The organism is Polycyclovorans algicola TG408, from assembly GCF_000711245.1.
GTDB classification, from domain to species: Bacteria; Pseudomonadota; Gammaproteobacteria; order Nevskiales; family Nevskiaceae; genus Polycyclovorans; species Polycyclovorans algicola.
In genome coordinates this window covers 2507809-2564656 of the sequence record NZ_JOMH01000001.1, presented here as the reverse complement: position 1 = coordinate 2564656, position 56848 = coordinate 2507809, and the positions used below count along the sequence as shown (strand labels likewise).

At 62.6% G+C, this 56848-nt stretch carries 51 protein-coding genes, 4 tRNA genes, 1 pseudogene and 1 other annotated feature (2 of these 57 running past the window's edge); of the genes and pseudogenes, 25 read left to right on the top strand and 31 right to left on the bottom strand.

What is annotated here, in order from left to right; genetic code table 11:
* Window positions 1-67 (top strand) — tRNA-Ala (locus U741_RS0112255) (it extends 9 nt beyond the left edge of the window).
* A gap of 109 nt (window positions 68-176) precedes the next feature.
* A complete protein-coding gene (rpsT, locus tag U741_RS0112250) occupies window positions 177-440 on the top strand; it encodes a 30S ribosomal protein S20 (protein ID WP_029890746.1) in 264 nt (87 codons plus the stop codon).
* A 199-nt stretch (window positions 441-639) separates the two neighbouring features.
* Here rpsT and U741_RS0112245 read toward each other — a convergent pair whose 3' ends face one another.
* The 11 genes from U741_RS0112245 to mtnA form a co-directional block, all read right to left on the bottom strand.
* The gene (locus U741_RS0112245; protein WP_029890745.1) at window positions 640-1812 is read right to left on the bottom strand and encodes a phosphoglycerate dehydrogenase; all 1173 of its coding nucleotides are present in this window, start codon (window positions 1810-1812) and stop codon (window positions 640-642) included.
* 43 nt (window positions 1813-1855) lie between these two features.
* Window positions 1856-2938: a 3-phosphoserine/phosphohydroxythreonine transaminase gene (serC, locus tag U741_RS0112240; protein WP_029890744.1), complete on the bottom strand. Its 1083-nt coding sequence runs from the start codon at window positions 2936-2938 to the stop codon at window positions 1856-1858.
* A gap of 47 nt (window positions 2939-2985) precedes the next feature.
* Window positions 2986-3393, bottom strand: coding sequence for a PIN domain-containing protein (locus tag U741_RS0112235; RefSeq protein ID WP_235200367.1), 408 nt, complete (start codon window positions 3391-3393; stop codon window positions 2986-2988).
* Entirely contained in the window at window positions 3387-3638 is a 252-nt protein-coding gene (locus U741_RS0112230) for a ribbon-helix-helix protein, CopG family (protein ID WP_029890742.1), read from the bottom strand. Before U741_RS0112230 ends, U741_RS0112235 begins: the two co-directional genes overlap by 7 nt.
* 71 nt (window positions 3639-3709) lie before the next feature.
* Window positions 3710-6079, bottom strand: coding sequence for a GGDEF domain-containing protein (locus U741_RS18515; protein ID WP_161776221.1), 2370 nt, complete (start codon window positions 6077-6079; stop codon window positions 3710-3712).
* Complete coding sequence (locus tag U741_RS0112215) at window positions 6076-6897, bottom strand: crotonase/enoyl-CoA hydratase family protein (RefSeq protein WP_052378764.1); 822 nt, start codon at window positions 6895-6897, stop codon at window positions 6076-6078. Before U741_RS0112215 ends, U741_RS18515 begins: the two co-directional genes overlap by 4 nt.
* Window positions 6898-6903: 6 nt before the next feature.
* Window positions 6904-9615 carry a DNA gyrase subunit A gene (gene gyrA, locus U741_RS0112210; RefSeq protein ID WP_029890740.1) on the bottom strand — a complete coding sequence of 904 codons (2712 nt, stop codon included), beginning with the start codon at window positions 9613-9615 and terminating at the stop codon, window positions 6904-6906.
* 83 nt (window positions 9616-9698) lie between these two features.
* Window positions 9699-10985, bottom strand: coding sequence for a PepSY domain-containing protein (locus U741_RS0112205; protein WP_029890739.1), 1287 nt, complete (start codon window positions 10983-10985; stop codon window positions 9699-9701).
* Window positions 10982-13033, bottom strand: a complete 2052-nt coding sequence (locus tag U741_RS0112200) for a TonB-dependent receptor family protein (RefSeq protein ID WP_029890738.1) — start codon at window positions 13031-13033, stop codon at window positions 10982-10984. Before U741_RS0112200 ends, U741_RS0112205 begins: the two co-directional genes overlap by 4 nt.
* A gap of 58 nt (window positions 13034-13091) precedes the next feature.
* Window positions 13092-13457, bottom strand: a complete 366-nt coding sequence (locus U741_RS0112195) for a DUF2946 family protein (RefSeq protein WP_029890737.1) — start codon at window positions 13455-13457, stop codon at window positions 13092-13094.
* Window positions 13458-14161: 704 nt separating this feature from the next.
* The gene (gene mtnA / locus U741_RS0112190) at window positions 14162-15163 is read right to left on the bottom strand and encodes an S-methyl-5-thioribose-1-phosphate isomerase (protein WP_029890736.1); all 1002 of its coding nucleotides are present in this window, start codon (window positions 15161-15163) and stop codon (window positions 14162-14164) included.
* Between the two features lie 55 nt (window positions 15164-15218).
* On the opposite strand from mtnA, the gene U741_RS0112185 reads away from it, so the two are divergent.
* Genes U741_RS0112185 through U741_RS0112175 form a run of 3 tightly spaced genes read left to right on the top strand, consistent with a single transcriptional unit; the run spans window position 15219 to window position 17996 of the window.
* Window positions 15219-16535 (top strand): TRZ/ATZ family hydrolase, encoded by a 1317-nt coding sequence (locus tag U741_RS0112185; protein WP_029890735.1) that lies wholly within the window; start codon window positions 15219-15221, stop codon window positions 16533-16535.
* A complete protein-coding gene (locus U741_RS0112180) occupies window positions 16532-17407 on the top strand; it encodes a MipA/OmpV family protein (protein ID WP_029890734.1) in 876 nt (291 codons plus the stop codon). The genes U741_RS0112185 and U741_RS0112180 overlap by 4 nt, the downstream gene beginning before the upstream one ends.
* Window positions 17408-17426: 19 nt before the next feature.
* On the top strand, window positions 17427-17996 hold the full coding sequence (locus U741_RS0112175; RefSeq protein WP_043110275.1) for a dioxygenase family protein: 570 nt from the start codon (window positions 17427-17429) through the stop codon (window positions 17994-17996).
* A 3-nt stretch (window positions 17997-17999) separates the two neighbouring features.
* Here the strand turns inward: U741_RS0112175 and U741_RS0112170 are convergent, their stop codons facing one another.
* From U741_RS0112170 to U741_RS0112135, 8 genes are all read right to left on the bottom strand, one after another.
* Complete coding sequence (locus tag U741_RS0112170; RefSeq protein WP_029890732.1) at window positions 18000-19139, bottom strand: pyridoxal-phosphate-dependent aminotransferase family protein; 1140 nt, start codon at window positions 19137-19139, stop codon at window positions 18000-18002.
* A 232-nt stretch (window positions 19140-19371) separates the two neighbouring features.
* Window positions 19372-20301, bottom strand: a complete 930-nt coding sequence (locus tag U741_RS0112165; protein WP_029890731.1) for a hypothetical protein — start codon at window positions 20299-20301, stop codon at window positions 19372-19374.
* Between the two features lie 140 nt (window positions 20302-20441).
* The gene (locus U741_RS0112160) at window positions 20442-21086 is read right to left on the bottom strand and encodes a PqiC family protein (RefSeq protein WP_161776219.1); all 645 of its coding nucleotides are present in this window, start codon (window positions 21084-21086) and stop codon (window positions 20442-20444) included.
* Window positions 21079-22737 carry a PqiB family protein gene (locus U741_RS0112155; RefSeq protein WP_029890729.1) on the bottom strand — a complete coding sequence of 553 codons (1659 nt, stop codon included), beginning with the start codon at window positions 22735-22737 and terminating at the stop codon, window positions 21079-21081. Before U741_RS0112155 ends, U741_RS0112160 begins: the two co-directional genes overlap by 8 nt.
* Window positions 22738-22762: 25 nt before the next feature.
* Complete coding sequence (locus U741_RS0112150; protein WP_029890728.1) at window positions 22763-23413, bottom strand: paraquat-inducible protein A; 651 nt, start codon at window positions 23411-23413, stop codon at window positions 22763-22765.
* Entirely contained in the window at window positions 23410-24033 is a 624-nt protein-coding gene (locus U741_RS0112145) for a paraquat-inducible protein A (RefSeq protein ID WP_043110274.1), read from the bottom strand. Before U741_RS0112145 ends, U741_RS0112150 begins: the two co-directional genes overlap by 4 nt.
* A 75-nt stretch (window positions 24034-24108) precedes the next feature.
* A complete protein-coding gene (locus U741_RS0112140; protein WP_029890726.1) occupies window positions 24109-25365 on the bottom strand; it encodes an HlyC/CorC family transporter in 1257 nt (418 codons plus the stop codon).
* An 84-nt stretch (window positions 25366-25449) separates the two neighbouring features.
* A complete protein-coding gene (locus U741_RS0112135) occupies window positions 25450-26250 on the bottom strand; it encodes a cytochrome C assembly family protein (RefSeq protein WP_029890725.1) in 801 nt (266 codons plus the stop codon).
* A 104-nt stretch (window positions 26251-26354) separates the two neighbouring features.
* Between U741_RS0112135 and U741_RS0112130 the strand changes: the two genes are divergently transcribed.
* Both U741_RS0112130 and U741_RS0112125 read left to right on the top strand, forming a co-directional pair.
* The gene (locus U741_RS0112130; RefSeq protein ID WP_029890724.1) at window positions 26355-27035 is read left to right on the top strand and encodes a TIGR00153 family protein; all 681 of its coding nucleotides are present in this window, start codon (window positions 26355-26357) and stop codon (window positions 27033-27035) included.
* Window positions 27036-27052: 17 nt separating this feature from the next.
* Window positions 27053-28303, top strand: coding sequence for an inorganic phosphate transporter (locus U741_RS0112125; RefSeq protein WP_029890723.1), 1251 nt, complete (start codon window positions 27053-27055; stop codon window positions 28301-28303).
* 74 nt (window positions 28304-28377) lie between these two features.
* Here U741_RS0112125 and U741_RS0112120 read toward each other — a convergent pair whose 3' ends face one another.
* Window positions 28378-29529 (bottom strand): fatty acid desaturase family protein, encoded by a 1152-nt coding sequence (locus U741_RS0112120; protein ID WP_084154841.1) that lies wholly within the window; start codon window positions 29527-29529, stop codon window positions 28378-28380.
* Between the two features lie 53 nt (window positions 29530-29582).
* A complete protein-coding gene (locus tag U741_RS0112115; protein WP_052378761.1) occupies window positions 29583-30653 on the bottom strand; it encodes a ferredoxin reductase in 1071 nt (356 codons plus the stop codon).
* A gap of 126 nt (window positions 30654-30779) precedes the next feature.
* On the opposite strand from U741_RS0112115, the gene U741_RS0112110 reads away from it, so the two are divergent.
* From U741_RS0112110 to U741_RS0112080, 7 genes are all read left to right on the top strand, one after another.
* Window positions 30780-31457, top strand: coding sequence for a TetR family transcriptional regulator (locus tag U741_RS0112110; protein ID WP_029890720.1), 678 nt, complete (start codon window positions 30780-30782; stop codon window positions 31455-31457).
* Between the two features lie 88 nt (window positions 31458-31545).
* Window positions 31546-33171, top strand: a complete 1626-nt coding sequence (locus tag U741_RS0112105) for an acyl-CoA carboxylase subunit beta (protein ID WP_029890719.1) — start codon at window positions 31546-31548, stop codon at window positions 33169-33171.
* Window positions 33168-33968, top strand: coding sequence for an enoyl-CoA hydratase/isomerase family protein (locus U741_RS0112100; RefSeq protein WP_029890718.1), 801 nt, complete (start codon window positions 33168-33170; stop codon window positions 33966-33968). The genes U741_RS0112105 and U741_RS0112100 overlap by 4 nt, the downstream gene beginning before the upstream one ends.
* An 8-nt stretch (window positions 33969-33976) precedes the next feature.
* Entirely contained in the window at window positions 33977-35968 is a 1992-nt protein-coding gene (locus tag U741_RS0112095) for an acetyl/propionyl/methylcrotonyl-CoA carboxylase subunit alpha (protein ID WP_029890717.1), read from the top strand.
* A 41-nt stretch (window positions 35969-36009) separates the two neighbouring features.
* A tRNA-Ser gene (locus U741_RS0112090) sits at window positions 36010-36097 on the top strand.
* Between the two features lie 40 nt (window positions 36098-36137).
* Window positions 36138-36213, top strand: a tRNA-Lys gene (locus U741_RS0112085).
* Between the two features lie 4 nt (window positions 36214-36217).
* A tRNA-Val gene (locus tag U741_RS0112080) sits at window positions 36218-36292 on the top strand.
* A 259-nt stretch (window positions 36293-36551) separates the two neighbouring features.
* Here U741_RS0112080 and U741_RS20020 read toward each other — a convergent pair.
* On the bottom strand, window positions 36552-36773 hold the full coding sequence (locus U741_RS20020; RefSeq protein WP_029890716.1) for a helix-turn-helix domain-containing protein: 222 nt from the start codon (window positions 36771-36773) through the stop codon (window positions 36552-36554).
* Window positions 36774-36904: 131 nt separating this feature from the next.
* Between U741_RS20020 and U741_RS0112070 the strand changes: the two genes are divergently transcribed.
* The 6 genes and pseudogenes from U741_RS0112070 to U741_RS0112040 all read left to right on the top strand — a co-directional run bounded on the left by U741_RS0112070 (window position 36905) and on the right by U741_RS0112040 (window position 41014).
* Window positions 36905-37144, top strand: coding sequence for a hypothetical protein (locus tag U741_RS0112070; RefSeq protein ID WP_029890715.1), 240 nt, complete (start codon window positions 36905-36907; stop codon window positions 37142-37144).
* Entirely contained in the window at window positions 37137-37727 is a 591-nt protein-coding gene (locus U741_RS0112065; protein WP_084154839.1) for an Arm DNA-binding domain-containing protein, read from the top strand. Before U741_RS0112070 ends, U741_RS0112065 begins: the two co-directional genes overlap by 8 nt.
* Before the next feature lie 19 nt (window positions 37728-37746).
* Window positions 37747-38972, top strand: a protein-coding gene (locus U741_RS0112055) for an IS3 family transposase (protein WP_152551571.1) whose coding sequence is annotated in 2 segments (ribosomal slippage) — window positions 37747-38032 and window positions 38032-38972 — 1227 coding nt in all. Because the reading frame shifts where the segments join, the coding sequence is not laid out codon by codon here.
* Window positions 38025-38141, top strand: a sequence feature (AL1L pseudoknot). (Overlaps the previous gene by 117 nt.)
* A gap of 46 nt (window positions 38973-39018) precedes the next feature.
* Window positions 39019-39651 (top strand): annotated as a pseudogene (locus U741_RS0112050) (site-specific integrase); the annotation flags it as partial.
* Window positions 39641-40060 carry a hypothetical protein gene (locus U741_RS19275; RefSeq protein WP_152551602.1) on the top strand — a complete coding sequence of 140 codons (420 nt, stop codon included), beginning with the start codon at window positions 39641-39643 and terminating at the stop codon, window positions 40058-40060. The pseudogene U741_RS0112050 and the gene U741_RS19275, both read left to right, overlap by 11 nt.
* Before the next feature lie 3 nt (window positions 40061-40063).
* Window positions 40064-41014, top strand: a complete 951-nt coding sequence (locus tag U741_RS0112040) for a hypothetical protein (protein WP_152551601.1) — start codon at window positions 40064-40066, stop codon at window positions 41012-41014.
* A 4-nt stretch (window positions 41015-41018) separates the two neighbouring features.
* Here U741_RS0112040 and U741_RS0112035 read toward each other — a convergent pair whose 3' ends face one another.
* From U741_RS0112035 to U741_RS0111995, 9 genes are all read right to left on the bottom strand, one after another.
* Complete coding sequence (locus U741_RS0112035; RefSeq protein ID WP_052378758.1) at window positions 41019-41639, bottom strand: plasmid pRiA4b ORF-3 family protein; 621 nt, start codon at window positions 41637-41639, stop codon at window positions 41019-41021.
* 73 nt (window positions 41640-41712) lie between these two features.
* The gene (locus U741_RS0112030; RefSeq protein WP_152551600.1) at window positions 41713-42582 is read right to left on the bottom strand and encodes a DUF4384 domain-containing protein; all 870 of its coding nucleotides are present in this window, start codon (window positions 42580-42582) and stop codon (window positions 41713-41715) included.
* Window positions 42583-42669: 87 nt separating this feature from the next.
* Window positions 42670-42969, bottom strand: coding sequence for an SUMF1/EgtB/PvdO family nonheme iron enzyme (locus U741_RS20015; RefSeq protein ID WP_366504373.1), 300 nt, complete (start codon window positions 42967-42969; stop codon window positions 42670-42672).
* Between the two features lie 12 nt (window positions 42970-42981).
* Window positions 42982-44049 (bottom strand): RNA-directed DNA polymerase, encoded by a 1068-nt coding sequence (locus tag U741_RS0112025; RefSeq protein WP_029890708.1) that lies wholly within the window; start codon window positions 44047-44049, stop codon window positions 42982-42984.
* Window positions 44046-44399: a four helix bundle protein gene (locus tag U741_RS17870; protein ID WP_152551598.1), complete on the bottom strand. Its 354-nt coding sequence runs from the start codon at window positions 44397-44399 to the stop codon at window positions 44046-44048. Before U741_RS17870 ends, U741_RS0112025 begins: the two co-directional genes overlap by 4 nt.
* Window positions 44400-44517: 118 nt before the next feature.
* Window positions 44518-46272, bottom strand: a complete 1755-nt coding sequence (locus U741_RS18510) for an SUMF1/EgtB/PvdO family nonheme iron enzyme (protein ID WP_052378757.1) — start codon at window positions 46270-46272, stop codon at window positions 44518-44520.
* 159 nt (window positions 46273-46431) lie between these two features.
* Complete coding sequence (locus U741_RS19265; protein WP_152551597.1) at window positions 46432-46902, bottom strand: hypothetical protein; 471 nt, start codon at window positions 46900-46902, stop codon at window positions 46432-46434.
* 130 nt (window positions 46903-47032) lie between these two features.
* On the bottom strand, window positions 47033-48367 hold the full coding sequence (locus tag U741_RS19005; protein WP_084154838.1) for a PPC domain-containing protein: 1335 nt from the start codon (window positions 48365-48367) through the stop codon (window positions 47033-47035).
* Window positions 48368-48433: 66 nt separating this feature from the next.
* Window positions 48434-49750 (bottom strand): serpin family protein, encoded by a 1317-nt coding sequence (locus U741_RS0111995; RefSeq protein WP_161776215.1) that lies wholly within the window; start codon window positions 49748-49750, stop codon window positions 48434-48436.
* Window positions 49751-50234: 484 nt separating this feature from the next.
* Between U741_RS0111995 and U741_RS0111990 the strand changes: the two genes are divergently transcribed.
* The 5 genes from U741_RS0111990 to U741_RS18500 form a co-directional block, all read left to right on the top strand.
* Window positions 50235-51035, top strand: a complete 801-nt coding sequence (locus tag U741_RS0111990) for a caspase family protein (protein WP_161776213.1) — start codon at window positions 50235-50237, stop codon at window positions 51033-51035.
* Between the two features lie 89 nt (window positions 51036-51124).
* The gene (locus tag U741_RS18505) at window positions 51125-52948 is read left to right on the top strand and encodes a caspase family protein (RefSeq protein WP_029890703.1); all 1824 of its coding nucleotides are present in this window, start codon (window positions 51125-51127) and stop codon (window positions 52946-52948) included.
* 91 nt (window positions 52949-53039) lie between these two features.
* Complete coding sequence (locus U741_RS0111980) at window positions 53040-54377, top strand: caspase family protein (RefSeq protein WP_029890702.1); 1338 nt, start codon at window positions 53040-53042, stop codon at window positions 54375-54377.
* A gap of 121 nt (window positions 54378-54498) precedes the next feature.
* Window positions 54499-55041: a hypothetical protein gene (locus tag U741_RS0111975; protein ID WP_152551596.1), complete on the top strand. Its 543-nt coding sequence runs from the start codon at window positions 54499-54501 to the stop codon at window positions 55039-55041.
* Between the two features lie 157 nt (window positions 55042-55198).
* Window positions 55199-56848: the 5' portion of an SUMF1/EgtB/PvdO family nonheme iron enzyme gene (locus U741_RS18500; protein ID WP_084154835.1), read on the top strand. The gene runs 105 nt beyond the window's last position; 1650 of the gene's 1755 nt are visible here — the first part of the coding sequence; it begins with the start codon at window positions 55199-55201; the stop codon falls past the right edge of the window.

Below are 56848 nucleotides of genomic sequence, written 5' to 3'. Positions count from 1 at the left end.
GCTCAGCTGGGAGAGCGCTGCGTTCGCAATGCAGAGGTCAGGAGTTCGATCCTCCTTCGCTCCACCAATCATCATCCACTCGCGCGGCGCTTGGGCCTGATTTCGGCCAGGTTCGGCGAGTTTTTGTTTTACCGGCATTTCGCCTTCACCTTATTCGATTGATCAGGAGTCACCCTTTGGCCAACATCGCCAGCGCCAAAAAGCGCGCCCGCCAAGCCGTCAAGAACAATGAGCGCAATGTCGCCCAGCGTTCAATGATCCGCACCACCATCAAGAAAGTCGTGGTCGCCATCGACGCCGGCGACAAGGCCGCCGCCACCGCCGCGTATGCCGCCATGGTGCCGGTGCTCGACCGTTACGCCGACCGTGGCCAGATCCACAAGAACAAGGTCGCGCGTCACAAGAGCCGCCTCAACGCGCACATCAAAGCATTGGCCTGAAGCCTCGCGAAGATGCTCAAAAAGCCCTCTTGTCGAGGGCTTTTTTGTGCGTGCTAGTGCCCATGTGCAGCATGAGAAAGTGCTGAATCGTCCTGCTGCAAGGCCCTCATGTTGATCGTAACCCGCCGACGAAAAAGCCCTCGATCACGAGGGCCTTTTTGACGCAGCGACTACCGCGCGTGGCCGGTCAGTCGGTCATTCAGCCGGCAACCTGTCGGACGTCCAGCACGCCGGTGATGCCTTTGATGGCAGCAACAGCCGACTCCGGCGGCGGGGCATCGAGATCAACCAGGGTGTAAGCCAAGTCACCACGCGACTTGTTCAGCAGGTCGGCGATGTTGAGTTTTCCCTTGGCCAGCTCCGTGGAAATCTGCCCCACCATATTGGGCACGTTTTCATTGACGATGGCCAAACGCGTTTTGCCCGGTAGCAGCGGCAGCACCGCCTCGGGGAAGTTGACCGAATTGGTGACGTTGCCAGTTTCCAAGTAATCCCGAAGCTGGTCGGCAACCATGACAGCGCAGTTCTCTTCGGCTTCACCGGTGGACGCCCCGAGGTGCGGCGTGGCAACCACGCGGGGATGGCCCTTGAGCATGACCGATGGGAAGTCGCAAATGTAGGCATGCACGGTGTTGGCATTCAGCGCCTCGACCATGGCCGCTTCATCCACGATGGGCGCGCGGGAGAAGTTCAGGACCACGCCCTGCTTTTTGAGCAGTTTCAAGCGGTCGGCGTTCACGAGATTGCGTGTGGCGTCGATCAGCGGCACGTGCAGTGAGACGAACTGCGCGCGGGACATCAAATCGTCCACCGACACGGCACGACGTACGCGTGCGTCCAGCTTCCAGGCGTTGTTGACGGTCATGGCCGGGTCATAGCCCCAGACTTCCATGCCCAGATCGACCGCCGCATTGGCGACCTTGATGCCAATAGCCCCCAACCCGATCACGCCGAGTGAGCGGCCAGGCAATTCAAAGCCGACGAATTTCTTCTTGCCGGCCTCAACCGCTTCGTGCATGGCCTTGTCGTCACCATCGAGCTTGCGCACGAAGTCCAGCGCCGGGCCGATGTTGCGGGAGGCGAGGAACAGGCCGGCCAAGACCAGCTCTTTCACCGCATTCGCGTTGGCGCCGGGGGCGTTGAACACCGGCACGCCGCGCTTGCTCATGGCGGCGACGGGAATGTTGTTGGTGCCCGCGCCGGCGCGGCCAATGGCCTTCACGCTGGCGGGAATGTCGAGCTTATGCATGTCGGCCGAGCGCACCATGATGGCGTCGGGGTGACTCATCTCGGAGGCGACTTCAAAGCCCTCGCGCGGCAACCGATCAAGGCCGCGAACCGAAATGTTGTTGAGCGTCTGAATCTTGAACATGAAAAGAATTCCGTAAGTAAGTGTGGGTTTGTCGCGAAGCGCTTTAGCCGTGCTGGACGACGAACTGCTTCATGTAGTCGAGTAGCGCGTCGACGCCGGCTTCGGGCATGGCGTTGTAGACGGACGCGCGCATGCCGCCGACCGCGCGGTGGCCTTTCAAGCCGTTCAGACCGGCTGCCTTGGCGCCTTTCAGGAAGTCGGCGTCGAGCTCGGCATTGGCCAGCGTGAACGGGATATTCATCCACGAGCGGCAGGCCTTGTCGACCGGGTTGGTGTAAAAATCCTGCCCGTCCAGATAGGCGTAAAGCTTGGCTGCCTTGCGCTGGTTCACGGCCGCCATGGCCTCAAGCCCGCCATTGGCCAGCAGGCACTTGAACACCTTGCCGGCCATGTACCAGGCAAAGGTCGGCGGGGTGTTCAGCATCGACTCGTTGGCGGCCTGCTCGGCGTAATTGAAGATTGGCGGCAGACCGTCAACAACGGTGCCGATGAGGTCATCGCGGACGATGACGATGGTCAAGCCGGCCGGGCCGATGTTCTTCTGCGAGCCGGCATAGATGAGCCCGTACTTCGAGACATCCACCGGACGCGACAGAATGGTCGAGCTGAAATCGCCGACCAGCGGCACGTTGCCGACATCGGGCGTATCAAGAAACTCCACACCGTGAATGGTCTCGTTGGGCGTGATGTGGCAATAAGCCGCGTCGGGGTTCAGCTTCCACTCGGCGCGATCAGGAATGGTGGTGAACTTGCTCGCTTCGCTGGTGGCGGCAAGGTTGACACTGCAGAACGACTTCGCCGCTTTGGCCGCCTTCTTGCCCCAGTCGCCGGTGACGACGTAATCCGCACTGGCCTTGCCAGCCAAGAGGTTCATCGGGATGAAGCTGAACTGCGCCGTCGCCCCGCCCTGCAAAAACAGGACCTTGTAGTTGGCGGGAATGTTCATCAGGGCGCGAAGGTCGGCCTCGGCTTCGGCAGCGACCTGCATGAACGGCTTGTCGCGATGCGACATTTCCATGATGCCCATGCCCAGGCCGTCGAAATCGAGCATCTCGGCAGCCACGGCCTCGAGCACCGGCTGCGGCAGGGTGGCGGGGCCGGCGGAGAAATTGAAGATACGGCTCATGTCGGGGTGTCCTCGTAAGTAAGCGAATAAGGCGGCGTTGCAGAAAGTCAGGACTGCAACCAGTTCTCGCAGTCGAGCTGCGGAACCTGCAGAAAAACGACCGTGCGCGGCGTGATCAGCACGCGCCGATGGGTAACGGCGGTGGCCGCCAACAGCAGGTCGAACGGCGCCAGCGGCGTTTCGGCCTGGTGTAGATAGGCGCCCAACGTTGCGGCTTGCTGGGCGCAGACCGCGTCGATGTCGAGCTGCCGCACGCTGGCGAAAAAGCTCTTCAAAAGCGGCTCGTGGTGATTGTTCCGGCGGGGCTGACTGCGCAGCGCGGCTTCGATCTCGATTCTCGAGACCGCCGACACCGCCACGTCATCGGGCTTGAGCCGGGCAAGCCGCATCACCACCGGCAGCCGACCTTTAATGGCGGCAACCACGGTTTCAGCATCGAGCAGCACCTTCACCATTGCCCGCCGTCACGCTCGGGTAAGGCCTGACGCCACTGCTGGACATCGAGCGTGTCGTCCATCAACGACGGTGCGGGATTTGCGAAATGCGCCTTCAGGTTGTCGGGCCAATCACGCGCTTCGTTGCGTGACAGCCATTCCTGCACGGCGGTGACGATCAGCCGGTTACGGGTCACGCCGGTACGTGCCACGGCCGCCTGCAGGCGAGCCAAGGTTTCGTCATCGATGTGAACGCTGAAGTTCATGGGCGCGCATCCTAACAGGTGCTGTTAGGTTATGCATAAAGAGCCCGCCGCGATGCGTGTTGGTCTCAGGATTAGGGCATGGCCCCACCATTCCAAGCCGCGAGTTGATCACGGCCGCCACGTTTCGCGGCATAAAGCGCCCGGTCCGCGCGCTCTAACAGTTCACTGGCCAGCGCCTCCAGCGACGCGCCGGGCGGCAGATCTCCGGCATGCGCCAATCCGGCCGAGGCGGTTACCACCGCGCCCACGCCAGGTGGCGCGCTGATCTGGAGGTCCGCAATACCGCTGCGCAGGCGTTCAGCCAGCTGCCGGACCCGATCTGGATCAGCGTCAAACCACACGGCGGCAAACTCCTCACCGCCGAGGCGCGCCGCGAAGTCGTGCGGACGACGCATGCTGCCCCGAAGGTGCCGTCCCACGGTGCGCAGACAAGCGTCGCCCGCCGGATGACCAAAGTGATCGTTGAAGGACTTGAAATGGTCAAGGTCGAGCATCAGCAGCGTGACATTGGCGCGCTGGCGTTTTGCGATGCGCAGGGTCTGCCGCAGTGCATCGTCGAAGTGATGGCGATTGGCGAGCCCGGTCAGCGCATCGGTACAGGCCAACGCATCGAGCCGCTGCTCGCGCTCAAGACTGACGCGGGCCGAGCGCTCGACCAACCACGCGAAGCGCAGGGTCACCACGACCATCAGCAGCACGGTGAACACTTCGAGCAGACGACGCGTGTCCAGTTCGAAGGCCCATAACTCGATCCCCAGAACGATGAACGTGCCGACCAGGGTGGCTGGCAGCATCTGCGGCAGTCGCAATTGCACGACGGTGAGGCTGAGCAGAATCGATGCCGGCATGATCAGCGGCACCACATCGAAACCCATCGCCAGCTGGGCCGAGCGTGACAACATCTGGACCGTCAGGATCACCCACACTGCGCCGATATACAGCATGGCCGAAAGCCGAAACATGCGCGACCAGGCGTTGCCCAGCAGTGCCAACAGCGTGGCGGGGAGCAGCCCGATCAGCAGCGTCGCCTGCCCCAGTCGACCGGCAGCCTCATTGTCAAACTGAAGCACCGGCTTTTGCAGGATCAGGATCATCGCAATGGCGCCGAGCAACCCGACCAGAATCAGTCGGCGGGTGCTGCGGCCTTGGGCCTCGAACCGGGCGCGAAAGGTCGACTCGAACGATTCGCCCCACCCGGGTGCGTCGGCCGATGCCGATGACCACTCGGGCAAATCGTCATCGTGTAACACGGGTGGTCGCGATGCGAAGTGGGGGGCGTCGGGGTCGGCTGTCCGCGATACCTTCAGCTGATCGCGGCCGGCGTGCTTGGCCTCGTAGAGCGCGGCATCGGCACGGTTCAGCAATTCGCCGGCGAGGTCCGAGGCAGGCCGACCTGCGGGCGGCGCGACGATTTGAACAAAGCCCGCCGACGCGGTCACGGTCTTGCCGCGCCCTGGGGCCGGGGTCATGTTCAGCGATGCGATGCCGGCCCTGAGTGCCTCGGCCATGCGCAGGGCGTCTTCGGGGCCGGCATCGAACCAGATGACGGCAAACTCCTCACCTCCCAACCGTGCGGCGATGTCGTGAGGACGCCGAGTGGCCCCTTTCAGGTAACCGCCAATCGACTGCAGGCAGGCATCACCTGCAGGGTGTCCAAAGTGGTCGTTGTACGACTTGAAATAATCAACATCGAGCACCAGCAGCGCAACCGTCTTGCGCTCGCGCGCAGCGATGCGGAGGGTCTGTTGCAGCATGCTGTCGAAATGTCGGCGGTTGGCAAGACCGGTCAACGCGTCGGTGCAAGCCAGCTCGTTGAGCCGCCTCGCGCGCAACCAGCCCTGGCGGTTCCAACGCTCCATCTCATAGGCTGGACTCATCCCGACCAGCGCCAGGGCAACAGCCGCCACGATGCCGAACAGCTGATCGGTATCGGTTTCGAGCGCCCAAAGCTCGACCCCGACGATAAATGTGAGTCCGCCCAGCACGGCTGGCAACAGAATCAGAAAGCGAATCTGCACCACGATCAGGCTCATCAGCAGCCCGACCGGCACCATCAGCGGCATCACGTCGTGGCCAGCCTGCAGGCAGACGACGCGCAGCCACATCAGACAGACGATGTCGAGCAGCGCCGCGCCAATGTAAAGCGGTGCTGACCAGGCACGCAGCGGACTCCAGGCGCTGCTGAGGCCACGCATGGCGGCCGGAATCAGCACCGCGCCGATGGCCAACTCGGTCATCGGGACCACGTCATCGGGCAAGTCGAGAAACAGACTGTGAAAGGCCAGCAGAAAAGCCATGCCGAACAGCAGTACCAACCACACCTGGCCACGCAGCACTTCGCCCTGCTGCTCGAAGTGGACGCGGAACTCAGATTCCAAGGGGCGCTCGAAGCGGATCGGCTGCAGGACCTGTGCCAACGCGTTCTTCAGCATCGTCGTCATCGCCGGAACCGTGAGGGTCGGTATGCGCCGCCCGCACCGCCCATGTGCTTGCTGACGGCTTGTCGCTGATTGAAGCGTCCCATGATGCGCCGCTGCCATTTGCGTTCGGCCGCCAGCGCGCCGTGATCGCTTGCCGCCTCCGAGGCATTGAGCAGCTTCTTCGTCGCGTCAATGGCATCGGGCGAGCGGCCAAGCACCTGCGCCAGCCACCCCCGCGCGGCCGTCTCGGGATCGGCATGCACCTCGGTCACCAAGCCGATTCGCTGGGCTTCCGCCGCTTCAACCACACGGGCGGTGAGCATCAGATCGAGCAGGTGATCGCGCTTGAGCAGGCGCCGCAACGTGACCATGGCGCCCATGTCGGGCACCAGCCCCCACTTGGCTTCCATGATCGACAGACGGGCATCGGGCGTCGCGAAGCGCAGGTCGGCACCCGCCGCCAGCTGCAGGCCGGCGCCAAAGCAGTTGCCATGAATGACGGCGACCACCGGCACCGGCAGTTCGCGCCAGACCAGATTCACCCGCTGGAAGATGTTGCGCACCGGCGAAAACATTTCGAAGGCCACGCGCAGCAGGCGGTGCTTGTCGCGCATCACGCCCTTGACGTCGAGGCCCGCACAGAAGCTGGGGCCCTCGCCCTTCAATATCACCGCTCGAATGCTGGAGTTGCGCCGCACGTGGCGGGCCGCATCCAGCAACGCCTGGATCATCGGGAAGTCGACCCCGTTATGTTTCTCGGGGCGACTAAGATTGACAGTGGCGATGCCCCCGTCATCCACCGCGAGCCGAACCCGGCGCCGAAAGGTAACCGGGTTCATCTGGTCTTACGCGTCGGGTTCTGGGCTCGCCGGTGTCTCGGGAGCGTCGTTGCCCACCGAATCAGCGGCGTCGCTGTCATCGATCACCTCTTCCTCAACGGCAAAGCGATCAATGCCCACGATCCGGTCACCGGCGTCGGGCTTCATGATGCGCACGCCCTGGGTGTTACGCCCGGCGACTCGTACCTCGGAGGCGCGGGTGCGGATCAGCGTGCCGAACTCGGTGATCAGCATGATTTCGTGGGTGTCATCGACCACCAACGCGCTGACCAGATCGCCGGTCTTGTCGTTGAGTGAGTGGGCGATGACGCCCTGGCCGCCGCGACCGCGCAGCGGGAACTGGTCGATGGGCGTGCGTTTGCCGAAGCCCTGACTGGTGACGGACAACACATCCAACGCCGACTCGGCCACGATCATGGCAATGACCTGCACATCAGTCGCGGTGTTGCTGGTGTCTTCGGCCTCGGCCTCGTCACCTTCTTCAACCGCCACGACTTCTTCGGCGTCGTTGCCGCCGCCCGCGCGAATCAATCGCATGCCGCGCACGCCGGTGGCGCCGCGACCCATGCTGCGCACGCCCGCTTCGTTGAAGCGAATGACGCGACCGGCGTCGGAGAACAGCAGGATGTCGTTTTCGCCGGAGGTCAGCGCCACGTTGATGAGTTCGTCATCCATGCGCAGATCAACGGCGATGATGCCGCTGCTGCGCACGTTCTGGAAGGCTTCCAGCGGCGTCTTCTTCACCGTACCGCGGCGCGTGGCCATGAACACGTAGTTGGCGTCCTGGAACGACTGGATCGCCAGGGTGACGTTGATTTTTTCGCCATCTTCCAGCGGCAGGATATTGTTGAACGGCTTGCCGCGTGAGCCGCGCGAACCGGCTGGCAACTCGAACACCCGCAATTTGTAGGCGCGACCGCGTGAGCTGAAGCACAGCAGGGTGTCGTGCGAATGCGCGACCCACAGGCGGTCAACGAAGTCTTCATCGCGCATGCTGGTGGCCATCTTGCCGCGGCCGCCGCGCTTCTGGGCTTGGTATTCCTCAAGCGGCAACGCCTTGACGTACCCGGCGTGCGACAGCGTGACCACCATGTCCTGCGGGGTGATCAGGTCTTCGCGGGCAATGTTGAGCGCCGCGTCGGTGATCTCGGTGCGGCGGGCGTCGCCAAAGGCATCACGCACCGCTTCCAGCTCTTCGCGAATGACGTTGAGCAGGCGCGTTTCGGAACCGAGAATGTCGAGGTAGTCGAGGATGGCGTCCAGCAAGGTGCGGAACTCCTCGATGATCTTGTCCTGCTCCAAGCCGGTCAGGCGCTGTAAGCGCAGATCGAGAATGGCCTGGGCCTGGGCCTCTGACAGGCGATAACCCGGATCAGGCTGCTCACCGTGGATGATGCCGAACTCCGCGGCCAACTCGATCGGGCGCGACACGTCGGCGCCGGCGCGTTCCAGCATCGCCAACACTGGACCGGGCTGCCAAACGCGCTGCATCAGTCCGGCCTTGGCTTCCGCCCCGGTTGGAGAGCGGCGGATGAGTGCGATCACGTCATCGATGTTGGCCAGTGCCACTGTAAGGCCTTCCAGCACATGGGCGCGTTCACGGGCCTTTCGGACCAGGTAGCGCGTCCGGCGTGTCACCACTTCACGGCGATGGCGCAGGAAGATTTCCAGCAGTGACTTCAGCGACAGCAGCTTGGGCTGTCCCTGGTCCAGCGCCACCATGTTGATGCCAAACACGGTCTGCAACTGGGTGTTCTGGTAGAGGTTGTTGAGAACGACTTCGGGGTTTTCACCGCGCTTGAGCTCGATGACCATGCGCGTGCCGTCCTTGTCGGACTCGTCACGCAGCTCGGAAATGCCTTCCAGACGCTTTTCCTTGACCAGCTCGGCAATCTTTTCCAGCAACCGCGCCTTGTTCACCTGGTAGGGAAGCTCATCGACGATGATGGTCTGGCGATCATTACCGTTGGGCTCAAGGTGGGTGCGGGCGCGCAGCACGATACGGCCACGGCCGGTGGTGTAGGCGTCAATCACGCCGTGGGCGTCAAGCATCAGGCCGGCGGTGGGAAAGTCTGGCGCCGGAATGAATTCCATCAACTCGGGAATGGTCAGTTCCGGGTTGTCGATCAGCGCGATACAGCCGTTGACCACCTCGGTCAGGTTGTGCGGCGGAATGTTGGTGGCCATACCCACCGCGATACCGGCACTGCCGTTCACCAAGAGCAGCGGCACGCGCGTCGGCAACACCACGGGCTCGTGTTCGGCGCCGTCGTAGTTGGCCTGGAAGTCGACGGTCTCCTTGTCGATGTCGGCCAACAGCTCGTGCGAGAGCTTGGACATGCGAATTTCGGTGTAGCGCATGGCGGCCGGCGAGTCGCCGTCGACACTGCCGAAATTGCCCTGCCCGTCCACCAGCACGTAGCGCATGGAGAACGGCTGGGCCATGCGCACGATGGCGTCGTACACCGCCGAGTCGCCGTGCGGGTGGTATTTACCGATCACGTCACCGACCACACGCGCCGACTTCTTGTATGGCTTGTTGAAGTCGTTGCCCAGTTCTTTCATCGCAAACAGCACGCGGCGGTGCACGGGTTTCAGGCCGTCACGCGCATCGGGAAGGGCGCGCCCCACGATCACGCTCATGGCGTAATCGAGGTACGAGCGTTTCATCTCGTCCTCAAGATTGACGGACAAGACCTCCTTGGCAAATTCACTCATCTGGCGTGCCCCGCGGCGCCTTTCAACTTTCTGGGTTGTGGCGCCGATTTGATTGGATTTTTAGACCCAAAAGTTTAACACGCTCAGGCCTTTGCGCCCCTTTTTCTGGTGCGTGCCCAGAGGCTCAGCCCCACTGCCGCCAAGACCAGTAGGCCGGTAGCGAAAGCGCTCATCAGGGCATCCCGCCCAAGGCGCTCCAGGCCGTCGAACAACTGCCATTTGTGAATCTGATTGAAGGTCCACAACTCGGCACGGTCCAGCATTGAAACCTGCGCTACGACCCGCCCCTGGCCCAAGTCAACAAACTGCCGCTGGCCGTCAGCACCCGTCACCCGCCACACCGGCAAGCGGCGATTGACGAAACCGTAGTCCGGCGCAAATGCGGTCACCAGACTGACCTCACCCTTGACGCCCGCGACTTGCTGGGTCAGCGCACTGGGGCTCAGCGTTACGGCGCCGTCTTGGTAGTGACCATCGCCGTTCAGCACCCACGGGTTGCCCTCGTGTAGCCAGAGCCGCCGTGTGGGCACGCCCCTGAATGACGACAGGGCCGCTGGATGGATCGAGCCCCAAATCGGCGGCGCGGCGACCGGCGCCAAAGCGCTGTGTGCCAAGTGCAGGGCGCCGGTTCCGGTCCACGCCAACAACGGCAACAGCAGCGCCGCCCCGGCCCAGCGATGCAGGCGTCGCAGGCCTCGACCGGCAGGGCGTCGCCACAACATTCGCAGCCCTGCAAAGGCCACGACCCATACCGCAAACAACAAACCGCCCATCAGCGGCACGCGCAGCCACGGCAATCCGTCCAGCGGGGCCAGGGTATGCACGTTGCGAAATACGGCGCCTAACAGTCGCCTGCGGACATCCGTAACGCCCACCAAGCGATCCTCGGCCGTGCTGACCTCAACCTCCATTCCGTCGGCGAAACGCACCCGCCATGCCGGCAGGATGCGGTTGATCTCGGGGTAGTCGGTCGAATGGGCGGTGAAATGTTCAGTGCCCGTCACCGCCCCCGTCTGACCGCTGTAATGGCGTGCAAGCTCGATGGCGTAGTCGGCATCGCGGTCGGTGAATGGGCCTTCGGGCGTCGCCGCGTAAAGCAGGGGCGCATCGGACGCCACCCAAAGCTGCACCGCCACCTCGTGACCCAGCATGACCTGCCGCAGACCAGCCACACCGTCGACGCCAGCGTGTTGCAGCCCGTCAATCCAGCCGTCGGCCAACAGACTGAGCACCGGGGATGGCGGCTGAAAAGTCACCGCGCGCGGCCCCAGCAGGGTCATCAATGGATGGCTCAGTCCCGACAGCGCCCAGCCGATGACGGCGATGGCCGCCCACACCGAGCATCGGCGATGCCGGTGGCGGGCCATCATGTGCGCGGCACCCAGCGCAGACCCACGAAAATGCCGCGCCCTTCGCCGGGCCAGAACGCCGCCTGTTGCGCCGGTGCCAACGCGGTGAAGTCTGCCGAGGTCGAGACGCTGTTGATGTAACGACGGTCCAGCAGGTTTCTGCCGTCGATATACGCACTGAGACCCTGACCCAGCTCGGTGCTCAAGCTCAGGTTGAGCACCGCATAGCCAGGCGTTTTTTCGGTATTGGCAAAGTCCACCCACATGCCGGACGGGCTCCATTCCACCTGCGGGCGCACGGTGATGCCGATGGGCGTGTGCAAGCTCAACTCGCTGACCAGCAGGTGCCTGGGCACCCCGGCCAGGCGGTTCTTGCGGTAGCTACGATCGTCGTCGAAGCGGAAGTCGTTGTGGGTCCAGGCCAGCTGATGCGCCAACGCGTAGCCCGCATCGTGCGCCCACAACGGCGCGCTGGCGCCGGCCTCGACGCCCTGCAGCACGGTCGCGTCGCTGTTGAAGGTGGCGGCCGGAATACCGGCTGCCGGATCGACGCTGAAACCCAGCAACTGGTCGTCCACGGCTGCGCGATAAGCGCTGATCTCGTAGCGAAGCACACCCAGGTCACCCCGGGCACCGACCTCCGTCGTCCAGGCTTTCTGCGCCCGCAGCGGCACAAAGCCGGGGTTGCCCGGCTGGTTGGTCTGGTTGAGCTCTGAAAATGTCGGTGGCTCGAAGCTCCGGCTGACATTGGCGAACAGTTGGTGCGCCTCATCCGGTCGGAAAATCACCCCCAGTTTTGGCGACACGCCGTCGAAGGTCTTGGCGGCGCTCTGTCCCACATTGAGGCGATTGGTGAAATCGCGTGTGTCGCGAATCACCTGCACGCCGCTGATCAGCGTCCAGTCCGGTACGAAGGCCCATTCATACTGCCCGTAAAGACTCAGATGACGGGCCCGCTCGCGGTTGTCGCTGCGCTGCTCGGCGAAGCCGGCGCCCGACAGCGGCGCGAAGAGACGCGCATCGTTGTCGCCGTCGCGCAGGTTGACGCCGACCGTGGTCCGGTGCGCGCCGGAGGCAACCCCGTACTGCACGCCACCGCCAAAAAACTGACCCGTCTGATCGATGATGCCGAAGCCCAGCGGATGGAACAGGGCCTTGTCGAAGATGTAGCCGGTGAGCGCCAGCTCTCCGGGCCCGATGGCCAGCGTGGTGCGGTTCGAGACCCGGGTGGACTCGATGTCGCGTGCCGCCCGATTGGCAACGTTGGTGTCCGACGTGCCGCGCGGATCGTTCAGTGCGTCCGCGCGGGTTCGGGTGCCCGGCAGCCGCTGACGAATCGTGTTGTGCGCCAGATAGAAGCGTGTCTCGCCGCGCTGACCCAGCGGGATGCCGAGGTTGCCCGACCCTCGGACACTGCGCCCAAAGGCGTTGTCGCGCCAGCCTTCGGCGCTGGCGAGGGTGACGCTGGCGAATGCGTCATAGCCCCGCCCCTTGCGGGCAATCTGCGCGTTGCCACGCCGGGTTTCGAAACTGCCACCATCGACGCTGAAGCGATAGGGCTCGGTGGTCAACGCCGTCGGTGTCTCGATGACAATCGCACCGCCAAGGCTGCTGGCGCCGTGTACCAGGCCATTGGCCCCTTTGTAGACCTCAAGGTGGCGAATCACCGCCGGGTCGATCTCCTGAAAGTCGCCGCTGCCATCGGCCAGATTGATCGGCACGCCGTCCTGCAGCAAGGTCACGCCGCCGAGATGAACATTACGACCGAGGCCGGAGCCGCGAATCACCAGTCGGACCTCTTCGGCAAAACGCGGTTGGGCGAACACGCCCGGCACCCGGCCCAAAGTGTCCCTGAGAGTCAACGCGTAGCGGTCCTCGAAGGCCTCGCGCCCGACCACGGCAACGCCGCCGGGGGCACGCTGAATCTCCTCCCGCGCCGCGGTCACCGAAGCGCCTTCGATGGCCTTGCCGGTCACGGTGATCTGGTCCATCACCGTGGGCGCCGCCGCCTCGGCACGCAAGCCCGAAAGCGCCAGCGCGCAGGCGCACACAACATAGATTGATTTCACGGATTCACTCACCGAATTGACGATTCATCACCGCGCATGGGCGGCGACAGCACTGACGTCAGATGAGTGGCGGCGGACCTCGGGCAACGGGTTGCAGCGGTGGACCGCGCGGGATCGCATTCACGGGGTCATGCGCGGGGATAGCGCCCGCCACGAAGATCGGGAGGGCGGTCGTAACGGTGCTGGGCAGCGCGGAACCCGCCAAGCTGGCACACAGCGGACAGTGCTCGTCGCCGTGATCCATCATCGCCAATGGTGGGCTGCCGTCGCCCTGCCCCAGGTCGAGCACAACTGTGCCGCCGTTGAGGCCGCACAGTCGGACCTCGAAGCCCGATTCGCCGGGCATCGCCATCACCCCTGCCGGCATCAGTCCGCGCCATAGCAGCGCAAGGGCAATCAGCAGATGGACGAGGGGTCGGTTCACGATGCGCGATGATAAATCACGGTGGCCTGGGAAGCCGCGATGGCATCTTGAGCGTTGTGTGTTGACGCGTCATGGGGAGGTCGAAGACGCCCGTCTCGGATTCAGACTTAGCGCCCGATCTGGTGAGCGTGCCGTTTGGGTTTCAGAGGTTTCAGTGCTTGATTTGATCGCTCAGTGGCCGGGACTGCCCCCGGCGGGGCACCCACTTTTCTACTGCTAGAAAAGTAAGCAAAAGAGCCACCCCATGTTTCGGCTTTGGGCTTACAGCCCAAAGGCTCCTGCGCTTCTCGCGCCAGGCGGGCTTGCGCAACTCGCTATCGCTCAGACAAGCGCAAGCCTTGATCGCCTGCCACTCCGATGCTCGGCCGAAACAAAGGGGGGAGAACGTCAAAAGCGAAAAGCCGGCGACGGCTTTTGCTTTTCAACCCCCGTCTGACCGGGCCGAGCATCGCAGCAGGGGCGGGATCAGACTCGCGGTTGTTTGAGCGAAGCGAGTTCCGCGAGGCCCCGCACCTGCGAGAAGCACAGGGCACCCCGCGTTAGCGGGGCCCGGCAGTGGGGCACCTTCTTTTGGTTCCCTTTTCTTGGTGCTTCAAGAAAAGGAACTGCACCGCCGGGGGCAATCCCGGCCAGCAGGCCCGTCAAAACGACTGATAAAGGTCTTGAAACCAGCCGGGCGCTGGCAAAATCTGCGCCCACCAACATCACCCCAACTGCGCCCGTATCGCCTCCCCAAACGGCGCCCTGAGCACGCCCTTCTCGCAAACGATGGCGTCAATCAACCCCGCCGGGGTCACGTCAAACACCGGGTTGAAAGCCCGGTGCCCGTCCGGCGCCACGGCCTCGCCGCGAAAGCGGGTCAGTTCGTCGTCAGCCCGCGATTCGATGGGAATGGCGGCGCCAGCGGCTGTCTCGAGGTCAAAGGTGCCACTGGGCGCCACGACCATCACCTTGGCGCCGAAATGCCTCGCGACAATGGCCAACGTCGCGGTGCCAATCTTGTTGGCGGTGTCGCCGTTGGCGGCGATGCGGTCGGCGCCGACAATCACCCAGTCGATCTTCACCGTTTGCATCAGTTGCGCCACCGCCGCGTCGGCAATCATCCGGCAGGGAATATTGTCCTGCTGCAATTCCCAGGCGGTGAGGCGCGCGCCTTGTAGCCAGGGGCGGGTTTCGGTGTGGAACACCTCGGCGAGGCGACCCTCCTTCCAGGCGGTGCGAATCACGCCCAGCGCGGTGCCGTGGCCGGCGGTGGCCAGCGCGCCGGTGTTGCAGTGGGTCAGCACCCGTGATCCCGGCTCGATCAGCGCCGCGCCGAGGGCCGCCATGCGGTGGTTCTGGCGCAGGTCTTCGTCAAAGATGGCGTTGGCTTCGGTTTCAAGTCGCAGGGCTGAATCCGCACCCAGGCCGGTCATGCGTGACAGCGCCCAGTGCAGGTTGACGGCAGTGGGCCGCGCCGCCGCCAGCACCTTGGCAGCCGCGACCACACTGCGCCCTGCCCTGGCGTCCAGCACCAGGCCATACGCCGCCGCAATGCCGATGGCCGGCGCGCCGCGTACCACCATGTCGTGAATGGCCTGCGCGACCTCGGCGGCGCTGGTGCAGCGCACGAAATCGGTCTTGGCGGGCAGCACGCGTTGATCCAGCAATTCCAGCGCGTCGCCACGCCATTGGATGGGTTGGACAGCGGCGGGGGTCAACGTCATTTCACGGGGCTCCGATACACTCATTCTTCGAACCACCAAGTGTAAGGGGCTGCTGTTGCAGAGCATTGATCTATTGGTGCACCCGCGCCATCTGCTGCCGGTGGAACCCGGCCATGTGGTGCTGGAACAAGCCTCGATGGCCATCGACGGCGGCCGCATTCTGGCCATCCTGCCGCGCTCCGAGGCCATGGCCGCCTACCAGCCGCGCGAAACGCTGGAGCTACCCGACCATGTCGTGCTACCCGGCCTGGTCAACGCCCACACCCACGCGGCGATGAGCCTGCTGCGCGGCCTGGCCGACGACCTGCCGCTGATGGACTGGCTCAATCACCACATCTGGCCCGCCGAAGCGGCGCACGTGTCGCCCGCGTTCTGCGCCGACGGAGTTGATCTGGCCATGGCCGAGATGATCAAGAGCGGCACCACCTGCTTCAACGACATGTACTTTCACCCTGACATCACCGCGCAGCGGGTCGACGCGGCGGGCATGGCGGCGGTGGTGGGGCTGATCGTGCTCGACTTCCCCACCAGTTGGGCCAAGGATGCCGACGACTACATCCACAAGGGTCGCGAGGTGCACGACAGCCTGCATGGCCATCCGCGCATCAGCACCATCTTCGCGCCGCACGCGCCCTACACCGTGTCGGATGCGCCGCTGCGCAAGCTGCGCATCTTTGCCAATGAGCTGGGCATCGGCGTGCACATGCACGTCCACGAAACCGCTGCCGAAGTGACCATGGCGGTCGATGCCAGCGGCCAGCGGCCGTGGGCGCGGCTGCGCGATCTCGACATGCTGGGGCCGGACTTCATCGCCGTGCACATGACCCAGCTCACCGACGAGGAAATCACCCAGGCGGCTGAACATAAAATCAGTGTCGCGCATTGCCCGGAGTCCAACCTCAAGCTGGCTTCGGGCTTTTGCCCGGTCGCCAAACTCAAGGCGGCCGGGGTGAACGTGGCCATCGGCACCGACGGCGCAGCCTCCAACAATGACCTCGACATGCTCGGCGAAATGCGCACTGCAGCGCTGCTGGCCAAGGCCGTCGCCCACGACGCCATGGCCCTGTCGGCCACCGAAGCGCTGCATGCGGCAACACTGGGCGGCGCAACCGCCCTGGGTTTGCAGCGGGACATCGGCTCACTGGTGCCCGGTAAGCGCGCCGACTTCATCGCCATCAACTTGAATGATGTCAGCACCCAGCCGCTTTACAACGTCATCTCGCAGGTGGTCTACGCCGCTTCGCGCGAGCAAGTGACGCACAGCTATGTCGCCGGTCAGGCGCTGATGCGCAACCGCGTGCTGACCACCCTGGATGAGCCCGCCATCCTCGCCCGCGCGGCCGAGTGGCGGCAGCGAATTCGACCCGTATGAAGGCCTTGCTTTTGCTGCTGGCCTTGATCGCCGGCCCGACGTTGGCTGCAGACGAATCTCAGAATGCTCCCGATGACGAAGCCAGCCTGTTCGACGGCCGCTTCGAAGCGGGCATTGGCCTCAGCGCCTTTGCCTACCCCAACTACCCCGGCTCGGATCGCGGTCAGGTCGGCGTGCTGCCGTTTCCCTCCATTCGTTACACCAGTGAGCGGCTGCGCCTCGGCGGCGATGGCGCCCGCGCCCGCGTGCCGCTGAACCCGCGCGCCAGCTTCAGCCTCAGCGGCTCGGGCAGCTTGCCGGGCGGGCGCGATGAGCCGCCGCGTCAGGGCATGCCGCGCCTGCTGCCGACGATTGAGCTGGGCCCGACGCTGGATCTGGAACTGGGGCCGTTGGACGACACCCGACAGCGCTACCGCGCCAGCTTTCCGGTGCGCGCCGTGATCGCCACCGACCTGCGCGACACCGAAATGGCAGGCTGGGTGTTCAACCCCACCCTGCGCGCCGGGTTTCGCGTCGGCGACCCGGACCGAGCACGCACCATCTCGATCAGTATCGGCAGCCGCTGGGCCAACGGCCGACACCACGCCTACTACTACGACGTGAAAGACACGTTCATCACCGCCGAGCGCCCCGGCTTTGCCGCCAGTGGCGGTTACGGCGGCAGCTCGATTGGCCTGAGCTGGAGCGAAGGGCACAAACGCTGGCGCTGGGGCATCTTCGGCCGCTACACCAATTTGGACGGCGCACGCTTTCGCAACAGCCCGCTGGTGGAAACCGACTCGGTGGTCGCCGGCGGCGTGTTCATCAGCTACCGGCTTTACCAGAACCGCCCGCCCGATGACGGAATCCAGGACGAGCCGCTGTTGGAATAACCCGCGCGAGGTCGGACCCATGACACACCGCCGCCGTTTGATTCAAGCCGCCGCCAGCCTGCCGCTGATCAGCCTGATGCCGGGGCGGCTGTGGGCGGCATCACCCACACCGGCCTGCGGTGATGACGTCGCGCCAACGCTGGCGCAGATGGCCGGGCCCTTCGTCCGTAACGAGGTGCCGGAGCGCCAGCAGTTGCGCGAACCCGGCATGCCCGGCCTGCCGCTGCGCGTCAGCGGCAGCGTGCGCGACACCGACTGCCAGCCGCTGCGCGACGTTGTGCTGACCTTCTGGCAAGCCAACGCCGCCGGTGATTACGACCTGCAGGGCGGGCAACTGTATGGCCGGCAGCGCAGCGCGGAGGGTCGCTACCACCTCGACACCGTCGTGCCGGGGCGCTATCCGGGCCGGGTGCGGCATCTGCACGTGGCGCTGCACGACGCCAGCGGCCGCCTGCGCCTGACCACCCAGCTTTACTTTCCGGGTGAGCGTGGCAACCGGCGTGACGGGCTGTTCAATCCGGCCTTGCTGATGGCGTATGAAGCGACCGACGAGCAGGCCGACGCGCGCTTTGACTTCGTGCTGGCCTGAGCCTCAGGCGGCGACGGCAACCGAACCGCTCAGCCCTTCTTCCAGCGCGCCGAGCACCCGCTGCACGGCTTCTTCGGTGCAGCCGTGGCCCATCAGTCCGATGCGCCACGCCTTGCCGGCCAGCGCCCCCAGGCCGGCGCCAATTTCGAGGCTGTGGGTGGTGAGCAGCCACTTGCGGAAGGCGGCGTCATCAACGCCCTCGGGAATGCGCAGCGTGGTCAGCGGCGGCAGCCGCTCGGCGACCGGCGGCACGATCTCGATGTTGAGCCGCTGCAAGCCGTCGGCGAGCAGTTTCGAGACGCGGCTGTGGCGCGCCCAGCGGGCTTCCAGCCCCTCGTCCTGCACCAGCCGCAGGGCTTCGTGCAGGCCGTAAAGATTATTGACCGGGGCGGTGTGGTGGTAGGCACGGCGTTGCTCGCCGCCCCAGTAGCCGCCGAGCAGTGAGAAGTCCATGAACCAGCTTTGCACCGGCGTCTTGCGGTTGCGGCAGGCCTCCAGCGCGCGGTCGCTGACGGTCAGCGGTGCCAGCCCCGGCGGCGCGCTCAGACATTTCTGCGTGCCGCTATAAACCATGTCGAGGCCCCAGGCATCGACTTCCAGCGGCACCCCGGCGAGCGCAGTCACGGTGTCGACCAGGCTCAGCGCGCCGGCGTCACGCGTCAACTTGGCCAGCGTCTGCGAATCGCTGAGCGCGCCGGTGGAGGTTTCGGCCTGCACCCACGCGACCAGCTTGTACGGCTTGTGGCTTTGGAGTTGCTCGGCGACCTTGGCCGGATCCACCGCACGGCCCCAATCGAAGCTCAGCGTGTCCACCTCGGCGCCGCAGCGCCGCGCCATCTCGGCCAGGCGCATGCCGAACACACCGTTGATGCACACCAGCGCGCGGTCACCCGGCTCCAGCACATTGACGATGCAGGCTTCCATCGCCGCCGTGGCCGGTGACGAGAACGCCATGGTGAAGGCGTTGCGGGTGCGAAACACGTCGCGCAACTGGCCCTGCAGGGTGTCCATCAGTTCGATGAACGCAGGGTCCAGATGACCGATGGTCGGCGCCGCCTGGGCTTCCAGAACACTCGGCGCGACCGGGCCGGGGCCGGGCCCCATCAGAAAACGCTGAGGTGGACGCAGGGCAATCGAGTTCATTGGATACAGGCTCAGGCAAATCGAAGGCCGCGAAGGCTAGCGCCCTGCCCGCCCGGACTCAAGCCGCTCGCCCGATGAGCCAGACAAAACCAGGGCCTGTTAGGGCCTGTTAACAATTGGCGCATCGCTGCGGCCGAGTCGGTTATGGCCCTGGGCGAAGCGTGGGTGCCGGGACGGTCGAGCTGGCAAAAAACAGCCGACGATGCAGCGCCATCAATAGGGTCAACCGGCCCTATCCCGCGAGCCGGTGTAGCGGCACCACATTGGGATTGGCCGACGGCGGGGCGACGCTGATCGTCCGCTTCAGCCCGGCGCTGTCGGCATCGGAATGGGCATCGGTATCCACTTCGACACGCGACGGTCGATCGCCGCGCAATGTCGGACCCTGCAATGAGACACGCACCAGGGGTTGGCGATCAGGCGCCAAGGCGACAGAGACGGGTTCAACCGGCGAGGCCTCCCCGCGCACCCGAAAGGCCTGCAACACGTGCTGGTCGACCTTTCGCAGCAGATGGCCCTGGGCGTCGGTGATCACGGTCATCAGCGGCAAGGCCTCGACATGGTCTCGCTCGCTGGCCTTCATCAGATGCCATTCAAGCACCGGCGATCGACCCCCCATTTCCGTCACTGGACGCATCAGGCGCCAGGTGACATTGCTGTCCAGTGCAAAGCCGGCCTCGGGCTTAAGTTGGCCCTGCGCTGCGGCGGCCGAGATCAGTGCCCACTCGTAAGCGTTTTCGAGCCGCCAGTCCTGATGCTGCACGGTCACCTGGCCGACGATGCGCGTCAGCAGTGACTCCAGCAACGGCAGTTGGTTGGCCTCACGCAGCGCAAAGAACACCGGAAACTGGCGAATGGAGCAGTTTGCAAAGCAATAGAACTGCGGCCAGATACCGGCAATCTCGATGCTGCGATGGGTGCCCAGCGCGGCGAGGCGCAACTGATCGATGACATAACGTCGCTCGTCGCTGCGGGCCTCCAGCCGGGCATCCAGCGACGACACCTCAGCGAGCGTCACCCGGTCAATCAGGTCAGACCCATAGCCATAAAGGACAAACAGTGAGCGAAACGCCGCCGCTGGCTGATGATGCATCAACGCCGCGGCCACTTCGTAAGGCGTGGCGGCGCGCAGCAATGCATCAGGAGCAGGTGCGGCGGTCATCGGCGTGGCGGCGTCCGGTTGGGGCGAAGGGCCAGATCAGGGTCTGTACGGGTTTTCCTACAGCGACAGTCTGCCGTGGCACCGGCCCCGCCAACAGGTTGCCGGTCAGCCGGTTTCCACCGCTCGTCCCTCGATCGGTTTCAGCCCGAGCATGCCGGGTCCCCACCCGCACGAAGATTCGACAGGGTGGTGGCGATTTGGGTCGCCAGCCGGCCAATCAGTTGCTGGTGTGCACGCGCGATGTCGACCGGCATCAGGCCGCTGGGCGCCGACAAGGCAAATGCACAGCTCAGCGCGACGGCAGGGTCGGTCTGCATCACCGACCAAACGCCACCGGCATGGGCCCCGACACCAACCTCGGCGTCAAAGCGTTGCAGGTCGACGCGCAATACCGGCACGTCAGGCGGCAGTGCCAACCCGGCGCGCGCCAGATCGACCCCGCCGTGCGACTGCCGTAGCGCGGTGCTGAGGGCGCCGCGCCATTCGAGCGCCAACGGGGCGCCCCATTGATGGCCCTCGAGGACCCGCAGCGCGGTGTCCCCGTCACGCACGACCAGCGGCGTCACATCAACCTGCGGCGGCACCCGCACCGCCTGCAGGGCAAAGTTGAACGACGTGGCCACTGCGGCGTCGCTGGCCGACGCCTGCAAGGTGTAGTGGCGTAGCGGCGAGGTCGACACGCAGCCGGCAAGACCCACCCCCAGCAACACCGCCAGCAAGGCCAGGCGGTCAAAACGTCTGCGCGTCATCGACGCCTCGTGGTTCAGGTGCATGGCGTTATTCATCTTCCGGATCGGGGCGGCCGCGCAACAGCGACTGTGGGTTGCGCTGCAGGCTGTCAGTGAGGCTGCGCAGCGAGTGGGCGGCGCGGTCGATCTGTTCCATCGTCTGCTGCAGGTCCTGCTGCATGGGTGCATTGGGTGCTGCGACCTGCGTGGAAAGCCCTTCGACCAAGGCCTGCACCTTGTCCAGGGTCTGCGTGAGCTCAACACTGACCTCGCCTTCCAGGGTCGCCATCAGCTTGTTGAGGCTCTCAAGCGTGCCGGCCAAGTCGCCGGCCAAGTCGCCCAACGGCAGCGCGTCGAGCTTGCTGACGATGTTGGCGATCTGGATCTGAATCTGGTCAAAGCTGCCGGCCACGCTGGGGATCTCCAGCCGGTCGGTGTTCTCGCCGAGCTTCTCGTTCTCAGGCGCCAGCATGTCGAGCGCGATATAGAGCTGCCCGGTAATCAGGTTGCCGGTGCGCAATTGCGCGCGCAGGCCGCGCTGAATGAGGCCGCGAATCAGCCGGTCACCGGCTTCGGCCGGTGAGCTGAAAGTCTCACCGAGGCTACCTTGCCAGTCCTGCCACTGGGCGAACGCGCGGCCGAGGCGGGCCGGATAAAGCTCGGCGCGGGTGGCGGCGACGAATCCACTGCGCTCCACGTCGTATTCCAATTCGGTTTCGGTGACCTTGCCCACTTCGACCCCAAAAAAATCGATGGGCGCCCCCACGGTCAAGCCTCGCATCGACCCGGCAAAGCGCATCACCGTGTCCAGCACAATCGGGTCGGCCTTGGCGCGAGCATCGACCTCGCTGTCGTACAAAGCGAAGGCCAGGGCATCAACTTCGGACGCGGCTTCAGGATTTTCGGGCTCGCGTGGCAGCGTCGAAATGCCGTCTTTGGGGTTGTAGAACGCCACGCCGCCACCGATCAGCGTCAGCACCGACTCGGTATTGACCCGCAGGCCGCCCGCATCGAGGCTGACGTCCACGCCGCTGACGTTCCAGAAACGTGAGGTGGCACGCAGATTCTGGTGATAAGGCGCCTCGACGAAACCCTGCAGCGTGACGCCGTCGCCGCCTTCGTCGAGGTCAAAACCGACGATGCGTCCGACAACGATGCCCCGGAAATAAATTGGCGAGCCGATGCTCAGTGAATTCAGCGCGTCGGCACGCAGCGTCAGCCGACGACCTTCCTGATTGTTCAGCACACGGGGCGGCTGCTCCTGGCCGACGAACTCACGCGCAGGCTCCTTGGACATGCCGACATCGACCGCGATGTAAGCGCCGGTCAACAGCGTGTCGAGGCCCGACACCCCGCCAAGATCGGCGCGCGGTCGGACCACCCAGAAGCGCGAGTCTTCAACCGCCAGTGCCGCCGCCGCCGGGGTCAGTGAAACCTCAACCTCGACATGCGATCGGTCATCGCTCAAACGGATGTCGGCAACCCGTCCCGCCACCACGTCCTTGAAGCGCAGCTCGGTTTGGTCTGCCTTGAGGCCGTCCGCTGTCTCGAACTTGATGACGATGGTCGGACCTAGCGCCATCAGGTACTGCACCAACAACACAAGGCCAATGATCACAGCGATGACCGGCACCAGCCACACCCAGGCAACGCGACGCCGCGAGGTGATGATCGGTTCGGGCAATGAATCGAGTGAAGGCTGGGTCATCGTTTCTGGAGCATTCGGTTAACGGTCATGATGCTTGAGGTCGCGTGGACACGTCGGCTGTCGGCCGCGGCACGTCCCAGATCAAGCGCGGATCAAAGCTCTTGGCCGCAAGCATGGTGAGAATCACCACCACGCCGAAGGCCAGCGCCGCCGGGCCCGGCTCGACCCGTGCGACGTTGAAATCGACCAGCGCCACCAGCAGCGCCACCACGAACACGTCGAGCATCGACCAGTGGCCGATGCGCTCGATGAAGCGGAACCACTGCGCGCGCTGCCGCTGCAGGCTGGTCCAGCCCAACTGCACGCTGATGGCCAGATAGGCCATGACGCCGATCTTGAGCACCGGCACCACCACACTGGCGACGAATACCACCACGGCAATGCCATGGGCACCGTCGGTCCACAACTTGATGACACCGCTGACGATGGTGTCGCTACGGCGCCCGGCGTAGTCGGCGGTGTGCATCATCACCAACAGGTTCGACGGAATGTAGAGCACGCACGCCGCCAGCAGGTGCGCCCAAGTACGGGCCAGTGACCCCGGCAGTCGGCTGTGCAGGGCGCTGCCACAGTGCGGGCAATGTGCCGATGACTGGGCATCACGCGGCGCCCGTGCGACGCGGCCGCAGGTTTCGCAGGCGACGATGCCCAGTTCTCTGGCCGTGACAACGCTCATTGCGCCACCGGCGGCGCGTGGTCCCAGAGCAGCGCCATGTCAAAACTGCCGAGGCGGACCATCAGCAAGGACAGCACCACCACCGCGAACAGGCCGGGCCCGAGAATGACCGTGGCCACGTCGGTGAGCTTGACCAGCGACACCAGCACGCCGAGGAAGAACACCTCCAGCAAACTCCAGGGCCGCAGCCAACGCAGCGCATGCAGCGCGCTGCGGTAACCCTGTGGTGTGGTGCCCAATGAGAGCGGCAGCAGCGCGTACAGCAGCAGACTCAGTGTCAGCAGCGGAAACACCAATGTGGTCATGCCGGCGATCACCGCCATCATCGGCTCGCCGGCCTCCCAGACGGCCGCAACCCCGGCCCATAGCGGTGCCAGCCGGCGCTCACCGGCCAATTCGAAGGTCAGCAGCGGCGTCAGGTTGGCGATCGCAAAAAACAGCAACGCCGCCACGGTGCCGGCCAGCAGACTCTGCAATGGCAGTCGGGTCTGCTCGTAGAGTGCACAGCCGCAGCGCTGACAACTGACACGCTTGCCCGATCGCACCGCGACAATGCGGTGCACGGCGTCACAGTGGGGGCACACGACGAGCGTGCGCGGCGTCGGCGAAAGGGCGTTCATGGGGCGGTTTGAAAGGACGCCCGCATCATAAGTGCAACCCAGACACCTGCGTGTGACGCCATCGTCGCAGCCCGATCACGCCGCAGCGCGTACCCTGACCGCCTTCACCGCATGGCTGCGCGCGTCGATGATTTCAAATTCGTAACGGCCAATGGCGACCTTGTTGCCCGACTGCGGAATACTCTGCAGGTGATCAAGCAGCAGGCCGTTGATGGTTTTCGGTCCCTTGACCGGCAGCTTCCAGCCCAGATTGCGGTTAAGACTGCGCAGGGTCACGTTGCCGGCGACCCGATAGCTGCCATCGGCGTCGGCATAGACGTTCTTCATGCGGGTGGCCGGGTCCGAGGTGAACTCGCCGACCACCTCTTCGAGGATGTCTTCGAGGGTCACCAAACCCTGGATGTCACCGTACTCGTCGACCACGAAGCCAATGCGCCGCTTCTGGTTCTGAAAGTTCAGCAACTGCTGGTTGAGCGGCGTGCCCTCAGGAATGAAGTAAGGCTCTCGCGCCAACGCGAGCACACTGTCGGAGGTGAGTTGATCGTCTGCGGCGAGTCCGACGAGGCGGCGCAGGTGCACCACGCCCTTGAGCTGGTCGATAGAGCCATCGTAAACCGGCAGTCGCGTGTGCTCCGACTCCGTCAAGGCGTCGCGGATGACGTCCCATGGCTCGGAGAGATCAATGCCGATGATCTCGTTGCGCGGCACCATGATGTCTTCGACGGTGGCCTTCTCAAGGTCAAGAATCGACAGCAGCATCTTTTGGTGACGTTGCGGGATCAGCGCGCCCGCCTCGGCGACGATGGTGCGCAGTTCTTCCGACGAAATGTTGTGCTCAGCGGCGTCTTCGGGCGACACACCGAACAGCTTCAGCAAGTTATTGCTGATGAAATTTACAGCCAAGACCAGTGGCCACAGCAGGCGCATCAGGGGATACAGCACGAACGCCGCCGGAAACGCGACGCGCTCGGGATGCAGCGCCGCCATGGTCTTGGGCGTGACCTCGCCGAAAATCAACAGCAGCAGTGTCAACGCGCCGGTGGCAATGGCGATGCCGTCATCGCCATAAAGCCGCAAACCGATCACCGTCGCCACCGAAGCGGCCAACACGTTGATGAAATTATTGCCCAGCAACACCGTGCCGATCAGGCGATCCGGGCGGTCCAGAAGGCTTTGCACCAGCTTGGCGCTGCGCTGTCCGAGCTTGGCCTGGTGGCGGACACGATGACGGTTGATGGTCATCAGTCCGGTTTCGCTGCTGGAGAAAAATGCGGAAAGCAGCAGCAGGACGAACAACAGTGCGAAGAGCACCGATAAAGGAATGTCGTTCAAAACGCGCGGAGGCGAGTGGCCAAGGGCCGTCGAGAATCGCGGATCATTCAGGTCGCGTCAATGTTGACGGCCGCCCCGTCCGACTCAACTCGACCAGCGCGCGCCCAAAAGCAACTCCAGCACCAGCTTGGCGCCGAGGTAGGCGAGGATCAACATGCCGTAGCCGGCCAGCGTCCAACGGGCTGCCTGGCGGCCGCGTAAACCCAGTCGCCAACGCCCCACCAGCAGGCCGCCAAAGATCAGCCAGGCGGTGATCGACAACACGGTTTTGTGCGCCAGATGCTGCGTGAGCCAGTCATGGATGAAGGACAGCCCGGTCAGCAGCGCCGCGCTCAGCAACACAAAGCCGGCGCCGATCAGCGCAAACAAGATGCGCTCCATCGCCAGCAGCGGCGGCAGGCGCTTCATGAAGCTCGGCGCCTCGTGCTGGTGCAGCCATCGATCTTGTGCCGACAGCAGCGCTGCCTGCATCGCCGCCAGGGTCAGCAAGCCCGCCGCGAGCAACGACAACAAGACGTGCAGACCCACCCAATGGCCGTGCTCAACGGTCGCCGCCGCCGCAGGCACCACGGCGGCGACGCCACTGGCCACGGCGCCGAATGGATAGGCGGCCAGCCCCAAGACCTTGACCGGGTGACGCAGCGCGAACACCCACAACAGGCCGCTGGCCAGCCAGGCAAACAGATTGAGTGCGGTAACCCAGTCGATGCTCCAACCCTCGGGCCCGACCATGCGGCCCGTCAGCGCCGCCGCGTGCAGCGCCACGGCGAGCAAGGCCAACCCGCCAGCGTGACCGCTGGCCGTTCCGGGCCGCAACCACAGACGCAGGCCCGCCGCCCCATAGAGCAGCGCAGACAGGCCAAAAAGCAGGAGCGACACGGACATGACACGCAGGTTAGCACTGAGTCGAGCAGCGCCGACGTGCCGTGAGAAGCGGGATCGAAGCCGCTGTCGCAACCGACCCTATGACGGTTTCATTACAATGTCGCATGGCGCTAAAAAGTACGATTGCGGAAATGTTGGGCGGCTCGCCCATTCGACCCCTGCAGCAGCACATGGAGAGCGTCGTCGCCTGTGTCGACCTGCTGCCAAAGTTCGTCGAAGCGGTGATCCGCGAGGACTGGACTGCAGCAGCCGAATGGCGCAAGCAGATCGTCGGCGGCGAGCATGATGCAGACCGGCTGAAGAAAAGTCTGCGCAAACAGTTGCCCACCCACCTGTTCATGGCAGTGGACCGCCGCGACCTGCTGGACATGCTGCAAATGCAGGACAAGGTCGCCAACAAGACCAAGGATGTCAGCGGCTTGATGCTGGGCCGGCGCATGCGCATTCCGCCACCCATGGTCGACCTGTTCACCCGTTACGTGGCCCGCACCGTTGCGGCGGCGCATCAGGCGCTCAAGGCCATTCAGGAGCTCGACGCACTGCTCGATACCGGCTTTCGGGGGCGCGAAACCGCGTTTGTCGAGGGCCTGCTGCGTGAGCTCGACCACATCGAACACGAAACCGACACCTTGCAGATCGAACTGCGCGAGCAACTCATGGCCTTGGAACGTGATTGGCCGCCGGTGGACGTGATGTTCCTCTATCAAATCATTGACTGGATTGGCGATCTTGCAGATCGTGCCCAGCGCGTGGGTAGCCGCCTGCAGGTTCTCGTCGCCAAATAAGGCGAGCGAACACCCTCATGGACTACGGATTTCTGTTTATTGCACTGGCTTGCGTCTTCGGCCTGTTCATGGCGTGGGGCGTCGGGGCCAACGATGTCGCCAACGCCATGTCTACCTCGGTGGGCTCGCGGGCGATCACCGTCAAGCAGGCCATCATCATCGCCGCCATCTTCGAGTTTGCCGGTGCCTATCTGGCCGGCGGTGAAGTTACCGCCACCATCCGTAACGGCATGCTCGACACGGCGTCAATTGCCGACACACCCGAGATTCTGGTGTTCGGGATGCTCGGATCCCTGCTGGCAGCCGGGACCTGGCTGTTGGTCGCCTCGATCAAGGGCTGGCCGGTGTCCACGACGCATTCCATCGTCGGCGCCATTGTCGGATTCGGCGCGGTCGGCATCGGTATGGACGCGGTCCACTGGTCACGCATTGGCACCATCATGATCAGCTGGGTGATCTCGCCAGTGCTTGCCGGCAGCATCGCCTATGGCCTGTTCATGAGCGTGCAGGCGCTGATTCTCAACACCGAAACGCCGCTGAAAAATGCATTGCGCTATGTGCCCGGCTACATCTTCCTGACGGTGTTCATCACCGCAGCGGTGACCTTCACCAAGGGGCTCAGCCACGTCGGACTGGGGCTGAGCGACGTACAGGCCTACATTCTGTCGGCGCTGGTGGCCGCGCTGGTGGCCGTGGGTGGGGGATTCTTCATTCGCCGCCTGAAACTTGACCCGGCGGCCGACCATAAATTCCAGTTCGCCAACGTCGAGCGGGTGTTCACCCTGCTGATGATCATCACCGCCTGCGCAATGGCCTTTGCCCACGGCTCCAACGATGTGGCCAACGCCGTCGGCCCGGTCGCCGCCGTGGTCGGCATCGTCGAGAGCGGCAGCATTGCCGCCAGTTCCATGGTGCCGTCATGGGTGCTGTTGCTGGGCGCGGTCGGCATCGTGTTGGGTTTGGTGACCTTCGGCCAACGGGTGATGGCCACGGTGGGCACACGCATCACCGACCTGACCCCGTCACGGGGCTTTGCCGCCACATTGGCCGCCGCAGGGACGGTGGTGGTCGCCTCAGGTACCGGCCTGCCGATCTCAACGACCCACACGTTGGTGGGTGCAGTCCTCGGCGTGGGCCTGGCCCGCGGCATTGGCGCGCTGAACATGTCGGTGATTCGCAGCATCTTCGCGTCGTGGATCATCACCCTGCCCGCCGGCGCCATTCTGTCGGTCATCTTTTTCTACGTCCTGCGCGCCCTGCTCTCCTAAGTTGCGTCTGCAAGATCAAAAAAGCCCCGCGATGGCAAACCGTCGCGGGGCTTTTGTAAGAGACTGCAAATGAATCAACCGAGGGCGGGCACCCAATTCGGCAACTGATTGGGCAGCGCCAGACGAAACACCCGCTTCATCGTGGTGCCGAACTGGCGCTTCAGCGGCGCGCTGTTGTAGGCCAGCCCGTAGCGTTCGCAGATGTCACGCACCTTGGGTGACAGCTCGGCGTAGCGGTTGCTGGGCAGATCCGGGAACAGGTGGTGCTCGATCTGGAAGCTGAGGTTGCCGCTCATCAGGTGCATCAGCGGGCCGCCTTCGATGTTGGCCGAACCCATCAGCTGGCGCAGGTACCAGCCGCCGCGGGTTTCGTTTTCGATCTCTTCCTCGGTGAACTGATGCACGCCCTCGGGGAAGTGCCCGCAGAAAATGATCATGTAGGTCCACAGATTGCGGATCAGGTTGGCCACGATGTTGGCCAGCAACACCGGCAAAAAGAACGGACCGGCCAGTGCCGGGAACAGCACGTAGTCCTTCATGACCTGCTTGCGCGCCTTTTTCCAGAAGCCCTTGAGCTTGGCCTTGGAATCCGGACGAATCTTGCCGGTGCGCGCCAACTGATCGAGCTCGGAGTCGTGCACGCCCACGCCCCACTGGAAAAATACCGCCAGCAGCGCGTTGTTGATCGGGTTCAGCAGGTGCGAGGGATGCCATTTTTCGGCTTCGCTCATGCGCAGAATGCCGTAGCCGACGTCACGATCCTTGCCCAGCACATTGGTCCAGGTGTGGTGCTCGACGTTGTGGGTGCTCTTCCACTGGTCGGCGGGGCACACCGTGTCCCATTCCCAGGTGCTGGAGTGGATGGTCGGGTCACGCATCCAGTCCCACTGGCCATGCATGACGTTGTGGCCGATCTCCATATTCTCGAGAATCTTGGCCATGCCGAGGCCGATGGCGCCAATCACCAGTGCGGGCGGAAACAAAATGCCGCCGTAGATCACCCCGCGGCTGGTCACTTCCAGGCCGCGCTGAAAGCCGATGACCTTGCGGATGTACGCCGCATCATTCTCGCCGCGGGTGGCAATCACACCTTCGCGCAGCGCGTCCATCTCGCGGCCGAAAGCGTCAATCTGTTCTGGCGTGAGCTGCGGCAGACCGACCGGCCACGCGCCCGAGGGCTGCTTGCGGGTCTGGGTCGCTTGTTCGGGGCGGGTGTCAAAAGGCATTGCGAGCCTCCTAAAGGGAGATAACGAATGAAGGTGGGACTGCGGGCGGCGCGCTAAAGCGCCACTTCAACATCGCCTGCAGGTGCGCAGACGCAAATTTGAATCAGGTCATCCTCTTCACCGAAGCACTTGCCGGTTCGCAGGTCGCGTACCTGGCCCGCCTTCAGCTTCACCGTGCAGCCGTGGCAAATGCCCATACGGCAGCCGCATTGGGGCGTCAGACCCGCAGCTTCGGCCGTCTCGAGAATCGAGGTTTTGCCATCGACCTCGACCTGCTGGCCGGTCGCGGCGAAGCGCAGCGTGCCGCGGGTCAGGTCTCCCAACGTCACGGTCTTGGCCTGGAAGCGCTCGGTGATCAGCGGTTGTGCGGTCGTTTGGCCCCACAGCGCTTCGGCAGCATCGAGCATCGCACCGGGTCCGCAAGCCCAGGCGCTGCGTTCCTGCCAGTCCGGGCAGCGCTGGGCCAGCGTCTTCTCAGAGAAATGCTCGCCATCGAGGCGGGTGTGGATGATCTGCAGGTCGAGTTGCGGATGGTCGTGCTGCAAGGTCGCGAGGGCCTCGGCAAAAATCACCTCGCTGGATGCCGGGGCGTAATGCAGCCACACCAGATTCGGCATCACGCCATTACGGGCGGCGTCGCGCGCCATGCCCATCACCGGGGTAATGCCGCTGCCGGCGCTGATGAACAGGGCCTTCTCGGGCATCTTCGCGCCCCAGGTGAACGCGCCCTGGGCGTCGCTGATCTCGACCACGTCACCGACCTGAAGCGCACGATTGACGTGCTGCGACACCCGGCCGTCGGCAATCGCCTTCACCGTGATCTCAAAACAGTTGTTCACTTCACCTGCCGCCGAGCAAATGGAGTAACAGCGGGTCTGGCGGATGCCATTCACCGACAGGCTGACCCGCACGTACTGCCCCGGCTTGAAGCCGGTCCAGCGGTGGCTGGGCTGCAGGCGCACCGTCGTGGCATCGGCCGTCTGCCGGGTCGTCGACACCACGCGGGCATTGATGGCCCGTGTCGACCAAAGTGGGTTGACCAACTCGACGTAATCATCCGGCACCAACGGCGTTGCCAGGCGGTGCAGCCACTGCAGGGTCCGGGGGTTGCTGAGCAGATTCATGAAATCGTGTCCGAGGAGTAAGTGAACATGTGTGCACATTAATCGTCACATTTTCACTTGTCAACACTTGTTCACTATAGAGCGGCAATAACTCAACGCCCAACGCAGGTCGACTACACTTCGGCCATGAAGCGTCTGCTCAAAAGCAAATCAAAAGTCACCGATACTGACGACGACGCCCCACGTGACGGGCGCAAGCAACGCACACGCCGTGCCTTGATGGACGCCGCGCTGACCCTGCTTGAGGGTGAGCGCAGCTTCTCGTCCCTGTCACTGCGCGAAGTTGCCAAGGTGGGGGGCGTGGTTCCGGCCGCGTTTTATCGGCACTTCGGCAGCATGGAAGACCTGGGTCTGGCACTGGTCGACGATGCCTTTTCGGCACTGCACGCGCTGATGCGTGAAGCGCGCTCGGCGCCCGCGCCCAGTGAACACTTGATCGCCAAGTCAGTGACCACGTTTCTGCAGTACGCCGACACCCACCGGTTGCAATTCCAGTTCATCGCCAAGGAGCGCATGAGCGGCTCGACCGCAGTGCGGCTGGGCATCCGCAAGGAAATTCGGCTGTGGGTCAGCGAGCTGGCCGCCGACCTGTCGCCGTTTCCGCCGCTGCGCCAACTCAACGGCGACACCCTGCGGCTGGTGGCCGGACTGGTGGTGCAAACCATGATGTCGGCCACCGAATTGCTGCTTGACGCCGACCCCGACGACCGCGGTGATCGCAAGCGCCTGGAAGCCAATGCCACCAAGCAGCTGACGCTGATCTTCCTGGGTGCCGCGCAGTGGACCGAAGACGCCCAGAGTTAGCGGCACGGGTAAGAACCGTTGTTGGTGAAGGCTTGGGCATTTGCTGTTAAAACGGCAACCCGTCTTACACCCTTGCAGTGACCCGGAAATGCCGATTATCGAATCGAAGGTCGACGTCAACAGTCCCGGCTTTGCCGCCCAACGCGACGGGATGCTGCAATTCATCGCCGACTGGCGCGCCGTTGAGCAAAAAGGCCGCGACGAGGAAGAAACCAAGCGCGCTAAGTACCACAAGCGCAAGCAACTGCTGCCGCGTGAGCGCGTGCACCTGATGCTGGATCGCGGTTCGCCGTGGCTGGAGCTGTCGACCTTGTGCGGCTACAAGTTGCACGACGACAAAGACGGCTCGTTGGCCGGCGGCAACATGATTGCCGGCATCGGCTATGTGTCGGGCACGCGCTGCATGGTGGTCGCTAGCAACTCGGCGATCAAGGGCGGCACCATGACGCCGTTCGGTGTGCAGAAAACCCTGCGTCTGCAAGAGATTGCTTTGCAGCAAAAGCTGCCGGTGGTGTCGATGATCGAGTCCGGCGGCGCCAACCTGCTCTATCAGGCTGAGCTGTTCATCTCCGGCGGCAAGACCTTTGCCAATCAGGCGCGCCTGTCCGCCGCCGGGATTCCGCAAGTCACCGTGGTGCACGGCTCCAGCACAGCGGGCGGTGCGTACATGCCGGGCCTGTCGGATTACGTGGTGATGGTGCGCGGCAATGCCAAGGTGTTTCTCGCAGGCCCGCCATTGCTCAAGGCGGCGACCGGCGAAGTCGCCAAGGACGAGGACCTGGGCGGCGCCGACATGCACGGCGGTGTGGCGGGGACCTGCGAGTTTCTCGCTGAAAACGATGCCGACAGCATTCGCATCGCCCGAGAAATCGTGCAGAACCTGCATTGGAACGACCGCCGCCCCACCCTCGCCCTGCGCGAAGTGCGCGCGCCGCTGTACGACGTGGAAGAGCTTTGCGGTGTGGTCGCGCCCGACTACCGCAAGCCCTTCGACTGCCGCGAGGTGATCGCGCGACTGGTCGACGGTTCGGATTTCCAGGAATTCAAGGCCGACTTCGACCAACAAACCATCTGCGGCCGCGCGGTGTTGCACGGTCATCCCATCGGCATCATTTCCAACAACGGGCCGATCACCACCAAGGGCGCCAACAAGGCGGGCCAGTTCATCCAGCTCTGCTGCCAGGCCAACATTCCCATCGTCTATCTGATGAACACCACCGGCTACATGGTGGGTACCGAAAGCGAGCAGGGCGGCATCGTCAAGCACGGCTCGAAAATGATTCAGGCGGTGGCCAACGCCACCGTGCCCCAGCTCACCATCGTCATGGGCGGCAGCTTTGGCGCCGGCAACTACGGCATGTGCGGCCGCGGCTTCGGCCCGCACTTCATCTTTGCCTGGCCCAATTCGCGTACCAGCGTCATGGGCGGCGAACAGGCGGCGGGCGTGATGGACATCATCACCCGGCAAAAGTGGGAAGCGCAGGGCAAGCAACTCTCCGGGACCGACGAAAAAATGCTCGCCACCGTCCGCCAGAAAATCGTTGATCAGTTTGATGCCGAATCGCACGCCTTCGCCGCCACGGCACGCCTGTTCGATGACGGCCTGATCGACCCGCGCGACACCCGCCGCGTGCTGGGCCTGTGCCTGTCGGTGTGTCGCGAGGCGCAGCTGCGCGAGGTGTCGCCGACCAGCTTTGGCGCCGCGCGACTGTGAGCACTCTGCTGATTCGCACCGAGCGCGGCGTTTGTCACATCACTCTCAATCGGCCCGAGGTGCGCAACGCCATGAGCACTGAGATGGTCGCGGAATTGTCAGCAAACTTAGCGCAGATCGCCGCTGACCCGTCCATTCGCGCCGTCGTCATCCGCGGCGCGGGCGGTCACTTCTGCGCCGGCGGCGATCTGAAAAGCATGATGGCCGATGGCATAAAGCCCGTCATGCCCGGCAAGCCCGACCCCATCGCCGCGATGAACCGTGCGTTTGGCGCCCTGCTGCGCCAAGCCGAACAACTGCCACAGGTCCTGATCACCATCTGCGAGGGCGCCGTGCTCGGCGGCGGCTTTGGCTTGGCCTGCGTGTCGGATGTCGCGTTCGCTGATGTGGATGCCAGATTCGGCATGCCGGAAACCACGCGCGGCCTGCCACCCGCACAAATCGCACCCTTTGTCGTAACGCGTATTGGCCTGACGCAGGCGCGGCGGCTGGCCCTGACCGGCGCCCAGTTTCGCGGCCACGATGCGTTGCGCTACGGCCTGGTCCACGAAACTTTCGAAAGCGAAGAAGAATTGACCGCCCTGCTCAACACCGAGCTACACGCCGTTCGCCAGTGCGCCCCCCGTGCCAACGCCGTCACCAAAGCCCTGATCATGGGTGTAGGTCAAGCAGACATGGACGCCGTACTCGACACTGCTGCCGAGCAGTTCGCAGCCGCCGTGCGCAGCGCCGAGGCGACCGAAGGCATGACGGCGTTCATGCAGAAGCGAATGCCCGCGTGGGCCTCAAACAAATGAGCCAGAAGATGACCCGTTTCAACAAAGTATTGGTCGCCAATCGCGGCGAGATCGCCGTTCGCGTCATCCGCGGCGCCAAGAAGGCCGGCTACCAGACGGTTGCGGTCTACGCCGATGCCGACCGGCGGGCGTTGCACGTGCGCGAGGCCGATCAGGCGGTCCATATTGGGCCCTCGCCCGCCAAAGACAGCTATCTGGTCATTGAGCGCATTCTGGAGGCCGCGCGCACCAGTGGCGCCCAGGCCATCCACCCCGGCTATGGTTTTCTCTCCGAGCGCGCGGATTTCGCGCAGGCGGTGGCCGATGCCGGCCTGGTGTTCATCGGGCCGGACGCAGCCTCGATAGACGCCATGGGCAACAAGAGCGCGTCGAAGATCCGCATGCTGGCGGCCCATGTGCCCTGCGTCCCGGGCTACCAGGGCGATGACCAGACCGATGCGACCTTGATCGCCGAAGCCGGCAAAGTCGGCTTGCCGGTGATGGTCAAGGCCGCGTCCGGCGGCGGCGGACGCGGCATGCGACTGGTGCAGGACGAGAAAGACCTCGCAGCGGCCATCACCTCGGCGCGCAGCGAAGCCGAGAACGCCTTCGGCTCGGGCCAGCTGCTGATCGAGAAGGCGGTGCTCAATGCCCGTCACGTCGAGATTCAAATCTTCGGCGACCACCACGGCAACGTGGTGTACTTGGGCGAGCGCGATTGCTCGGTGCAGCGGCGTAACCAGAAGGTCGTCGAAGAAGCGCCCAGCCCAGCCGTCGACCCTGCGCTGCGCGAACGCATGGGCGCCGCCGCGGTGGCCGCCGCCAAGGCGGTGAACTATGTTGGTGCCGGCACGGTGGAGTTCATGCTCGCGGCCGACGGCGCTTTCTACTTCCTGGAGATGAACACGCGGCTGCAAGTCGAGCACCCCGTCACCGAGATGGTTTACGGCGTCGACCTCGTCGAATGGCAACTGCGGGTCGCACAAGGCGAACCACTGCCCATGACCCAGGGCGAGATTGACGACAACCGTTATGGCCACGCCATTGAAGTGCGCCTTTGTGCTGAAGACCCTTTGGCTGGCGACCTGCCGCAGACCGGCGAGGTCCTGTGCTGGCAGGTACCACAAGGCACCGGACTGCGCGTCGACACCTACCTTGAAACCGGCATAACCGTGAGTCCGTTCTACGACTCGATGCAGGCCAAGCTGATCGCCTGGGGCGAAGACCGGGAGACTGCGCGAACGCGCCTGCTCAAGCTTCTGGCCGAGACCCGTCTGTTCGGGGTGGTCTCGAACAAGGACTACCTAGCTGAAATCATCGCCCACCCGGCCTTCGCGGCGGGCACGTTTTCCACCGCGTTTCTTGCCGAACACTTCCCGGCGAGTCGCGTTGATGCCATTCGACCCACACCGCTGGACGCCGCCCTCGCCGCCCTTGGCTTGTACCTGGACGACGCGCGTCGACTGGCTGCCGAGCACGCGCTCAGCGACGACTATCTGGGTTGGCACAGTTCCCACGAAGCGGCGGTGGACTTCACCCTGCGCTGTGGCGGGCAAGACATCGTGCTGGAGGTGCTCGCCCAGCGCGGCAGGCGCTTTGAGATTCTCTTTGACGATCAGCGATTCACGCTGACGGTCATTGCGGATGACGCCTTGGGGCTGCAGTTCAGCGTTGACGGATTGACCCAGCGGGCGCAATGGGCGCGTCATGACAACCAAATCTGGGTCAGCTATCGGGGGCGCACCTGGTGTTGGGACGACCGCACGCTGGCGCCGGTGGAAGGCGCTGCACCGGGCTCAGACGGTCGCCTGCTGGCGCACACCGACGGCAAGTTTGTCGCCGTGCACGTCGCACCCGGTGACCGAATCAAAAAAGGCCAAACCCTGGCCGTGCTTGAGGCCATGAAAATGGAGTTTCAACTCAGCCTGCCGGTCGGCGGCGTGGTTGAAAGCATCCACGTCGACGCCGGCACCCAGGTCCGCAACAAGCAGTCGCTGATCACCGTCAGGGCTGATCCGTGAACGCGCCGCGCGCGCCTGCATGTCGTACAATCCGCGCCGCCGGAGGGGTGGCAGAGTGGTCGATTGCGACGGTCTTGAAAACCGTTGAACCGCAAGGTTCCGGGGGTTCGAATCCCTCCCCCTCCGCCACACCACCCAGGAATTTGCCGTTATAATCGTGGGCTGGGCCGGGTCGTTAGCTCAGTTGGTAGAGCAGTTGGCTTTTAACCAATAGGTCGATGGTTCGAATCCATCACGACCCACCAATTTGGTCAGTTAGCTCAGTGGTAGAGCATCGCCTTCACACGGCGAGGGTCACAAGTTCGAGCCTTGTACTGACCACCAATTTGAAAAACACCGCCCCTGGCGCCGTAAGGTTCCGGGGGCTTTGTTTTTTCAGGCTTTTTCCTGGCATCTGCCTCGAGTTGTCCTCAAGCGTAATTTGGCGTTGAACTTGCCATTCGCCTCGACAGAGCGCTCCGTGCCCATGCCGTGCCCATCTGGTGCCCTGTTCGTGCCCCGCTAGGACAGGTGCTTTCTCATAATGACCCTTGCTTCGAGTGAGGCACAGGAACTTTGCACACTCTCAAACACACGACCGCTGTCAGTCTCTGACGTATTCGAGCAGCTCACCCGGCGCGCAATTTAAGTAGCGGCAAAGCGCGTCTATGGTGTCCGTATTGGTGTTGTATCCCGCAGTGTTCGTGATCCGCGTGAGCGTGGGTCTCGAAATGCCAGTCTCCTTGCTCACCTCGTTCAAGGTGATGCGACGTCGCTCATGGAACGACTTGTCATCCAATAGCTGACGCAGGCGAATTCTGATCATGAGGAGTACTTAAAAGGCCATCTGTGGTTGGTCGGAAGTGTAAATGATCAGTCCAGCTTGAACCATGAAACTAATCACGTATGATCTATTTGGTCGATGTATGACGCCCATAGTGCAACGGAGATTAGACGATGGAAGACGTAACCTACATGACCACCGACGAACTTGCCGCAAGGATCAAGTACGACCCCCGAACCATCCGCGAGCGACTCAAGGACACTGTTCTTCTTGAGGGACGCCACTACATCCGGCCCTTCGGTGGCCGCAAGATTCTCTTCATTTGGGAAGCCGTCCGTGACGACATGGCGGCTGTGGCCACAACCCCCTCTTTTGCTATCCCAATGGCTTCGGGGGGCTACTGCCATGGCTAGTGTTCGAGTGCGCGAAGGGAAGCTTTTTTTCGATTTCAGGTACCGAGGGGTTCGATGCCGCGAACTAACCGCGCTTTCGGATTCTGCCCCCAACCGAAAGAAGCTCACGGTCATGCTCAAACGAATTGAAGCCGACATCAATGCGGGGACCTTCGAGTACCGGCGCTACTTTCCTGACTCCAAGCTGGCAAGCCGATTCGATGCAGACGTCTCCCCCACTCCAATCCAACGACCGTCGGTTGATGAGAATCGGGGGCCGTTGTTCTCGGAATTCGTCGAGCAGTGGCTGTCCACGAAGACGATCGAATGGCGTCAGAGCTATGCGGAATCGGTACGGCACATCCTGCAGCGTCATCTGCTTCCGGCGTTTGGAGATCGGCCGGTTCTGGCGATTGATCGCAACACGCTGCTGACCTACCGGGCCCAGTTGGCAACCGAGCGTTCCGCTAGTGGCAAGGTGAGATCGGCGGCAACGGTGAACCGGATCATGGGCATCTTGAGCATGATTCTGGATGAGGTCGCCCTTGAGCATGGCGTCAACAATCCGCTGACTGAACCGCCCCATCTTTCCCGGAGGCTCTAAACCTTGAGAGGATGGAGCGATGAACAAAGGAATACGGTATTCCCCGGAGCTGAAGGAGCGAGCGGTGCGGCTGGTGCTGGAGCATCAATCTGACTACAGCTCGCAGTGGGCGGCGATGGAATCGATTGCTGGAAAGATGGGGTGCAAGGCCGAGACCCTGCGGGTGTGGGTCCGGCAGCACGAGCGTGATGTTGGGCAGCGGGAGGGCCTGACCACCGACGAGAAGGCGCACCTGAAGGCGCTGGAGCGCGAGGTTCGCGAACTGCGTCAGGCCAACGAGATTCTGCGCAAGGCATCTGCGTATTTTGCTCAGGCGGAGCTCGACCGCCCATTCAAACGATGAAGGCGTTCATCGACGCACATCGTGATGTCCATGGGGTCGAGCCGATCTGCAAAGTGCTGCCGATTGCCCCATCGACCTACTACGCACACGCTGCCCAGCAGCGGGATCCAGGACAACGATCTCTTCGAGCTAAACGAGACGATCAACTCACCCCGTTGATTCAGCAAATCTGGAACGACAACTTCCGGGTCTACGGAGTACGCAAGGTCTATCGCCAATTGCGACGCGAGCAGGTAGGAGTTGCGCGATGCACCGTGGCACGGCTGATGAAGCGGCTGGGGCTGCGCGGCGTGATTCGCGGCAAGGGGGTGCGCACCACTTTCAGTGACAAGAACCTTTCATGCCCACTGGATCACGTACAACGGCAGTTCAAGGCAGATCGGCCAAACCAGCTTTGGGTGTCCGACTTCACGTATGTGTCCACCTGGCAGGGCTTTGTCTATGTTGCCTTTGTCATTGATGTTTACGCCCGACGCATCGTCGGCTGGCGAGCCTCATCATCGGCACGCACCGATTTCGTGCTCGATGCCTTGGAACAAGCCTTGCACGACCGAAAGCCCTTTGGATCGGGTCGGCTGGTTCATCACAGCGATAGGGGCGTCCAGTACCTCTCGATTCGATACACCGAGCGCCTGGTCGACGCGGGACTGGAGCCCTCGGTGGGCAGCGTCGGCGACAGCTATGACAACGCCCTGGCCGAGACCATCAACGGCTTGTTCAAAGCCGAAGTCATCCACCGGCAGTCGTCATGGCGCAAACGCGAGGACGTCGAATGGGCCACCTTGAACTGGGTGGACTGGTTCAACAACCGAAGACTGCTGGAGCCCATCGGGCACATCCCGCCAGCCGAAGCAGAAGCTAACTACTATGCACAACACCCTGAGTACGTCAAAGCTGCGTGACTCAGACTAAATGGCCTCCGGGATACTTGGGGCGGTTCAGACTGCGGTCAAGCGTCTGAAGGTCAAGAAGACGGATATCGAACCCTTCAGCCTTGAAGAGGTGCGGCGTCTTGTCGACGAAGTTCGTGCCGATTTTCAGGACTACCTGATCGCCCGATTTTTTACCGGCATGCGCAGCGGTGAGATTCACGGCTTGAAGTGGCGATTCGTCGATTTCGATCGTCGGGAGATTCGCGTCAGGGAAACCATCGTCAATGGCCGCGAGGAGTACACCAAGACCGACGGCTCACAGCGGGAGATTCAGATGAGCCAGCCGGTCTTTGACGCCCTGCAGCGGATGCAGGTCCGTACCGGCAACGGGGTCTATGTCTTCCAGACCAGCAACGGCCTGCCGATCGATACCCACAACTTCACGAACCGAATCTGGAATCCGTTACTCGATCGGCTGGGGCTGAAGCGACGACGGCCCTATCAAACCCGACATACCGCTGCGACCTTGTGGCTGGCTGCTGGCGAAAACCCTGAATGGATCGCCAGGCAGATGGGCCACACCAGTACGCAGATGCTGTTCAGCGTTTACAGCCGCTATATCGCCAACCTGACCCGTCAGGACGGATCGGCGTTTGATCGCCTGATTCGCGGCGCCATGCCGACCGGAGGAACCTCGAATGAAGATTGATCTAACCGCAAAGTCGGCTGACGCAATTGAGCAGCCAGTCTTTCAGCGAAGCACTGCTTCGCTTGGCACAAAGTCACGCGATGAAGGGTCGCCGGACATCCCGCTGCTCCGGCAGCAACTCGAGGATGAACTTCGAGCCACCCGGTTCGCGAGGAGGGCACGTCGGCTGGCCTTGTCGATGCTGCCGCATCTCACCGTCTGTCCCGAAGGCAAGGAGTTATTGATCTGGATGGGTGGCAGCGACGTTCGCGACAATCTGTCTGCCTTACAACACTGGGTGCAGGAACAGCTGGGCGATCCCTCATTCGATTTGACCTGTGGTGCGGGCCCCGAGCTCTCCGAGTTGTTGATCCGTCTGGAGCGTCACTGTCTTTGGCACGACGCCGCCAACGACGAGCATTGGGGCTGACCCATGGCAAACCCATCGCGCATCCTTCCCCCATCGGCAGGCATGCCAGAGCAGGCCCCATCGGATCTGCACGTTGGCCAATATCTGTTGACCGAGGTTCGCTACTGCCAAAAGGCCAGCGGCGAGCACTACGTCCGGCTGATCCTCGATGATGCAGGCGGATCAACGGTGGGCTTCATGTGGGCCGAGCGATTGCACCTTGTGCAGCCGGTCATGGTTCCAGCCGTGGTTCAGGTGATGGGCCGACCAACCGGACGAGGCAATGAGGGAGCCCTGTCGATCGTGTCACTTCAAATGATGCCTCTGACCAGCATCGATACCGGGGCTCGACTGCTGCCGAAGCGCTTCTGCCCAGAGGCTGCGCTCGATGCGTTCGGGAGCCTTCTGCGCCTGGAGCAAACATGGCCAGACGCGCTTAGACGGTTTGTTGGACAGGTGCTGATCGATCCTGCCATTGGAATTCCATTCCTCCGTGCCAAGGCTGCTGGACGCTACCACCACGCATTTCGGGGTGGGCTGCTGCTGCACAGTGTGGAGATGCTCGACCTCGTGCCCGCACTGGCAAACAGGCTGATGCCCGGGCGCGAGGAAGCAGCTGCCCTAACCCAGGTGGCTCTGCTATTTCATGACTTGGGCAAAATTCATACTGTCGGCGAGGGAGACACGCAGCGCCCAGTTTTGTCGTCGTCGCTGCCGGGGCTGTGCCACGAAGCCTTGACGCTGCAACTTCTGCATCCACACCTGAAGGCTCTTGAAGCGTTCTGTCCCGAATCAGCCTCGGTCCTGTATGAGGTGTTCGATTATCTGGGGCAACCCACCGCCGGTCGCGGGCACGCGCGCTCACTGGTGATTGACATCGTTCGATTCCTAGACCAGATGTCGACGGCCCTCGATCGTGGGGTCGGCTACTGGCCAGCGGACGGCCGCACTGTCGGCGAGCCAGCGCGCCATTAATCGATCAACGCTCGTTCAACTTAACGCCCACCCATCGGTTCCGGTGCATGCGCGATAGCGCTGCATTAGCCGCATGGCGGTCGAATCGAGCAGCATCAAAGTCACGTCCAGCCCACGCGAGGAACTCCTGAGCTGCAGCACTCTTTGGTTGATCGAGTGCCGCCAGTGCCGAGAGATAGCCCGGAATGCCGCCACAGTCTTCGGGCGGACAGGCCCGTTCTCCGGCCTCGATAAACGCCAGTCGCTGCGGCGGTCGCGGGCGAATCTGCTCGACCGATATGCGGTGCTGCCACTCGTCGCCCCAGTCGTAGATGTAGGTAAACAGGTCGGTCTCACGCGCCACCAGCCGCAGCTTCTTGCGACGCTCCTGCCGCACCGTCACGGTGGTCGGATCTTCCGAACTTGGGTTGGCTCGGTAGTACACCTCGCCCACCAAGAAATCATGGCTGTGTGTGTCGTACCAGCCCATCGTGGCCTGAATGATGTGGTGCAGGTCTTCCAGCGTCGCCTCGCTGTGCACCGCTACCCGCCGCCAGACCGATGGACTGATGCCCACCAGCTCGATCCGCAGCACGATCTCTGAGGGCAAAACGGTTTCAGCATGGCGGCTGGTGATGAGCTTCATGGTCGGCCGGTTCGTTGATTGACGCCGTTATTGTGGTACCGACGAAATCAATCTGTTAAGTGATGAGCAGCCTCTATGGCGACGGCTCAGAACGGTTTGAAACGGTTGAGACATCGAAGCGCCTCACCGCCAGCGTCCCGGCGTCCTTCTGATGCTGTAGCCATCGCAGGTAGCCCGCTGCATCAACCTCGCCCGCCATCACGTCGAATCTTTCCAACGCGAACGGAAGGGGCGCTTCACTCACGATCAACCACACCGACTCCCGGCCATAGGGCGGCTCCGGCTGCAGCTCTCCCAACTCCAGACGTTCACCCGCTTCCAGTGGCGTATAGCGGTCGCCTTCGTACAGGGGATAGAGCCGCAGCAGCCTCCCGTCCGGCGTGAGGTTCAGCAATTGCACGTAGCCTGCATGCGGCGCCTCCACCGAAACGTTCATCTGACTGCCTTCGGCCAGCATGCCGGTTGGATTGTGGACATCCGCCACCAGCGGCGTGCCGTCGGTTGCGTCAATCAGGGCCCGCTCCAGTGTCAAACGCTGGATGGCCAGTGCCACTGTGGCTGTATCGTCTACATCCATAACGCGACGGCCAAAGCTGTCGATGACCGCCCTTGCCGAAATATCCCACACCAAGTCGGCGTCAACTGCCGACGCCGCACAGGCGTCCGGCAATGCGGCAAGCGCCTCGGACTCCGCAGCGGCACCAACGCCAACAACCGCCAGCCGCACGGCGCATCCGCGCTCAACTGAATGAGTCATAGACAATGGCCAAGTGGACAGCTCTTTCTGCGCGTCCTTCTTCGTGAGCTGGGGGCTGTTCTGCCCAACTTTTGCCTCAAAAGGCGGATTCGCAGGCTGCTCCACCACCACCGTGTGCGCAGGCCATTCAGCATCGTCAATCCACAGCAACGTGATCAGGGCGACCAAGCCCAGCACAGCCGACACGCTGGCAACATGACGACACAAGAATCGCACAGGCAGTAAGCGCTCCCAAGCAGCAGACACGACCTTCCCTATCGGGATGGGCACACATCACGCCTGAAAAACGCCCGGTCTTCGGCATGGCCTACCAACCGGGCGCTCATGCCTCCTTGCTCTGCTGTTCGGCCCAGCCTCCCTGCTGAACCCAGACACGGCATCCATGGACACCCACAACCGTCGCACTGGCGACACCCGTGAGTGCCGCCATTCCGGACACCCGGCAAGCCGGGCTGTAGCGGGCGGACTGGCGAGACGGAAGCCCTGGTTGTTGTTCGCAGCCGTGGCGGTGTTCCTGTTGCGGTTCGCAGCCCGCAGGTTCGCGGGTTGATTGTTCCAGGAGCCGCCGCGCACCACGCGCCGGGCTCACGCTCGGATGCCGGCCCGGGAGAACGATAGCGCGTCCAGCATCTGCCGCCGCAATCCCCACGAGTCGGCGTGCTGCACATGACCGATCCAGGCACTCACCGACTGCCGAACGGCATCAAGCCCGAGACGCCCCGCCGCGTAGCCGCGGGCCAGCCGCCGCAGCCGGTGCCGCGCGCGGCGCGGGTTCTCGGCGCGCAGCCAGCGCTGGGACTGCGATACCTGGTAGCCCAGCACATCCACCTTGCGGTCGCTGCGCATCACCTGCGCCTTGTTGGGGTGCAGATGCAGGCGCAAGCCCGCAAGCTGGTCGTCGATGGCGTCTTGCAGGCCCCATAGCGCCGCCTTGTCGTCACCGAGCATTATCAGGTCATCCACGTAGCGCAGGTAGCCGCCCCGGTGATGCTGCGCAATCCAGTGATCCACGCGGCTCAGATACAGGTTGGCCAGCACCTGGCTGGTGAGGTTGCCAATCGGCAGCCCGCGCGTATGCGCCAGCGGCGTCAGCAGATCATCCCCGGCAAAGTAGGCCGGTGCGGCGGCGGTGAGCGGCGCCTGCTCAATGATCACCCCGAACAGCCGCAGCACCTCGGCCTCCTTGAGGTAGCGCGCCAGCTCCACCTGCAACAGGCCCCGGTCGATACTCGGGAAATACTGGCGCACGTCCAGCTTCAGCACATAGGCATAGTGCCGCGCCCAGCGCTGGTACTGGTTCACCGCCGCGTGCACGCCCTTGCCGGCGCGGCAGGCATAGCTGTGGAAAAACATCCGCCGGTCCAGAGGCGGCTCCACCACCCGCATGAGTGCGTGGTGCACCACGCGGTCGTCAAAGGGCGCGGCCGAGATCAGGCGCGGCTTGCGGTCGTATACCGTGAACTGCCGGTAGGCACCGGGCCGCCAGGTGCCGGCCGCCAACTGCTCGCGCAGGCGCCGCAGCTCGCCTTCCAGATTCAGCGCAAAGCGCGCCACCGCGTCGCGGTCGCGCTTGCCGCGCCGCGCGGCGCGAAAGGCCGCTTCCAGATTTTCTGGGGCGATGATTTGCGGCCACAGGCCGCCAATACGCTTCATGGCGGGGCCGTCTGGCTGCGGGTCCAGAGCCCGATCTGTTGCCCGATGTCCACCATGCGCTCGGCGGCGTATCGATGCGCCTTCGGCGCCACCGCCTTGACCTCCAGCGCCACACGCCAGAGATGCCGCAGGATCTGCAGGCGCACATTGGCATCGCGCAGGTGCGCCGCTTTCTCTGCTTTCGGCGCATAGGTAGCCAGCAGCAACCGTTCCAGCACGCCCAGCGCCTCGGTCTCGATACGCGCGCCCAGCGTGTAGCGCCGGCTGCGTGGAAACGCATCGAGCTTGACCACCAGCCAGGTGATCAAGTCATGGCAGGCGTCGATGGCCTGCGGGGTCTTGGGTTCCACACCACCCTCCAAAAAATCGCGCGGCGCCGCTCCGCGGCGCAAAAAAACAGACACAGCACGCGCCTGGCGGCGCGCCACAGCAGGGTAAAAGCGTTAAAAGGGTAAGAGGGTAGAAGGGTCAATCGGTCCTGGCGAGACGGAAGCCCCGGTCGTTGAGCGCAGCCGTGGCGGAGGTCCAGTTGCGGGGCGCCGCCCGCAGGTTCGCGGGAAGAGTGACCCAGGAGCCGCCGCGCACCACGCGCCGGGTGCAGTCCCCAGCGGCCCACACCGCGCCATTCGTTGGTGCGCCCACATAGCCCTCGTTCCAGCAGTCTTCGGTCCATTCCCAGACATTGCCGGTGGTGTCGTAAAGCCCGAAGACGTTGGGCTGGTAGCGGCCCACCGGGCCGGTGTTGGCATAGCCGTCGTCACACTTGGCGCCGCCGGTCACGCCCGGCCAGCCCCGCCACTGGGCATACTGCGTGTCGGCGTTATTGGCATAGCGACACGCCTGTTGTGGATCACTGCCCCAAAACCACGGCGTGCTCGTGCCGGCACGATTGACATACTCAAATTCAGCTTCGCTCAGCAGCCGATAGCGCTTACCCGTCTTGCGACCCAGCCACTCCGCATACGCCTTGACCTCGTTCCACTTCACGCACACGACAGGGTGCTTATCGTCCTGCGCAAAGCCAGGATCGCGCCAGCTCTTGTCGTTCTGCAGCACCCACTTGTTTTGGGTGGTGTCTAACATCGTGCAGCCCGTGCTGCCGCTGCGGCCGCTCTCGCTCAGAAACTGCCGCCACTGGCCCCGCGTGACCTCAAACTTGCCCACCGCCAGAGCGTAGTCAATCCGCACCTCGCGCACCGGGCCTTCGTCGCCGTGGCGGTCGGCCTCGTGGCTGGGACTGCCCATCTGGAAGCGCCCGGTAGGGATGCGCACCATCTCGGGACAGTCTTCACAGTCTCGGAACACCGTGCCCGCGCTCAGGCCGCCGAGGCTCCCAGGCCGCAGCAACACGCCGCCCGCGCCATATTGGCTCTGCGTCACCGGGGCAGGCGCACTGCCGCCAGACGAGGGCGGCGGTGCGACGGGCCGTGGGCGGGTGAGGGAGGCAACTTGGGTCTCTCCAGCACCACCTGCGAGGTACAGATCTCCAAAAAGCGAGCTATTTTCCCAGGGGATCTGCCGGCGGTTGGTCGCGTTGGCCACCGCCAGGCGCACGCGGCCCATGACCTGTCGAATTTCCAACCCCGGCTGGGGCAGGTATTCCAACAGCGCGGCGGCGAAGGGGCTGTTGCCGGTGCTGCCGTCGTCGGCGACGTTGTCGGGGTCTGTGGCAAACGCGATCAGGGTGCCGCCCGCAGCCGATTCCACGCGTGCCAGCCCGCGCCCCACACTGCGGGTCGCGTTAGACATTTTCATGCGGCGGCTGAAGGGGTTGTCCCGGCAGGCATCCAGAAAAATCAGTCGCGTTTCGGCGCTGGACACCGAGCTGAGCAGCAGGTCCAGATCCACGGCCTCCACGCGCAGTGAAAGGTCATCCTCGAGCCGGGCATCCACGGGAATCAGGTAGTTGCGGCCATCCACCTGCATGCCGTGGCCTGCGTAGTACACCAGCGCCACGTCTGCGCCGCTGGCTTGCCGCCCAAACTGGAGTACACCGCGCTCCATGGCCCCTTTGCCTGCGTCCCGCACCTCGGTCACTTGAAAACCCAGGCCCTTGAGCGTGCGGGTCATCGCCGCCGCGTCATTGGCCGGATTCGGCAGGTTGGTCACGTGCTGGTAGGCGCCATTGCCAATCACCAGCGCCACGCGCTGCGCAGCTTGCGCATGCCCGCCCATACACAACAACAACAACAGCGCCACGAACCGCGTCGTCCAGTCACACATACGTCTGCCTCACCCGTTTGCCCTGAACTTACCTATCGGGATGGGGTGTCGAATGAAGGAAAATCACGCGGCTTCAGCGTCCGCCGGTGGGACCCACATCGGCCAATGAACGTGCCTATTGCCCGTATTCATCGCACCGTGGTCCAAGGTCTCACCCGGTTACTTGTGAATGGGATGAGCCGACTCTTGCACCCAAGAAATACTGTAGGGCACGCATGAACCGGTCAGCCGCGGCCGGATGGACACGGCACCATGGTCCCCGACGTTGACTGCTGCAGGCGGGCGCAGCAAATCCAGTAGCTCACCGGCCTCAAGTGCAACCGAATTGTGGTGATTGAGCACTCGAACGGTGACTCGGCGATCGTCAATTGCTTCGACGACGACCGGCACATCCTGGGAATCGCCGTATTCGCATGGTCCGCCAACAAGAAATAATTGGCACGCGCTCAATAGTGTACACAGGAGCAAAACAACACAGCGGCAAAGCCCGCGATGGGCTGTTGGGACTAGATTGCGGAATGCAAATACACCACCGATGCTGGCACCCCTTCTGACCGCTTTTTTCAAGAGGATTTGCATCCAAGGACCGTATGATGATTGCGCAAAACCAATATGCAAAAAGACATTCATTGCCCAGCTCTGCATCAAACATTGAGGGCCTTGCGACCATTTGCAAGGCCCTCAATCTATAAAGATCATAAGTTGACAGTAAGGCAATCGATCTTATTTTCGATTCAGAAAAACATCAATAAATTAAAGATCATAAGTCATCTATATTGGATCGAAATGGATAAGGGCAAGCGTCTCTTCTGAGATTCGGAAAGCCAACGAACTCATCATTAGCCGCGTCGTAAGAAAGCAATTCGACTTGTCCATCTGGCTGGCCTGTGTATACAAAGTAAGGCCCTGTCACCGGCTGGAATTCTCCTGCACTATTGACCACCGCGCCCCACTTGCCCCCAGGGCCAGCGCGTCCGGGAAATTCTACTCCAAAGCTGTTCCGCAACACGGATGTACCGTCGGAGTTGAAAGTCAAACAAAATTGGAAGCCGGTATCAACGCGGGTGTCATGCAACGCAGGTATATCAAATTTCAGCAATCTTTCAGTGCCATTAATTTCGACACACTGAAAGCCCGCAGGTAAGTTTGAGCTCGGGCACTGAAGATTCAGCCCCCCATTTCCACCGCCGCTTCCATCATTTGATCCGCCATCACCCCCATTGGAACCGTTTCCTCCGCCTGAGCCGTCATTGCCCCCATTGTTACCGTCACTGTCTGAACCACCGTTTCCACCGACGGTTGCCTCAGCAACCAAACTAACACCACTATAAGCCGTAAAGCCGAACAAACCCACCTCCCATTCACCGGCAGTCGGACTTTCAATACTACAGGATTCTGTATTTCCAATATTCTCAGAAAAGCATTCTTCACCATTCGGGCCAATCACGTCGAGATCAACATCTCCAGAACCACCGGTAGTTTGGACTGCAAGCACTGAGGTGCCAGTTGGCACATTCACGAAGAACGGGCGATATGAACCTTCAGCTCCGGATTGATTGGCAACTGAGACCAGGGTTTCAGTTCTACTATTCTCGCTGTCACCATCGCCCGAGTTTCCGTTGCCATTGCCTGGATTCGAGATATCGACGCCAGCATCATCTGTCGTTGCAATCAATGACACTCCAGAATAGGCTAGAAAACCATCCAGCAGAATGTCCCATGTCCCGGAAGACGGCTGGTCGAAAAAGCAACTTTCATTATTATCACTCTCGAATGAAGAGCATTGCTCACCATTTGGTCCGAAAACATCGAGATCCACATCACCCGTACCGCCAGAAGTTGTAACGGCTAATACTGCTGCGCCGGCAGGCACAGTGATTTGAAATGTTCGGAATGAATCCTGCGCGCCGCTTAGGTTCGTTTCTCGAAGCAAAATCGCACCGGGCGGAGAATTCATATCTGCCTCGCCACCCACAACGTTTGCGCCGTCACCGCCGCTGCCACCGCCACCGCCACAGGCAGCGACTAGTGCCGATATTAATAGCAAGCTAGATCTTGAAATACAAAACTTACTTTTTCTTATCGCGTTCATCATAAAATTTTACCTCTTGTGAAAATTACTTAAATCGGAGTTATTCTTCGATTGCCTTTGATCTATCAATCAAGGCTCAGAGATCACCGCTAGCATTACTGCACCGCCACTCGCCCGATCAACCAAGGCGGCGATAAATGGTCGGTCTACGGTGAAATCGACGGGCGCTGCCATTGGTGCTGCACTGCGCACACCAATAATGGCCGTCGCGGCACTGGCTTCGGCACCTTCTTCATCCACGGTGAACGTGGTCTTGTGCACAACGCTGCTCACGGTCAGCGGTTCGTTGGCCATACCGCCAAAATCGGCATCGGCTGCAAAGATGGGTGCCAGGCCAATCGCTTCGAGCGTTTCGCGGTATTCGCCACCATCGGTTAGATCAAATTTTGGCAGTCGCAGCTGCACGGGTTGCGTCCTGGCCGAGACAAAGCTCAACGATTCTGCAAACGACTCGGGTGTGAAGGATTTGAGTACCGCTTCCGGGTTGCTTTCTCTGTCCGGCAGCAGGACGGTCAGGACGAAGCGCTCGCCCGCGAAGGGGATCTGCACCGCCTGATACCCGGGTTTCTGGGCGTAGTGAAGCGGCCGTTCGTCATGGAGGCTGGGCACATCTCGCTTGCCCGTTGTTGCCACAAAAGGTAGCGGCCGAGTTTTCGAAGGGTCAAATGGGTGCAGCCATGTGCCCTTGAAATACAGGGCATTGCCGATTAGAAATCTCGTGCTGGGCGACAGGTCGGTGAGGAGTTCGGGAATTTTCCCTCCCGTTTCGCCCTTGAACCATTGATTGATTTCGCCAAGAGTCTCTGGTGATGCGAAATCGACGCTCTGAATCATGGCGCCAAAGCCCTCCTCGGCCCTCTCTACAAAGGACGCCAACGGCATTAGATCTGGCGAATGGTAGAGCGCGTTGGCGCTGCTGAACTGAATATTCTCGCCAGTGGCATCTTTCAACGCCTTTAAGCCGTCTCCCACCTTCTCGAGCAAGGCGGCATCTTCAGGCAGGCTCAGTCCGAATACTTTGGCGAGCGCCGTAGCCGCTTCACCTCGCGCCCCTTGCGCGAGCAACCCTAGGGCAGCCCCGACGCTGGTAGGAGAGAGCATGACGTTGTCACGCGGCGCCGAAGCCAGCCTTTGAATCAGCAGCGAGAGTCCCAACTTTGACAGTGTTGAGTTCGCAGTCGGGTCGTTATGGCTGGCGGCATCAGCCTGATCAACGATCGGCTGCCCGCCATCTACTCCATGGGATGAGTCCGTGTGCTCGGCAGTAAAGCCCTCGACATCGGGCGCAGACGTTGTTGGATCGGTAGCCGCGCTAGCCGACGATAGATGCCCCGCGCAGGCGATACCAAGCACAATCATCACGGTGACACCCATTGCCCGTTGCATGAGCCGAGCGCCCTCCGAATGTCGGACCCTCGCTACAGGACTGACAGTGATTTGCAAATTGGGCTGCATTGCTCACGCTCCACATGTGTCAGGAATTTCATGGACAAGTCAGGTCTAGAGTTGCGCCCCGCCTGCAGTGGAACTATCGGGATGGGGTCCCAAGCCGATCGTGTGATCGTGTCCCTTGACGTGGTGTAGCTCCTTGATCTGACGGTGGGCTGCTGGCTGCCTGCTGCACTGGGGGAAGTCCAGTAGCAACACCCCATCCCGATAAAGTCTGCATACACCCGCGAGGAGAGTGCTTGTGCGCACTACAGTGGCGTTATCGGTCGTGTTGCTATGCGCTGCCTGTGCTTCATCTGGCGAAAGGGATGTAATAGGGCTGGCTTCCCCAGAGCCTTCGCGTGAGTTTGTGCGGAACGCGGCCGGGCCTTATGTGCAACGTGAAGCTGCGGCCTACCCCGAACCTGCGGAACGTGAAGTTGTGACGACGCCTGCGGTGGTTACACAGCCAGTTTTCTCGCCCGTCGAGAGTTGGCAGGGCATCGAGCAGCCTTCGCATCATGTCGAGCAGCGCGTGGCGCTGGTCATTGGCAACGGCGCATACCAGCATGTTCCGCAGTTGCCCAACCCGGGGCGAGATACCGATGCAATGGCGGAAACGCTTCGCGGTCTTGGCTTCTCCGTCACCACGGTGAAGAATGCGACACGGCGTGACCTTGGGCGGCGGGTCATCGAGTTCGGCCGCAGCGCCAGTGACGCCGACGTGGCGCTGGTCTTCTATGCTGGCCACGGCATTCAGGTCGATGGTGCCAACTATCTGCTGCCAATTGACGCGGTGTTGCAGGACGACCTTGCGCTATCTGAAGAGGCTTACAAGCTCTACGACCTTCTTGGTGCTGTCAGCGGTGCCCAGACTCGGCTGATCCTCATGGACGCCTGCCGGGACAACCCCTTTTCCAACAGGATGCGTCGAACGGTGGCGACTCGCAGTATTGGGCGCGGTTTGGCGCGCGTGTCATCGCAAACGGGCGGCACGTTGATCGCTTTTGCCACGGACCCCGACAACGTCGCCGCCGATGGCGTTGGCAACAACAGCCCCTTCACGCAAGCGCTGCTGACGGTGCTGCCGCAGCCGGGTCTTGAGATACGTCTTGCCATGGGACGGGTGAGGGCTGAAGTGGCCCGCATTACCCAGAATCGACAGATCCCGTGGGTCAACGAGTCGCTGTTTGGCGAAGTCTATCTGGCAGGGCCAGGCGCGAGCATGGCAACACCTCCGTAAAACCTACTGTATTCGGGCTACATGTGTGGGCGAACGCTCTCCCCCAAGTCGCCTGAACGATTGGTAAAACCACTGATGAGTTCCGAGTTATGAAAATGAAATGTGCTGTCGTCAAGTTGTCTGTCATTGCGTTATCGCTACTGTTCTCGGCCGCGGCATCTGCCTCGCAAAAGGTTGCTTTGGTGATTGGCAACGACCGCTATGAGCGCGCCCCACAGCTCGCGAATGCCGGAAACGACGCGACTGACATCGGTGCCAAGCTCAAGGAGCTGGGCTTCAGCCTGGTCGGCAACCAGGTCCACCAGAACGTCAGTCTGGTTCAGCTCAATCGCTTGGTGCGCGATCTGGCCGAGGCCGCCGCGCCCGGAGACACCGCTCTGTTCTACTTCGCAGGGCATGGAATTGCGGGTGACGGCGACAACTTTCTGCTGCCGGTCGACGATGGCGGTTTGACGGTCTTTGAGGATGTTCCGGACTACGCTTTATCGTTACAGCGTGTTTTGCAGCGGATCGGCCAACGCGGAAGCGGAATCAACCTCGTGATTCTCGACGCCTGTCGTGACAACCCCTTGCCCAGCCGAACGAGATCAAGCTCCACCGTCGGCCTCACCCGTGTTGCAGCCCCACTCGGCACCCTGATCGCGTATGCGGCGGACGAAGGGCAGGCCGCCATGGATGGTCGAGCAAGAAATGGGCTCTTCACCGGCGCACTACTGGAGGTTCTGACGGTCCCAGGACTGAGAGTGGACGACGCGCTGGCGGAGGTGACCCGCCGGGTTCGCGAGGCAAGCAACGGCCAGCAGGTGCCGGTTCGCGAAAGCAACCTGGAGTCCGTCCTCTATTTCATTCCCCCGGCGCGGCAGGGAAGCAACGCCGAACTCGCCCTTTGGGAGCAGATCCGAGAGCAGCCGAATCCAGATCGGGTGCGTCAGTATCTTCAATCTTACCCAGAAGGCCAGTTTGCAGAGCTTGCGCGCCTGATGCTGCAACCTTCGAGTACGGCGCCGCAGCAAACCCTTGATGTCGGCACAATCGATTTTGACCGTTTGAATCAGACGCACCGACAGATGAAACTGCCGGATGATATTCGTGGACTGCTTGATCCGCAGCTTGTATCGAAGCTTGAAAGTGACCCATTCTTTAATTTTCCATTCGAGACGCGAACACTCAGCTATGAAAAAACAATCGAGTATGATCTTGACCTGCAAAAAATTCAGGACGGTGCTGTGACGCAGCAGCAGGTTGGATCAGGAATGAAAATAGTCGCGGATGGCCTGCCAGGAATACTTCGCTACTCCAGTCAAACTAAAACAGAAAGCATGGACTTATCCACAAACGGAGTTGTGGCCATGGGCGGGCTTCTCTCCCTGATTTCCATTTCTGATGCGGGAATTAAAAATACTGAGAAGTTGGTTGATGTTCAAACTTCAGGAAAGGTTTTTCCCCTTGGCGAAGGGGAGAGGTTCGCATGGCTACAGACCGTGGAACCCAGCACGGCAATAGAAGGGTTTCCTTCTAAGATGGAGACCCGAAATGATTGTCAAGTGACCGCACTTCGCTCATACGGAAATGATTTTCCTGCACCAGGGTTTGGTTATGGCGTTGTTTGCGAAAGCCGGAATCTATTTGGTGCAGAGTCTTCGAAAGTTACTCCAATGGTCTTTGAGTATTTGTTTATTTCCGAGATCGGTCAATTTATTCAAACCTCTTTTCAGCCCGGGGCGCAGGGCGGAGATCACTATCCTTTGGCAATCGAGATTATGACGGCTGGATTGATGGGAACCGAACCCAGCCGTGTAGCCCAAAGGTTTACGGGGAGACTCCAAGAATGCAACAACAACCTACGCCGCTTGGAGCCAAAAGGGATTTCAGATTATGAGGCCTGCTCAGCCAGATTGCTCTCTGAATCATAGGCTCTGGGAAGACGGCAGAAAAATAACTGGCTCAATGATGGTGATATCGCGCCCCCTTAATGTTCTGCTCTGCCTTTTGATGGCCGTGGGCATGAGTGGAACCGCATCAGCCAACCGCCTTGCGCTGGTGGTGGCCAATGAAACCTACAGCCGGGCGCCGTCGGTCAGCCATGCCTCGGCGGACGCGGCGGAGGTAGCCACCGCGCTGCAAGCGGTGGGTTTCAAACTGGTCGGCGACTCGGTGCAAAGAAACGTGACCCGTGCCCAGCTCTACCGTCATCTCAGGACCCTGGCCGACGCTTCTGAGAATGGCGAGGCCGCCCTCTTTTACTACGTCGGCCATGCCGTGGCGGGTACGGACGACAACTACCTGCTGACCAGTGACGACGCCGATATTCAGCACATTGACGATTTGAGTGTAAGTGCGGTCTCGGTCAACAGCGTCAAGCGTCGGCTGGACTCTGCCTCAGGGCGGATGAGCATTCTCATCCTCGATGCCTGCCGCGACAGCCCGCTGCCCACCGGCTTGCGATCGGCGGGTTTGGGTCGTGGTCTTGCACGCGTCTCGGCGCCGGCAGGTGGCTTTATTGCCTACTCTGCCTCCCCGGGTCAGGTGGCACGAACGGACGCCCGTGGGCGCAGTCTGTTTGCCAGCGCGCTCGTCGCCCAGCTCACAGAGCCGGGCATGCGAATTGATGATTTATTCGGGGCCGTGTCACGGCGTGTGAGAGAGCAAACCGACGGTGCGCAAGTACCTTGGCGATTGAGCAGCCTTGAGCAGCCTTTCTATTTCCGGCCGGGGGGCGCCGAGGTGGCGATGGCACCAGGCGCTTCCGCTGAGATGGCTTTCTGGGACACCGTGAAGACCAGCGGTCGCAGAGACCTTGTCGAGGCCTATCTCGGGCGTTATCCCGCAGGGCAATTTGCCGATGCCGCCCGAAGCCTGCTGGATGAACTTCCGACGGGTGGGGATCGCTACTCGCTCGATACCGACAGCCTCGAGCCCCTTCCGGATCTCGCGGCTGCCTTTTTGGCCCTGCAAGCGGAACAGGAAGCAGCGGGGCGGCCAAAGCCGCCAATCGACATACCCTCGGAATTTGGCCTGAATCTTTCGGTCGAGGTGTCATTGGCCCAGCGGAGCCTGGCCAAGTGCCGCGACTGCACGAGCGATTGTTCAGCCATCACCCGGTGGCAACTTAACCAGGCCCTCAAGGACATGCACCGCGCCGCGGCGCCGTTCAGTGAAGCGGGCCAGTGCTACGACCTTGCCTTTATGCAGGTTGCCATCAATGCCCGCCGTGCAATCGGTGGATCCTGCAGCGCTTTGGCCGACACGGAGGCATCCATGATGCGATCGCAGTTTGACCCGCAGTATGCGATTTTGACCTCTGGGTGCCGGGATTATCTGGCCCGGGGGCGCCGCAAATGAGGACGCTGGCCACCTACGACAGAGACTTTTCTTGCCCTGGCCCTATTGCTGTCGCCGTTGCCGCTGAGCCTTTCAAAACCTTAGACGAGGCGTTCCCGTGCACAGAATGAGGTTGTACCCCGTGGCACTCTCACTTTTCCTGTCAGGGCTGGCGATAGGCCCTGCGGCTGCTGAAAGCGAATATGACAGGCTCGATCCTGCCGCGCAGGCCGCGTTCCAGCACCTACCGCCTGCGGCGGAGAACTGTCAGCGCACCGATCTGAAAGCGCGGGACGACCGCGGACTGAGCGCGCTGTATCGAACCCGCGTTGCCGAAGCGCGCGACAAGCCCGCCAACTTCGCCGGTTGTTGGGTGATGCAGGAAGTCGGCTGCGGTACGTCCTGTCAGGCCATCTTTGCGCTTCACAAGCCCTCGGGTGCCGTGGTTTGGTTCTCGTCTGCGTCTGAAGGGGTAGCGCACACGCTCGGTAGCGCCGCAGTGCTCCTTAACCCCAACAGCTACTGGGATGACAGCGTCGGCCCCATGCCGGATTACCTGCAGCCGATGTGGGAAGCGCTGGTGGTGTGTAGAGATGGGCGCGCACTGGCACATCGACTTTCTGTGCCGCCCAGTCCGGGGATGGATGTCGAGAGTCTGCGCGCCGCTGCCTGCTGGGCCTCGTAACGGTCTTGCAGATCGGTGTTTTCGGGGTTGACCTGCTTCGCGCCTGATTGAGGCGCCTGGCACGAACGTCAAGTTGTGGCCTGGCCTCGGCTGAGCCGAGTTCAAGCCCCATCCCGATAAACAAACTATGGGCACCGGGTGACAAGGGAGAGGGTTGATGAAGCTTAAATTCGGGTGGCTGGTGGCCGTGCTGCTCATGATCATCGCGCAGCCGGCGGCCGCTGCACGAGTGGCACTGGTGATTGGCAATGCCACCTATCAACACACCTCGCGGTTGGCCAATCCCGGCAACGACGCGGCCGATGTCAGCACTGCGCTGCGTTCGGCCGGGTTTGCGGTGGATGTAGTGACCGATGCCGGCAAGAGTCGGATGGAACAGGCGCTGTCGGCATTCGCCGGCAAGGCGGCAGGCTCGGAAATGGCCGTGCTGTTCTACGCCGGCCACGGCATGGAGCTGAACGGGCAGAACTACCTGATCCCGGTAGACGCCAAGCTAGAAAGTGAGGCCGTTGCTGCGCTTCAAACTGTGCGGTTAAACGACGTGATGGACATAGTCGGCGCCTCACGGCTGGGGATCGTGTTTCTGGATGCCTGCCGCGACAACCCGCTGGTCAACAACATGACCCGGCGCAGCGGCACGCGCAGTGCATTTCGCGGCTTGGCGCGTATCGAGCCCATCGACAACCTGCAAGTGGTCTATGCAGCTAGAGACGGCAGCCGCGCCGCCGACGGCACCGGTCGCAACAGCCCCTTCACCACCGCCCTGCTGCAGGGTCTGAAGACCCCGGGACTTGAAATCCGAGACCTTTGGGGTGAAGTGCGCACCGAAGTGCTACGGATGACCAACCGCCAGCAGGAACCCTTTGTTTACGGCCCCCCGCTGTCTGGGCGGTTTTACTTCACCCCCCCGTCGCCTGGCATGGCCGCTGCCCCGGCGCAAGCAATCTCCCTAGACCCTGAGCTTTTGGCCTTTCAGGCCGCCCGGCGTGCGGGCAGCGAGGCCACCTGGCGGCAATTTGTGCAGAGCTATCCCAATAGCGCCTATGCCGCGACGGCGAATATTGAGCTGGCCGCCCTGGCGCGGCCAAGGCCGCAGCCGCAGCCACCTCAAGCCCAGCCATCCGTACAGCAGGCGCTGCCACGAGCGGTATTGCCGACTGCAGCGGCAGGCACGAATGCTATGGACTGCCCTGAATGCCCCGAGATGGTGAAGATTCCCGGCGGCAGCTTTCGTATGGGAGACCTCAGCGGCAAGGGCTTCCCACATGAAAAGCCGGTGCGCGGGGTTCAAGTGTCATCTTTCTGGGTGGGCAAGTACGAGGTGACGTTTGACGAGTGGGACGCTTGCTACGCGGCGGGCGGTTGCAGCAAGCGGCCTGACGATGAGCGGGGCTGGGGTCGTGGCCGTCGTCCGGTCATCAACGTGAGTTGGGAAGACACCCAACAATACGTGCAGTGGCTGAGCCGCAAGACCGGCAAGCGCTATCGCCTTTTGAGTGAGGCCGAATGGGAATATGTTGCCCGTGGGGGAACCAGCACGGAATTTAGTTTTGGTGACTGCATACATAACGACCGCGCCAACTACGACGGTAACTATCATTTTCTGGGTTGTGGCAGGACCGGTGTTTATCTGGAGAAGACCCAGCCGGTGGGCAGCTATGCCGCCAACCCTTGGGGCCTGCACGATGTGCACGGCAACGTCTGGGAATGGGTTCAGGACTGTTGGGAAGCCGGCTATGCGGGAGGTCCCACCGATGGCAGTGCTTTGACTTCGGGTGACTGTTCACAGCGAGTGTTGCGGGGTGGC

What these genes read in the sequence shown, in the direction of transcription:
- U741_RS0112245 (WP_029890745.1), bottom strand. Translation starts at nt 1,812, where the DNA reads ATGTTCAAGATTCAGACGCTCAACAACATTTCGGTTCGCGGCCTTGAT.
- serC (WP_029890744.1), bottom strand. Translation starts at nt 2,938, where the DNA reads ATGAGCCGTATCTTCAATTTCTCCGCCGGCCCCGCCACCCTGCCGCAG.
- U741_RS0112235 (WP_235200367.1), bottom strand. Translation starts at nt 3,393, where the DNA reads ATGGTGAAGGTGCTGCTCGATGCTGAAACCGTGGTTGCCGCCATTAAA.
- U741_RS0112230 (WP_029890742.1), bottom strand. Translation starts at nt 3,638, where the DNA reads ATGAACTTCAGCGTTCACATCGATGACGAAACCTTGGCTCGCCTGCAG.
- U741_RS18515 (WP_161776221.1), bottom strand. Translation starts at nt 6,079, where the DNA reads ATGACGACGATGCTGAAGAACGCGTTGGCACAGGTCCTGCAGCCGATC.
- U741_RS0112215 (WP_052378764.1), bottom strand. Translation starts at nt 6,897, where the DNA reads ATGAACCCGGTTACCTTTCGGCGCCGGGTTCGGCTCGCGGTGGATGAC.
- gyrA (WP_029890740.1), bottom strand. Translation starts at nt 9,615, where the DNA reads ATGAGTGAATTTGCCAAGGAGGTCTTGTCCGTCAATCTTGAGGACGAG.
- U741_RS0112205 (WP_029890739.1), bottom strand. Translation starts at nt 10,985, where the DNA reads ATGATGGCCCGCCACCGGCATCGCCGATGCTCGGTGTGGGCGGCCATC.
- mtnA (WP_029890736.1), bottom strand. Translation starts at nt 15,163, where the DNA reads ATGACGTTGACCCCCGCCGCTGTCCAACCCATCCAATGGCGTGGCGAC.
- U741_RS0112180 (WP_029890734.1), top strand. Translation starts at nt 16,532, where the DNA reads ATGAAGGCCTTGCTTTTGCTGCTGGCCTTGATCGCCGGCCCGACGTTG.
- U741_RS0112175 (WP_043110275.1), top strand. Translation starts at nt 17,427, where the DNA reads ATGACACACCGCCGCCGTTTGATTCAAGCCGCCGCCAGCCTGCCGCTG.
- U741_RS0112170 (WP_029890732.1), bottom strand. Translation starts at nt 19,139, where the DNA reads ATGAACTCGATTGCCCTGCGTCCACCTCAGCGTTTTCTGATGGGGCCC.
- U741_RS0112165 (WP_029890731.1), bottom strand. Translation starts at nt 20,301, where the DNA reads ATGACCGCCGCACCTGCTCCTGATGCATTGCTGCGCGCCGCCACGCCT.
- U741_RS0112160 (WP_161776219.1), bottom strand. Translation starts at nt 21,086, where the DNA reads ATGAATAACGCCATGCACCTGAACCACGAGGCGTCGATGACGCGCAGA.
- U741_RS0112155 (WP_029890729.1), bottom strand. Translation starts at nt 22,737, where the DNA reads ATGACCCAGCCTTCACTCGATTCATTGCCCGAACCGATCATCACCTCG.
- U741_RS0112150 (WP_029890728.1), bottom strand. Translation starts at nt 23,413, where the DNA reads ATGAGCGTTGTCACGGCCAGAGAACTGGGCATCGTCGCCTGCGAAACC.
- U741_RS0112145 (WP_043110274.1), bottom strand. Translation starts at nt 24,033, where the DNA reads ATGAACGCCCTTTCGCCGACGCCGCGCACGCTCGTCGTGTGCCCCCAC.
- U741_RS0112135 (WP_029890725.1), bottom strand. Translation starts at nt 26,250, where the DNA reads ATGTCCGTGTCGCTCCTGCTTTTTGGCCTGTCTGCGCTGCTCTATGGG.
- U741_RS0112130 (WP_029890724.1), top strand. Translation starts at nt 26,355, where the DNA reads ATGGCGCTAAAAAGTACGATTGCGGAAATGTTGGGCGGCTCGCCCATT.
- U741_RS0112125 (WP_029890723.1), top strand. Translation starts at nt 27,053, where the DNA reads ATGGACTACGGATTTCTGTTTATTGCACTGGCTTGCGTCTTCGGCCTG.
- U741_RS0112120 (WP_084154841.1), bottom strand. Translation starts at nt 29,529, where the DNA reads ATGCCTTTTGACACCCGCCCCGAACAAGCGACCCAGACCCGCAAGCAG.
- U741_RS0112115 (WP_052378761.1), bottom strand. Translation starts at nt 30,653, where the DNA reads ATGAATCTGCTCAGCAACCCCCGGACCCTGCAGTGGCTGCACCGCCTG.
- U741_RS0112110 (WP_029890720.1), top strand. Translation starts at nt 30,780, where the DNA reads ATGAAGCGTCTGCTCAAAAGCAAATCAAAAGTCACCGATACTGACGAC.
- U741_RS0112105 (WP_029890719.1), top strand. Translation starts at nt 31,546, where the DNA reads ATGCCGATTATCGAATCGAAGGTCGACGTCAACAGTCCCGGCTTTGCC.
- U741_RS0112095 (WP_029890717.1), top strand. Translation starts at nt 33,977, where the DNA reads ATGACCCGTTTCAACAAAGTATTGGTCGCCAATCGCGGCGAGATCGCC.
- U741_RS20020 (WP_029890716.1), bottom strand. Translation starts at nt 36,773, where the DNA reads ATGATCAGAATTCGCCTGCGTCAGCTATTGGATGACAAGTCGTTCCAT.
- U741_RS0112070 (WP_029890715.1), top strand. Translation starts at nt 36,905, where the DNA reads ATGGAAGACGTAACCTACATGACCACCGACGAACTTGCCGCAAGGATC.
- U741_RS0112065 (WP_084154839.1), top strand. Translation starts at nt 37,137, where the DNA reads ATGGCTAGTGTTCGAGTGCGCGAAGGGAAGCTTTTTTTCGATTTCAGG.
- U741_RS19275 (WP_152551602.1), top strand. Translation starts at nt 39,641, where the DNA reads ATGAAGATTGATCTAACCGCAAAGTCGGCTGACGCAATTGAGCAGCCA.
- U741_RS0112040 (WP_152551601.1), top strand. Translation starts at nt 40,064, where the DNA reads ATGGCAAACCCATCGCGCATCCTTCCCCCATCGGCAGGCATGCCAGAG.
- U741_RS0112035 (WP_052378758.1), bottom strand. Translation starts at nt 41,639, where the DNA reads ATGAAGCTCATCACCAGCCGCCATGCTGAAACCGTTTTGCCCTCAGAG.
- U741_RS0112025 (WP_029890708.1), bottom strand. Translation starts at nt 44,049, where the DNA reads ATGAAGCGTATTGGCGGCCTGTGGCCGCAAATCATCGCCCCAGAAAAT.
- U741_RS18510 (WP_052378757.1), bottom strand. Translation starts at nt 46,272, where the DNA reads ATGTGTGACTGGACGACGCGGTTCGTGGCGCTGTTGTTGTTGTTGTGT.
- U741_RS19265 (WP_152551597.1), bottom strand. Translation starts at nt 46,902, where the DNA reads ATGAATGTCTTTTTGCATATTGGTTTTGCGCAATCATCATACGGTCCT.
- U741_RS19005 (WP_084154838.1), bottom strand. Translation starts at nt 48,367, where the DNA reads ATGATGAACGCGATAAGAAAAAGTAAGTTTTGTATTTCAAGATCTAGC.
- U741_RS0111995 (WP_161776215.1), bottom strand. Translation starts at nt 49,750, where the DNA reads ATGCAACGGGCAATGGGTGTCACCGTGATGATTGTGCTTGGTATCGCC.
- U741_RS18505 (WP_029890703.1), top strand. Translation starts at nt 51,125, where the DNA reads ATGAAAATGAAATGTGCTGTCGTCAAGTTGTCTGTCATTGCGTTATCG.
- U741_RS0111980 (WP_029890702.1), top strand. Translation starts at nt 53,040, where the DNA reads ATGAGTGGAACCGCATCAGCCAACCGCCTTGCGCTGGTGGTGGCCAAT.